The organism is Pseudomonas sp. MS01C9 (assembly GCF_058202755.1).
This window is the reverse complement of record NZ_CM177073.1, coordinates 970,568-1,026,212: the sequence shown is the minus strand read 5'-3', so window position 1 is coordinate 1,026,212 and position 55,645 is coordinate 970,568. Positions and strand designations below refer to the sequence as shown.

53 protein-coding genes, 4 tRNA genes, 1 pseudogene and 1 riboswitch (1 of these 59 only partly in view) are annotated in these 55,645 nt (G+C 60.5%); of the genes and pseudogenes, 35 read left to right on the top strand and 23 right to left on the bottom strand.

Going from position 1 to position 55,645, the window contains the following annotated elements; translation table 11 throughout:
- Nucleotides 1–131: 131 nt before the first annotated feature.
- On the top strand, nt 132–1,346 hold the full coding sequence (gene rluB / locus AC1M7R_RS04800; RefSeq protein WP_072394947.1) for a 23S rRNA pseudouridine(2605) synthase RluB: 1,215 nt from the start codon (nt 132–134) through the stop codon (nt 1,344–1,346).
- Between the two features lie 83 nt (nt 1,347–1,429).
- On the opposite strand, the gene AC1M7R_RS04795 is transcribed toward rluB, so the two are convergent.
- Complete coding sequence (locus tag AC1M7R_RS04795; RefSeq protein WP_072394945.1) at nt 1,430–2,395, bottom strand: CgnE/CgnB domain-containing protein; 966 nt, start codon at nt 2,393–2,395, stop codon at nt 1,430–1,432.
- Between the two features lie 90 nt (nt 2,396–2,485).
- A complete protein-coding gene (locus AC1M7R_RS04790; RefSeq protein WP_003178782.1) occupies nt 2,486–2,623 on the bottom strand; it encodes a hypothetical protein in 138 nt (45 codons plus the stop codon).
- Between the two features lie 938 nt (nt 2,624–3,561).
- Here AC1M7R_RS04790 and AC1M7R_RS04785 point away from each other — a divergent pair.
- On the top strand, nt 3,562–4,977 hold the full coding sequence (locus AC1M7R_RS04785) for an amino acid permease (protein WP_072394941.1): 1,416 nt from the start codon (nt 3,562–3,564) through the stop codon (nt 4,975–4,977).
- Between the two features lie 159 nt (nt 4,978–5,136).
- On the top strand, nt 5,137–5,550 hold the full coding sequence (arfB, locus tag AC1M7R_RS04780; RefSeq protein ID WP_072394939.1) for an alternative ribosome rescue aminoacyl-tRNA hydrolase ArfB: 414 nt from the start codon (nt 5,137–5,139) through the stop codon (nt 5,548–5,550).
- Nucleotides 5,551–5,571: 21 nt separating this feature from the next.
- On the opposite strand, the gene AC1M7R_RS04775 is transcribed toward arfB, so the two are convergent.
- The 3 genes from AC1M7R_RS04775 to AC1M7R_RS04765 form a co-directional block, all read right to left on the bottom strand.
- Nucleotides 5,572–6,771 carry an MFS transporter gene (locus AC1M7R_RS04775; protein WP_072394937.1) on the bottom strand — a complete coding sequence of 400 codons (1,200 nt, stop codon included), beginning with the start codon at nt 6,769–6,771 and terminating at the stop codon, nt 5,572–5,574.
- An 83-nt stretch (nt 6,772–6,854) separates the two neighbouring features.
- Nucleotides 6,855–7,103 carry a hypothetical protein gene (locus AC1M7R_RS04770; protein ID WP_072394935.1) on the bottom strand — a complete coding sequence of 83 codons (249 nt, stop codon included), beginning with the start codon at nt 7,101–7,103 and terminating at the stop codon, nt 6,855–6,857.
- A gap of 47 nt (nt 7,104–7,150) precedes the next feature.
- The gene (locus AC1M7R_RS04765) at nt 7,151–7,294 is read right to left on the bottom strand and encodes a hypothetical protein (protein ID WP_490610270.1); all 144 of its coding nucleotides are present in this window, start codon (nt 7,292–7,294) and stop codon (nt 7,151–7,153) included.
- A 215-nt stretch (nt 7,295–7,509) separates the two neighbouring features.
- Between AC1M7R_RS04765 and AC1M7R_RS04760 the strand changes: the two are divergent.
- Together AC1M7R_RS04760 and AC1M7R_RS04755 are read left to right on the top strand one after the other, a co-directional pair.
- Nucleotides 7,510–8,313: pseudogene (locus AC1M7R_RS04760) on the top strand (hypothetical protein); the annotation flags it as partial.
- A gap of 165 nt (nt 8,314–8,478) precedes the next feature.
- A complete protein-coding gene (locus tag AC1M7R_RS04755) occupies nt 8,479–9,246 on the top strand; it encodes a methyl-accepting chemotaxis protein (protein ID WP_371128597.1) in 768 nt (255 codons plus the stop codon).
- A gap of 105 nt (nt 9,247–9,351) precedes the next feature.
- On the opposite strand, the gene AC1M7R_RS04750 is transcribed toward AC1M7R_RS04755, so the two are convergent.
- The 3 genes from AC1M7R_RS04750 to AC1M7R_RS04740 form a co-directional block, all read right to left on the bottom strand.
- Nucleotides 9,352–10,374: a transporter gene (locus AC1M7R_RS04750; RefSeq protein ID WP_072395429.1), complete on the bottom strand. Its 1,023-nt coding sequence runs from the start codon at nt 10,372–10,374 to the stop codon at nt 9,352–9,354.
- A 210-nt stretch (nt 10,375–10,584) separates the two neighbouring features.
- Complete coding sequence (locus AC1M7R_RS04745) at nt 10,585–10,890, bottom strand: PepSY domain-containing protein (RefSeq protein WP_072394931.1); 306 nt, start codon at nt 10,888–10,890, stop codon at nt 10,585–10,587.
- 154 nt (nt 10,891–11,044) lie between these two features.
- Complete coding sequence (locus AC1M7R_RS04740) at nt 11,045–12,172, bottom strand: glycerophosphodiester phosphodiesterase (protein ID WP_072394929.1); 1,128 nt, start codon at nt 12,170–12,172, stop codon at nt 11,045–11,047.
- A gap of 240 nt (nt 12,173–12,412) precedes the next feature.
- Here AC1M7R_RS04740 and AC1M7R_RS04735 point away from each other — a divergent pair, with 240 nt between their 5' ends.
- Nucleotides 12,413–12,739 (top strand): DUF2025 family protein, encoded by a 327-nt coding sequence (locus AC1M7R_RS04735; protein WP_072394927.1) that lies wholly within the window; start codon nt 12,413–12,415, stop codon nt 12,737–12,739.
- Between the two features lie 66 nt (nt 12,740–12,805).
- Here the strand turns inward: AC1M7R_RS04735 and AC1M7R_RS04730 are convergent, their stop codons facing one another.
- Together AC1M7R_RS04730 and AC1M7R_RS04725 are read right to left on the bottom strand one after the other, a co-directional pair.
- Nucleotides 12,806–13,120: an antibiotic biosynthesis monooxygenase family protein gene (locus AC1M7R_RS04730; protein ID WP_072394925.1), complete on the bottom strand. Its 315-nt coding sequence runs from the start codon at nt 13,118–13,120 to the stop codon at nt 12,806–12,808.
- Complete coding sequence (locus AC1M7R_RS04725; RefSeq protein ID WP_072394923.1) at nt 13,117–13,827, bottom strand: CTP synthase C-terminal region-related (seleno)protein; 711 nt, start codon at nt 13,825–13,827, stop codon at nt 13,117–13,119. The genes AC1M7R_RS04730 and AC1M7R_RS04725 overlap by 4 nt, the downstream gene beginning before the upstream one ends.
- Before the next feature lie 15 nt (nt 13,828–13,842).
- Here AC1M7R_RS04725 and AC1M7R_RS04720 point away from each other — a divergent pair, with 15 nt between their 5' ends.
- Nucleotides 13,843–14,790 (top strand): LysR family transcriptional regulator, encoded by a 948-nt coding sequence (locus AC1M7R_RS04720; RefSeq protein WP_072394921.1) that lies wholly within the window; start codon nt 13,843–13,845, stop codon nt 14,788–14,790.
- A 3-nt stretch (nt 14,791–14,793) separates the two neighbouring features.
- On the opposite strand, the gene AC1M7R_RS04715 is transcribed toward AC1M7R_RS04720, so the two are convergent.
- Entirely contained in the window at nt 14,794–15,402 is a 609-nt protein-coding gene (locus tag AC1M7R_RS04715) for a TetR/AcrR family transcriptional regulator (RefSeq protein ID WP_072394919.1), read from the bottom strand.
- Between the two features lie 192 nt (nt 15,403–15,594).
- On the opposite strand from AC1M7R_RS04715, the gene AC1M7R_RS04710 reads away from it, so the two are divergent.
- Entirely contained in the window at nt 15,595–16,653 is a 1,059-nt protein-coding gene (locus tag AC1M7R_RS04710; RefSeq protein ID WP_072394917.1) for an MBL fold metallo-hydrolase, read from the top strand.
- Nucleotides 16,654–16,674: 21 nt separating this feature from the next.
- On the opposite strand, the gene AC1M7R_RS04705 is transcribed toward AC1M7R_RS04710, so the two are convergent.
- A complete protein-coding gene (locus AC1M7R_RS04705; protein WP_072394915.1) occupies nt 16,675–16,992 on the bottom strand; it encodes a helix-turn-helix domain-containing protein in 318 nt (105 codons plus the stop codon).
- A 70-nt stretch (nt 16,993–17,062) separates the two neighbouring features.
- Nucleotides 17,063–17,851: an AraC family transcriptional regulator gene (locus AC1M7R_RS04700; RefSeq protein WP_072394913.1), complete on the bottom strand. Its 789-nt coding sequence runs from the start codon at nt 17,849–17,851 to the stop codon at nt 17,063–17,065.
- Nucleotides 17,852–17,960: 109 nt separating this feature from the next.
- Here AC1M7R_RS04700 and AC1M7R_RS04695 point away from each other — a divergent pair, with 109 nt between their 5' ends.
- The gene (locus AC1M7R_RS04695; RefSeq protein ID WP_072394911.1) at nt 17,961–18,773 is read left to right on the top strand and encodes a sulfite exporter TauE/SafE family protein; all 813 of its coding nucleotides are present in this window, start codon (nt 17,961–17,963) and stop codon (nt 18,771–18,773) included.
- A gap of 4 nt (nt 18,774–18,777) precedes the next feature.
- Here the strand turns inward: AC1M7R_RS04695 and AC1M7R_RS04690 are convergent, their stop codons facing one another.
- The 4 genes from AC1M7R_RS04690 to AC1M7R_RS04675 form a co-directional block, all read right to left on the bottom strand.
- Nucleotides 18,778–19,764 (bottom strand): hypothetical protein, encoded by a 987-nt coding sequence (locus tag AC1M7R_RS04690; protein WP_490610269.1) that lies wholly within the window; start codon nt 19,762–19,764, stop codon nt 18,778–18,780.
- A 265-nt stretch (nt 19,765–20,029) separates the two neighbouring features.
- Nucleotides 20,030–21,277: a ribonucleotide-diphosphate reductase subunit beta gene (locus AC1M7R_RS04685; protein WP_072394906.1), complete on the bottom strand. Its 1,248-nt coding sequence runs from the start codon at nt 21,275–21,277 to the stop codon at nt 20,030–20,032.
- A 501-nt stretch (nt 21,278–21,778) separates the two neighbouring features.
- Nucleotides 21,779–21,994 (bottom strand): hypothetical protein, encoded by a 216-nt coding sequence (locus AC1M7R_RS04680; RefSeq protein WP_072394904.1) that lies wholly within the window; start codon nt 21,992–21,994, stop codon nt 21,779–21,781.
- Nucleotides 21,995–22,025: 31 nt separating this feature from the next.
- On the bottom strand, nt 22,026–22,289 hold the full coding sequence (locus AC1M7R_RS04675) for a DUF2790 domain-containing protein (protein WP_072394902.1): 264 nt from the start codon (nt 22,287–22,289) through the stop codon (nt 22,026–22,028).
- Between the two features lie 427 nt (nt 22,290–22,716).
- On the opposite strand from AC1M7R_RS04675, the gene acs reads away from it, so the two are divergent.
- The 13 genes from acs (at nt 22,717) to astE (ending at nt 37,659) form a co-directional block, all read left to right on the top strand.
- A complete protein-coding gene (acs, locus tag AC1M7R_RS04670; RefSeq protein WP_072394900.1) occupies nt 22,717–24,672 on the top strand; it encodes an acetate--CoA ligase in 1,956 nt (651 codons plus the stop codon).
- Nucleotides 24,673–25,314: 642 nt separating this feature from the next.
- Nucleotides 25,315–26,088, top strand: coding sequence for an ABC transporter substrate-binding protein (locus tag AC1M7R_RS04665; RefSeq protein WP_072394898.1), 774 nt, complete (start codon nt 25,315–25,317; stop codon nt 26,086–26,088).
- Between the two features lie 90 nt (nt 26,089–26,178).
- Nucleotides 26,179–26,868 (top strand): ABC transporter permease, encoded by a 690-nt coding sequence (locus AC1M7R_RS04660; RefSeq protein ID WP_072394896.1) that lies wholly within the window; start codon nt 26,179–26,181, stop codon nt 26,866–26,868.
- Nucleotides 26,865–27,563: an ABC transporter permease gene (locus tag AC1M7R_RS04655; RefSeq protein ID WP_072394894.1), complete on the top strand. Its 699-nt coding sequence runs from the start codon at nt 26,865–26,867 to the stop codon at nt 27,561–27,563. Before AC1M7R_RS04660 ends, AC1M7R_RS04655 begins: the two co-directional genes overlap by 4 nt.
- A 56-nt stretch (nt 27,564–27,619) precedes the next feature.
- A complete protein-coding gene (locus AC1M7R_RS04650; protein ID WP_072394892.1) occupies nt 27,620–28,384 on the top strand; it encodes an ABC transporter ATP-binding protein in 765 nt (254 codons plus the stop codon).
- A 113-nt stretch (nt 28,385–28,497) separates the two neighbouring features.
- Complete coding sequence (locus AC1M7R_RS04645; RefSeq protein ID WP_072394890.1) at nt 28,498–29,478, top strand: GlxA family transcriptional regulator; 981 nt, start codon at nt 28,498–28,500, stop codon at nt 29,476–29,478.
- A gap of 334 nt (nt 29,479–29,812) precedes the next feature.
- The gene (locus AC1M7R_RS04640; RefSeq protein WP_072458721.1) at nt 29,813–31,033 is read left to right on the top strand and encodes an aspartate aminotransferase family protein; all 1,221 of its coding nucleotides are present in this window, start codon (nt 29,813–29,815) and stop codon (nt 31,031–31,033) included.
- 216 nt (nt 31,034–31,249) lie between these two features.
- Nucleotides 31,250–32,269, top strand: a complete 1,020-nt coding sequence (gene aruF, locus AC1M7R_RS04635; protein ID WP_072394886.1) for an arginine/ornithine succinyltransferase subunit alpha — start codon at nt 31,250–31,252, stop codon at nt 32,267–32,269.
- A 43-nt stretch (nt 32,270–32,312) separates the two neighbouring features.
- Entirely contained in the window at nt 32,313–33,338 is a 1,026-nt protein-coding gene (astA, locus tag AC1M7R_RS04630; protein ID WP_072394884.1) for an arginine N-succinyltransferase, read from the top strand.
- On the top strand, nt 33,335–34,804 hold the full coding sequence (gene astD / locus AC1M7R_RS04625; RefSeq protein WP_176776505.1) for a succinylglutamate-semialdehyde dehydrogenase: 1,470 nt from the start codon (nt 33,335–33,337) through the stop codon (nt 34,802–34,804). Before astA ends, astD begins: the two co-directional genes overlap by 4 nt.
- 130 nt (nt 34,805–34,934) lie before the next feature.
- Nucleotides 34,935–36,281 carry an N-succinylarginine dihydrolase gene (gene astB / locus AC1M7R_RS04620; protein WP_072394880.1) on the top strand — a complete coding sequence of 449 codons (1,347 nt, stop codon included), beginning with the start codon at nt 34,935–34,937 and terminating at the stop codon, nt 36,279–36,281.
- Between the two features lie 70 nt (nt 36,282–36,351).
- Nucleotides 36,352–36,639 (top strand): hypothetical protein, encoded by a 288-nt coding sequence (locus AC1M7R_RS04615; RefSeq protein WP_053147236.1) that lies wholly within the window; start codon nt 36,352–36,354, stop codon nt 36,637–36,639.
- A 12-nt stretch (nt 36,640–36,651) separates the two neighbouring features.
- Nucleotides 36,652–37,659, top strand: coding sequence for a succinylglutamate desuccinylase (gene astE, locus AC1M7R_RS04610; protein ID WP_072394878.1), 1,008 nt, complete (start codon nt 36,652–36,654; stop codon nt 37,657–37,659).
- 123 nt (nt 37,660–37,782) lie between these two features.
- Here the strand turns inward: astE and AC1M7R_RS04605 are convergent, their stop codons facing one another.
- Entirely contained in the window at nt 37,783–38,292 is a 510-nt protein-coding gene (locus AC1M7R_RS04605; RefSeq protein ID WP_072432020.1) for a 6,7-dimethyl-8-ribityllumazine synthase, read from the bottom strand.
- Nucleotides 38,293–38,392: 100 nt separating this feature from the next.
- A riboswitch (FMN riboswitch) is annotated at nt 38,393–38,564 on the bottom strand.
- Between the two features lie 265 nt (nt 38,565–38,829).
- On the opposite strand from AC1M7R_RS04605, the gene ltaE reads away from it, so the two are divergent.
- From ltaE to AC1M7R_RS04570, 7 genes are all read left to right on the top strand, one after another.
- The gene (ltaE, locus tag AC1M7R_RS04600) at nt 38,830–39,834 is read left to right on the top strand and encodes a low-specificity L-threonine aldolase (protein ID WP_490610268.1); all 1,005 of its coding nucleotides are present in this window, start codon (nt 38,830–38,832) and stop codon (nt 39,832–39,834) included.
- 146 nt (nt 39,835–39,980) lie between these two features.
- Complete coding sequence (gene alaS / locus AC1M7R_RS04595) at nt 39,981–42,602, top strand: alanine--tRNA ligase (protein WP_072458719.1); 2,622 nt, start codon at nt 39,981–39,983, stop codon at nt 42,600–42,602.
- Between the two features lie 87 nt (nt 42,603–42,689).
- Complete coding sequence (locus AC1M7R_RS04590; protein WP_072394869.1) at nt 42,690–43,931, top strand: aspartate kinase; 1,242 nt, start codon at nt 42,690–42,692, stop codon at nt 43,929–43,931.
- A gap of 184 nt (nt 43,932–44,115) precedes the next feature.
- The gene (gene csrA, locus AC1M7R_RS04585) at nt 44,116–44,304 is read left to right on the top strand and encodes a carbon storage regulator CsrA (protein ID WP_003178872.1); all 189 of its coding nucleotides are present in this window, start codon (nt 44,116–44,118) and stop codon (nt 44,302–44,304) included.
- Between the two features lie 62 nt (nt 44,305–44,366).
- Nucleotides 44,367–44,457 (top strand) — tRNA-Ser (locus AC1M7R_RS04580).
- A gap of 107 nt (nt 44,458–44,564) precedes the next feature.
- Nucleotides 44,565–44,641: transfer RNA gene (locus AC1M7R_RS04575), tRNA-Arg, on the top strand.
- Nucleotides 44,642–44,713: 72 nt separating this feature from the next.
- Nucleotides 44,714–44,790: transfer RNA gene (locus AC1M7R_RS04570), tRNA-Arg, on the top strand.
- A 40-nt stretch (nt 44,791–44,830) separates the two neighbouring features.
- Here AC1M7R_RS04570 and AC1M7R_RS04565 read toward each other — a convergent pair.
- Entirely contained in the window at nt 44,831–45,313 is a 483-nt protein-coding gene (locus tag AC1M7R_RS04565) for a cell envelope protein SmpA (RefSeq protein WP_072394867.1), read from the bottom strand.
- Between the two features lie 319 nt (nt 45,314–45,632).
- Between AC1M7R_RS04565 and mgtE the strand changes: the two genes are divergently transcribed.
- The gene (gene mgtE, locus AC1M7R_RS04560; protein WP_053147250.1) at nt 45,633–47,075 is read left to right on the top strand and encodes a magnesium transporter; all 1,443 of its coding nucleotides are present in this window, start codon (nt 45,633–45,635) and stop codon (nt 47,073–47,075) included.
- A 181-nt stretch (nt 47,076–47,256) separates the two neighbouring features.
- Here mgtE and AC1M7R_RS04555 read toward each other — a convergent pair whose 3' ends face one another.
- Nucleotides 47,257–47,583 (bottom strand): Arc family DNA-binding protein, encoded by a 327-nt coding sequence (locus AC1M7R_RS04555; protein ID WP_003178899.1) that lies wholly within the window; start codon nt 47,581–47,583, stop codon nt 47,257–47,259.
- Between the two features lie 529 nt (nt 47,584–48,112).
- On the opposite strand from AC1M7R_RS04555, the gene AC1M7R_RS04550 reads away from it, so the two are divergent.
- From AC1M7R_RS04550 to AC1M7R_RS04530, 5 genes are all read left to right on the top strand, one after another.
- Nucleotides 48,113–48,189, top strand: a tRNA-Arg gene (locus tag AC1M7R_RS04550).
- 564 nt (nt 48,190–48,753) lie between these two features.
- On the top strand, nt 48,754–50,361 hold the full coding sequence (locus AC1M7R_RS04545) for a tetratricopeptide repeat-containing response regulator (RefSeq protein WP_072394865.1): 1,608 nt from the start codon (nt 48,754–48,756) through the stop codon (nt 50,359–50,361).
- Nucleotides 50,354–51,046 carry a sensor histidine kinase gene (locus tag AC1M7R_RS04540; protein ID WP_072394863.1) on the top strand — a complete coding sequence of 231 codons (693 nt, stop codon included), beginning with the start codon at nt 50,354–50,356 and terminating at the stop codon, nt 51,044–51,046. Before AC1M7R_RS04545 ends, AC1M7R_RS04540 begins: the two co-directional genes overlap by 8 nt.
- Nucleotides 51,047–51,379: 333 nt before the next feature.
- Complete coding sequence (locus AC1M7R_RS04535; RefSeq protein WP_172834661.1) at nt 51,380–52,621, top strand: glutamine synthetase family protein; 1,242 nt, start codon at nt 51,380–51,382, stop codon at nt 52,619–52,621.
- A 68-nt stretch (nt 52,622–52,689) separates the two neighbouring features.
- Complete coding sequence (locus AC1M7R_RS04530) at nt 52,690–54,006, top strand: MFS transporter (protein ID WP_072394859.1); 1,317 nt, start codon at nt 52,690–52,692, stop codon at nt 54,004–54,006.
- Nucleotides 54,007–54,181: 175 nt separating this feature from the next.
- On the opposite strand, the gene AC1M7R_RS04525 is transcribed toward AC1M7R_RS04530, so the two are convergent.
- The 3 genes from AC1M7R_RS04525 to flgM form a co-directional block, all read right to left on the bottom strand.
- On the bottom strand, nt 54,182–54,928 hold the full coding sequence (locus tag AC1M7R_RS04525) for a flagellar brake protein (protein WP_072394857.1): 747 nt from the start codon (nt 54,926–54,928) through the stop codon (nt 54,182–54,184).
- A gap of 91 nt (nt 54,929–55,019) precedes the next feature.
- Complete coding sequence (locus AC1M7R_RS04520) at nt 55,020–55,487, bottom strand: flagella synthesis protein FlgN (protein WP_072394854.1); 468 nt, start codon at nt 55,485–55,487, stop codon at nt 55,020–55,022.
- Between the two features lie 48 nt (nt 55,488–55,535).
- Nucleotides 55,536–55,645, bottom strand: partial view of a flagellar biosynthesis anti-sigma factor FlgM gene (gene flgM, locus AC1M7R_RS04515; protein WP_072394852.1) — the end only. 196 nt of this gene lie beyond the right edge of the window; only the last 110 of its 306 coding nucleotides appear in the window; its start codon lies beyond the right edge, outside the window — the gene reads right to left on this strand; it ends in the stop codon at nt 55,536–55,538.

Genomic DNA, 55,645 nt, shown 5'->3' with positions numbered 1-55,645 from the left:
CAGCTAGTCTGTGATGCGCAAACGCCTGAACGGGCGTATGATTCGCGACCCTTTGGCGAACCCTTCGCCGAACGACCCGTTTTCAAAGCGTCAGGCCTGACCTGACCGGAACACACCGGGAGGTGCCCAGCATGAAAGACCAAGACCAGAACGACACCCAGGAAATCGGCCCCGCAGGCGAGAAACTGCAAAAAGTCCTCGCCCGTATCGGCGTCGGCTCGCGCCGCGACGTGGAAGCCTGGATCACCCAGGGCCGGATCAAGGTCAACGGCAAGGAGGCCACCCTGGGCCTGCGCGTCGACTTGCATGACGCCATCACCATCGATGGCAAGGTGATCAAGCGCGAAGAGGCCGCCGAAACGGTGCGCCGCGTGATCATGTACAACAAGCCCGACGGCGAGATCTGCACCCGTGACGACCCGGAAGGCCGTCCGACCGTGTTCGACAAGATGCCGCGCCCAAAGGAAGGCCGCTGGATCAACATCGGTCGCCTGGACATCAACACCACAGGCTTGCTGATGTTCACCACCGACGGTGAACTGGCCAACCGCCTGATGCACCCGTCCTACGAGATGGACCGCGAGTACGCCGTGCGGGTCCGTGGTGAAGTCGACGATGAGATGATCGAGCGCCTGAAGGCCGGCGTGGTGCTGGAAGACGGCCCGGCGCGTTTCACCGACATCAAGCAGGCACCGGGCGGTGAAGGTTTCAACCACTGGTACCACTGCGTGGTCATGGAAGGCCGTAACCGTGAAGTCCGGCGTCTGTGGGAGTCCCAGGGGCTGGTGGTGAGCCGGCTGAAGCGTGTGCGTTTCGGTCCGGTGTTCCTCAACTCCGACCTGCCGATGGGCCGCTGGCGCGAAATGAGCCAGCAGGAAGTCGACATCCTGGCGGCCGAGGTGGGCCTCAAGCCTGTGGCCATGCCGCAGATGACCGCCAAGAGCAAGGACAAGCTGGAGCGGATGCAGCGCAAGTCCTCGCGTCCGATGGGCAAGACCGAACGTGTGCGCACCCTGCGCCCTGCGGCCGATGGCGCAACGGCTCCGCGCGCGCCCCGCGAGCCGCAGCTCGAAGGCGAACGCCCGGCCCGCAAGCCTGGGCCTCGCCAGGACGGCGAACGCGGCCCGCGTACGCCACGTCCGGCCATTGGCCGTACCGAACGTGGCGAAGGTCGGGGCACGCCAGTGGCTGAGCGTCCGGCTGACGTCAAGCGTCCGGCCAAGCCAACCTCGAAGAAACGCCCGGGTATCACCCTGGTTGATCGCGATACGCCGTCTGGCAAGCGCCGTGGCGCCCCGGCCGGCAGCGGCCAGCGTCCTGGATTTGGACGTCGCAAACCGGAGTGAGGCCGTTCCAAGCCACACGCGGCATGAAAAAACGCCAACCGTTGGGTTGGCGTTTTTTTTTTGCCCCACGTGCAACGTTTCTCTTAAAACACGAAGCGCCCGTCGAACATGGGTTCGTTGTCCAGCGCCAGCACACCGCTCTCGAAAATCAGATCCAGGTGATGACTGCCCTTGGCGCCGCCGCCGAGCCCCAGGTGCAGGCCGCAATGACGCTCCTCGAAACCGGCGTTGCGGGCGTAGAGGCTCTTGACCCCTTCGTTGGTGCCGATGCCCAGTTCCTCGATGCGACGGTTGGACGGATTGGCGTCCAGGTACCGGTTGAAATCGTGTTCCAGACCCGGTACGTCGGTGGCGATCTTCCGGATGGTGGAGTCTTCGATCCACAGCTCCAGCGGTGATTGCAGCACACCATACTTGCGCGCGAACGGAATAGTGCTGAGGAAGGTGCCGAGAAATTTTACCTGCCCATTGATGGTGTCGCTGTGGGTGGCGATTTCACCCGGCGCCAGGTCGAAGTTGCCGACGCCGTTGATGTCGGTCCATTTTTTCACGCTGCTCAGGGCAGTGTCGAAATACGAGCCGTGGTCATCCTGGAAACTCAGCGTGGTCGCTTGGGACATGCGCCGGATCAGGTGGCTGTTGAGTCCCGCGATGCGTTGTGGGATGACGCTGAAGGTGTCATAGAAATAATCGCCATAGTCCTTGAACAGCAGCGATTTTCTCCAGTTATCCGCCATCACGCCTTGCAGCGCACGGACAAAGTCCGGACCGTCGGGGCGCGGGTTGGGCAGGGTGGAGGAGTCATAGAAGAAAATGTAGAGGTCGCTTTCGGCAATTGCCTTGGACACACGCTCCGTGGTCTCGAGGTCCAGGCGCATGGCGCTGAACCGCAAAGGCGAGCTGCTTGCTGCCTGTTCGGCGATGGCACCGGTCAGTGCTTCATAGTCAGCGGTGTGGCCGAGTAGCACCTTGGCGGGCTGGATGCCGGCCAGGGCGGGGTGGTGTTCGAGGTAGTAAAGGAAATGTGAGATGGCTCGTTGCGTGTCCATGCTTATTCTTCCCTGACAGATTGATTGACTTCCTGACAACCCGAAAAAGTGGCGGAGCCGACCGGCCGGATCACCTCCGCCGGGTCGTGCTTACAGAGGCCACATCGCCGTGCCGAACGGAACGACGGCATCGGCTTGCATCATTTCAACGGCGGCTTCATGGGTTGGCGCTTCAAACCATTCGTCCAGTTGCAGTTCGGTTTCCAAGTCCTTGTCCAGTGCTTGCATAGTGAATCTCCTAGATGACTTTTACGGAAATTTGCGCAGCGTTCCGGTGAGTGAGAACTGACTGGAAGTGGCCTCGCAAAGGCTTGCCGGCAGATGCCTTGGCAAGTCGCTAAAACCTAGTCGAGGGTTTTTTGGAATGCAAAAAAAATTTTTCTATTTTTCGTGAATAAACTTTTTATTCCATTTTCAGTGATTTTTTTACCCTGAAAAAACAGTCACCTGGAAATGTTTTTTAATTAGGAAGCTTCCTACCGTCAATTTGCAGACGTCTTACAAGAAATTCCCATGTGGAAATTCTGCGTTACGCTCTGTAAAGAAATAATGACGAAAAGACGCCGTTCATCCGCCTCCTGACACGGCCTTCAAGGCATGTAAGAAAAAGATTCCAGGGCAGCCGCACGGCGCTCGATCAAAAGGGGTTCCAGTGCTTGTTTCCTCACGACAGGAAAGGTGAGATGCGCTCCATGCCTGTCGTGCAGGTGCATAACAAGAAGGAGGCGCAATGAACGCCGTAGCTCAACTCCATCCCTTGCGTCGTGGTGTTTCCACGTCGCTCACTTCGAGGGCTCGCAAGGGCCTGGACCTTGATTCGCAGCCGCCCGGGATCTTCGAGGCGGCCTCATGCGATCCCGGCAAATGACACGCTGATCCGGTGGTGTCTGGCAGCAGGGGGTCGGCGGTGTACAATGCGCCGCGTTTTACTGTGACCCTTCGCGTACCCACGCACCTTCAAGGTTATCCGCCTTGTTCACTCCGCCACGCCACAAGCGTGTCGGGTTCGATTTCGTCACAGATAAAAACAAACAGGTGACGCATGACCGTTGTAAGAACGCTGAATTCCTGGTGCCTGCGCTGGGGTTTGATCGGCGCCGCTTGAAATCCGATTCGAGTGGCAACGTCCTGACGAACATCATCAAACCTTGCGTGAGACCTTTTTCATGAGTGGACAAAACTCGCATTCAGGCGAGCTGAAACGCGGCCTGAAAAATCGACACATTCAACTGATCGCCCTCGGTGGCGCAATCGGCACCGGCCTGTTCCTCGGATCGGCGGGGGTGCTGAAGTCGGCCGGCCCGTCGATGATCCTGGGCTATGCCATCTGCGGCTTCATCGCATTCATGATCATGCGCCAGTTGGGCGAAATGATCGTCGAGGAGCCGGTAGCCGGTTCCTTCAGTCACTTCGCCCATAAGTACTGGGGCGGTTTCGCGGGCTTCCTGTCGGGCTGGAACTGCTGGATTCTGTATATCCTGGTGGGCATGTCCGAGCTGACAGCGGTGGGCAAGTACATCCACTACTGGGCGCCGGACATCCCGACCTGGGCCTCGGCGGCAGCATTTTTCATCCTGATCAACGCCATCAACCTGGCTAACGTCAAAGTCTTCGGCGAGGCCGAATTCTGGTTCGCCATCATCAAGGTCGTGGCGATTGTCGGCATGATTGCCCTGGGCAGCTACCTGCTGGTGAGCGGTCATGGCGGGCCGCAAGCCTCGCTGACCAACCTGTGGAGCCATGGCGGATTCTTCCCCAACGGCGTGAGCGGCCTGGTGATGGCGATGGCGATCATCATGTTCTCCTTCGGTGGCCTGGAAATGCTCGGCTTTACCGCCGCCGAAGCCGACAAACCGAAGACCGTGATTCCCAAGGCCATCAACCAGGTGATCTACCGGATCCTGATTTTCTATATCGGTGCCCTGGTGGTGCTGTTGTCCCTGACCCCCTGGGACAGCCTGTTGACCACCCTCAACGCCTCCGGCGATGCCTACAGCGGCAGTCCGTTCGTACAGGTGTTCTCGATGCTGGGCAGCAACACCGCGGCGCACATCCTCAACTTCGTGGTGCTGACCGCCGCGTTGTCGGTGTACAACAGTGGCACCTATTGCAACAGCCGCATGCTGCTGGGCATGGCCGAGCAGGGAGACGCGCCTGCCATGCTGGCCAAGATCGACAAGCGTGGCGTGCCGGTGCGCTCGATCCTTGCCTCGGCGGCGGTGACCCTGGTGGCGGTGTTGCTCAACTACCTGATTCCGCAACACGCGCTGGAGTTGCTGATGTCCCTGGTGGTCGCGACCCTGGTGATCAACTGGGCGATGATCAGCTACTCGCATTTCAAGTTCCGCCAGCACATGAACCAGGCCCGCCAGACACCGCTGTTCAAGGCGCTGTGGTATCCCTACGGCAACTACATCTGCCTGGCGTTCGTGGTGTTCATCCTGGGCGTGATGTTGCTGATCCCCGGTATCCAGATCTCGGTCTATGCGATTCCGGTGTGGGTGGCGTTCATGTGGGTCTGCTACCTGGTCAAGAACAAGCGCAGTGCCAGGCAGGAATTGGTCGTGGCGCCTGCCAAGTAAGCACGAAACCCTGTGGGAGCGAACTCGCTCGCGATGGTGGGTCAGCAATATCAAGGGTGACTGACACACTGCAATCGCCAGCAAGCTCGCTCCCACAGGGTTAGGCGTTGTCTGGGGTATTCGGGGTATCCTGAGCGTCCTGATACCGGACCCTTTCCCATGCTGGTGATTTCCAACACAGTGCACATTCCGGACGCCGAGATCGAATTGACGGCCATCCGTGCCCAGGGCGCCGGCGGGCAGAACGTCAACAAGGTGTCCAGCGCCGTGCACTTGCGCTTCGACATTCCGGCCTCGTCCTTGCCCGAGTTCTACAAGGAACGGTTGCTGGCCCTGCGCGACAGCCGCATTACCGGCGACGGTGTGCTGGTCATCAAGGCCCAGCAGTACCGCACGCAGGAACAGAACCGGGCTGACGCCCTGGCGCGCCTGACCGAACTGATTCTCGGTGCCATCAAGGTGGAGAAGAAGCGTCGCCCGACCAAACCGACCCTGGGCTCCAAGACCCGTCGCCTGGAATCCAAGACCCGTCGCGGCTCGATCAAGGCCGGGCGCGGTAAGGTGGACTTCTAATGGGATACTAGAGGTAGCCCACTAGATTCGCTCCCGTTCCTCGCGATACCTCGGCGCCTGCCGGTACAGATAGATGCTCAATGCCAGCCCGCCCAGGGCCGCCAACGCAGCGAACAGAAAGATCGAGGCAAAGCCAAAACCCGCGGCAATGGCCCCAGCCAACGGTCCGGTGATCCCCAGCGATAAATCGATGAACAGCGAATAGGCACCCACCGCCGCGCCGCGGCTGGAAGCCGGTACCAGGTTGACCGCTTCCACCCCCAGGGCCGGAAATACCAGGGAAAAGCCGAAACCGCTCAACGCCGCGCCCGACAATGCCCAATGGGCATCGGGTGCCAGCCACAACAGCAGCAGGCCCAGGGTCTCCACCGACAGGCAGGCAATCGCCACGCGGAAACCGCCCAGACGGTTGATCAGGTTGCCGAACAGCAAGCGTGCCCCGATGAAGCAGGCGCCGAACAGGCTCAGGCACAACACTGCGTTATCCCAATGTTGCGTCGCGTAATACAGCGTGATGAACGTTGCGATGGTGCCAAAGCCGATGGAGCCCAAGGCCAGGCCGCTACCATGCGGCAGGACGCGTCCCAGCACATGCATGAAGGGCAGCCGTTCGCCAGCGACGATGGGCGCGGCGGTTTTCGGCCAGGCCAATGCCACCCCCAGCACCGCCAGCAGGATGATGCTGACGCCCATGCTCCAGAGGCCCAGGGACTTGACCAACCACACCCCCAGCGGGGCGCCAATCGCCAGCGCGCCGTAGCTGGCGATGCCGTTCCAGGAAATCACCTTGGCGGTATTCGCCGCGCCGACCCGGCCGATGCCCCAGCCAATCGAGCCCGAACCTACCAGGCTTTCCGCGCTCCCCAGCACCAGGCGCCCGATGAGCAGGCTGATCAGGCTCAGGGTCGGCAACTCATGGGTCCAGGCGGATACCAGCATGAATACACCGCTCAGCCCGCACCCGGCAAGGCCGAACATGACGGCGCGCTTGCTGCCGAGGTTGTCGATGATTCGACCGGCGTAAGGACGGCTGAGGAGTGTCGCCAGGTACTGGACGCTGATCACCAGCCCGGCGATGACCGCGCCGAACCCCAGCTCACCGTGGACGAAACCGGGCAGCACGGCCAGGGGAATGCCGATGTTCAGGTAGCCAATGAAGGTGAACAGGACGATGGAAACGACTTGCAGCGTGACCGCCAGGGGGCGCTGGGAATCTGACATGGGGAAAGGGTCCACGGAACAGCGAAATAGATAGGCTGCTTATGATAACGGCGGACGTGGTATCCAGGCGTGAAAAAGTAGAACTATTTGCCCCTCGCCGATCCGTCGTCGTCTTTCCCGGCTACCAGTTGCGTGGTCACCAGGGCGGCGATGGCATTTTCCTCGCTACCGAAACGCGCCAGCAGCGCAGCCTGTTTCTCGGGGGAAAGGCGTGTCCAGACATCGACCATTTTCTCGGCGGTGCCGATCAGTACGCTGGCCTGGGCTTCGCTGAAGGTAGATGTGTCGTCGGTCATGGCGGGACTCGGGTTCAGGCAGTGTGGAAAACGCATCTTAGCGTTTTCCACACGGTCTGGTGTTGCGGCTGGATCAGTGTGAATCAGTTTTCGCTGTCGGCCTGGCGGCGTTCGGCGGCTTCTTTGGGCTCGGGTTGGCGGGCGTCAGGTTGCCCCCCAGCTTGTCGCGTGGTCGTCTGCTCAGTTTCGTGCAGGCTTGGGAAGGGGAGATTGGGAATCTCGTGCATATCGCGCTCCTCGCAAAGTCTGTTGACAGATCGGGTAGATCCGCGCTTTTTCAAAGCTTGGGCAGGATACAGCAGGAGAAATGACAAAAAGACTTTTAAATCCCGTTCGGCCGACAAAAGGGCTTGTCCAGACAGGCCTATGCAAGCCCGCCGTCAGGCTCCAACAATCGGATGAACGGTGATCGCAAGCGCTCAAGAACGCGGATGACAGGTCGATGTTCAAGACATATCCCCGCATTCATGCCGTGACATGGCTTGCGCGAGACAAGGAAGTCCGGACGCACTGTTCGGGGCCTGGCCTTATCACTTCCTGGAGAGCTGCCTCCATGTTTCTGCAAAAATCCCTGAGAGCCCAGATTCTTGCTCTGCTGAGCGGGAGCCTGCTGGCGATGTTGCTGATCGCCCTGGCGTCCTTTCATTTCCTTTCCGATGGCATCCAGAACTATCGAAGCCTGATCGATGGGCCGCTGCGCGCCTCGCAGTTGATCGATGAGGCCAACCTGCAATTCAAGGTGCAGGTCCAGGAGTGGAAAAACGTGCTGTTGCGTGGCAAGCAACCGGCGGACCTGGATAAGTACTGGAAGCAGTTCGAGGATCGCCAGCGCGATGTCCAGGGGATCCTGGGAGAATTGATCGGGCGCGAAGGTGTACCGGCAACCATCAAGACCCGCCTTGAACAATTGCGCAGCGAACATCGTCAGTTGGGCGCGGCCTATCAGAAGGGCCGTGATGCTTTCGTCGCTGCGGGCGGCGATGCGGCGGCAGGCGACGCCGCAGTCAAGGGTGTCGACCGTGCAACCAGCGAGCAGATGAGCGAACTGGTCATCGAGCTTCGCAAGCTGAGCAAGGAGCAGTCGGTGCTGATCAGTGCCGGTGCCGATCGTACGATCCTGTCGGGCACCGCAATCATGCTGGTGTCGGGCCTGCTGATCGGTGTGTTCAGCCTGTGGCTGGTCAATCGCAACCTGGTACAGCCCATCCGGAGCCTGATTGCATACGTGACTCAACTGAGCCGCGGCCGTTTCGCCGAGCGAGTGGTCAGCCACCGCCAGGATGAACTGGGCGACCTGGCCCTGGCGGCCAATACCTTGCGTGATTTTCTCGCCGAAACTTTCTCGCGCTTGCAGCGCAGTGCTTCGGAGCTGGACAGCGCCAGCGGCGAACTCAATGCCATCGCCGGCCTGATGAGCCAGGGCACCAACGAGCAATTCGAACGTACCGACCAGGTCGCCACGGCGATGAACGAGATGTCCGCCACTGCCCAGGAGGTGGCGCGCCACGCCGCCGACGCCGCGCGGGCGGCCGACGATGCCGATCATTCGGCGCAGCAGGGCGAGAAGGTCATGCAGGGAACCATCCATACCATCACACGCATGCGCGGCGAAATCGCCAATACCGCCACGGTGATCCGCCAGCTGGAAACCGACAGCGGGCGCATCGGCAAAGTGCTCGAAGTGATTCGCGGCATCGCCGAACAAACCAATCTGCTGGCCCTCAACGCGGCCATCGAAGCGGCCCGTGCCGGTGAGGCCGGGCGCGGCTTCGCGGTAGTGGCCGATGAAGTGCGCAGCCTGGCGCAGCGTACGGCCTCTTCCATCATCGAGATCAACCAGATCATCCAGACCGTGCAAACCGGCGCGGTGGACGCGGCCCAGGCCATCGAAAGCGGCCAGACCCGCAGCGAGGAAAGCGTGCAACAGGTGACCCAGGCTGGAGCCATGCTCGAACGTATCACCCAGGCTGTGGAGGCGATCCGCGACATGAACCGCCAGATCGCCACGGCTGCGGAAGAACAGACGTCGGTGGCCGAGGATATTTCGCGCAACCTGACCGAAATCACCTGTATCGCCAGCACCAACCTGGACAACGTACAGCGCACTGAAACCGCCAGTAGAGGCCTGCATGGCTTGTCGGGGCAGTTGAACGAAGTGACGGCGCGGTTGAGTGCCTGACCTGCTTTATCCGGGCAGGCTGTCGCAGTCGTGGCGAGGGGGGGATCGCTCTCGCCACGACTGATTCCGGCGCACCGTCGCCTCAGGACGTTGGCAAGGCCTGGCTCAATAGTCGCGTCGCTTACGGAACGCCCATCGACCGGCGATCAGTGTGAAGGTCGCCACCAGCACTACCAGGACCCAGAAACCTTCGGGATCGTCTGCAAGGGGCACGCCGCCGACGTTCATGCCAAAGAAACCGGCGATGATGTTGATGGGCAAGGCCAGTACCGTGACCACCGTCAGGGTGAACAGGGAACGGTTGGTCTGTTCGTTGAGATTGGCGGCGATTTCTTCCTGCAGCAGCTTGATCCGCTCGCTCAACGCGGTGAGGTCGTTGATGATCAGGGCAAACTCCTCAGTGGATTTGCGCAGTTCCTTGACGTCTTCTTTCTGCAACCACTGCGGCGGGCGGTTGAGCAGGCGCAGCAGCGAACCCGGTTCCAGGGCCAGCAGCCGTTGCAGACGCACCAGTACCCGGCGGTTGGCGCCCAGTTCGGCGCGGTTGGTTGAAAGTCGCGACGACAGCAGCTCATCCTCGATCTGGTCGACGCTGAGGCTGGTCTTGCGCACGATCTGAGTCAGCACTTCGCCCTGATCGCGTAGCAAGTGCACGAGCAATTCCAGTGGCGAGCGAAAGCATTCGCCGGCCTTGACCGAAGAGCGCAGCTTGTCCACCGAGTGCAGGGGTTGCAGGCGTGCGCTGACAATCAATCGGCTGTGCACGCAAACCCACAGGGTGGAGACGTCCGAGGAAACCATGCTGCTGAGGTTGAACACCACGTCGTTGACCACTGCCAGCAGCGCCGAATCGACATGCTCGATGCGGGTCGAACGCGAGCCTTCATGCAAGGCTTCGAAAAATTCCTGTGGCAGGCGCAGATGGCTTTTCATCCAGCGTTCGCACGCCGCGTGGGCCAGGTTCAGGTGCAGCCAGAGGAATGCATTGTCGTCTTGCGATTGCTGCAGATATTGCAGGGCCTGCGCCGAGTCGATCTCCCGCCCGCGTTCGCCGGGTTTGAAACGAAATCCATAGAGCAGGCCGAACAGGTCCGGGTCGCGATGGCTTTGGTCGAGGCTGTGGTTCATGAGGTCTCGCTGGCGGGAAGTGCCTGTGGCATCCACAGGTTCACTTGAGGCCATCATCGCAAGCTTTCTTGATGGTTGTGTGACAGTTGGACGGCAAGGGTATGGCCTGAAAGAGCCGGGTTGCGCAATGGAGTTACAAGTTCTTTCACCTGGAAAAAACAAAGCCGCACAACTCGAAAGTTGTGCGGCTTTTATTGTCTTGCCTGCGAATTATCTGTCTTGCTTGTTGCTGAGGACTTTGCCGGTTGTCGCATCGAAGTCGACATCGAACTCTTTGCCGTCGGCGGTTTTCAGTTCCACTTCATATTCGTAACCATTGAAGTGGTTATCCAGGTCAGTGTCGGTGATGGTGGCGCCCGGGTGCAGTTTCAGGGCTTCCTCATTCATCGACTCCAGGGATTTGATCTTGCCTTCCTTGACCAGTTGTGGAACCTGGTCGATGCGTACGTCCGCTTGGGCCAGGCCAGCGGTGAGGGTCAGGGCGGCGGCGGTGAACAGGGCAGTCAAAGTTTTCATAAGTTCTTTCCTTGGTGTCATCGAAAGGGTGTGTTGTTTAAGTGGGCTCAGGCTAACTCTGGCAACTTAATTCACCCTTAATTTCAAAAGAATCAAGAAAAGCGCAGAACAAGGCCTATGGGCCCAATGTGTTCAACCCATAGGCTGACGTAGTTTAGTAACCGTTCTTCTCCAGCAACTGCACGACGCTGCCAGTCTCAGGACGCTTGAAGTACTTGAGCAGTTCACTGGCGCGGTTGGTAAAGATGCCATCCACGCCGGCATCCATCACCTTCTTGAAATCCACGGCTTCGTCCACGGTGTAGACGTGCACCAGCAAGCCCTGGTCATGGGTGTACTGGTTCATCCAGGGTTGTACCAGGTCCGCATAGCTCTGGCTGCCCCCATGGGTCAACGCCGCGGAAGGGCCTGTGCCGATTGCGCCCTGGTCCTTGGCGTAACGTACCCATTTCTCGAATTCGGCTCGGTCCTTGGGCTCCTGCCTGGCGTAATAGACCGCCTTGTCCGTTTCGCCGGACTCGGCGAACGTCACCTTGGATTTTGGCTCGATATTGCCTTCGCCTACCCACAGCAACAGGACCTTGGGCACTTTCGGCATTTCTTTGTGCAGCAGTTCCAGGCTGCTCTTCTCGAAGGTCTGCAAGACCACCTTGCCCTTGCCCTGGCCCACGCCGGTCGCGCTCTTGGCCAGCTTGGACCCGGCCGGGCTCAGCCAGCCACGGTCCTGCAGCTTGTCCTTCAGGTCGCGTTCGATACCCGGGAACAGTTTCGGCTCCTTGGTTTCGATGTACAGCCCGGGCTTCTGGGCCGGATTGCCTTCGGCGATGTTGATGACTTCATCGAGGGTCAGGATTTTCAGCCCTGCGAACGCAGGGCGCGCCCGATCCGGGTAGGCGGCATTGAACCAACTGCCAGCGTCGAGGGTTTTGAGTTCCGCCATGGTGAACGCATTGGCGGGGCTGTCCTTGCGTTCGGGAAACCTGGTCGCGACGTCCGTGGTGCGCAGCAGGCTGTCATCATGCAGGACGAAGAGCACACCGTCCTTGCTGCGTTGCAGATCCAGCTCCAGGTAATCGGCGCCCAGGTCGCGGGCCAGCTTGTAGGCCGCGGCGGTGGATTCCGGCGCGTCGAATGAAGCGCCACGGTGGGCGATCACTGCCGGATGGGGGATGCCCTGGAGGGTCGCCAATGCCTTGGGAGTCGAGGCCTCGGCTGCGTGTGTCTGACCGAAGCCGAGCAACAGGCTCAACATCAAGGCGCTGCGGGTGAAGGTAACAGGCATGCTCGAGTTCCTTTCGTAGGTTCGCAAAAACCTATCTTTTAACAACTCGATGCGCCGAACGCTATCGCCAGACCGACACAAAGCTGCGTAAAGCAGATTTTTCCCACGGCTTTTCAGGCGGCTTTGCAGTACTCTTGGCGGCAACAGTTTCCCCGGCAGAGGGAGACCTGAACACAATCGCTTGCCCTGCGTGTAAACCATCGATCAGACGTCCCACGGGACGCATCCATGAGGTTTACCATGCGCACCACTTCGACCTTCATCTGCCAGGCCGCCGATCAGCTCCAGGGTTTTGTCGGCCTGAACCGCAAGACCGGCCAGTACATCGTGCGTTTCAGCGAAGACGCCTTCGGCATGGACGTGGCCGACGACGGCATTATCCCCACCAGCGAATTCGTCTGGGCCCCTGCCGCCCAAGGCACCATGATCCTGAAGCGCGAGCGGATCCAGTTGCTGCTGGACCAGAACATCGACGATCGGATCAACCTTACCGAACCCCTGCGGGTGTACATGGCACGTAGTGACCTGCCGGAGATCATGGCGGTGCGTCAGTTGGTGAACGGCTGAACCGGGCGGATATCGGCAATCGCGTGGTGTTGGGCAGGTCCCTCACCACGGGGGCAAGAAGCGCGCTCAGACCTGGCGCTGGAACGCATATTCCCGTTCGACCTTGCACACCCGCGTGTGGAAATGGGTGTACCAGGTGGCGCGACCGCGCTCCTGGATTGCACGATGTTCAGGATGCCGCTTCCAGCTCTGGATCGCCGCTTCGCTGCTCCAGTAGGAAACCGTGATGCCCAGGCCGTCCTCGCCACGGGCCGATTCGACGCCGAGAAAACCCGGCTGTTCCCTGGCCAGCGCCAGCATGCGCTCGGCGGCTTCGGCGTAGTCTTGGTCTGCATCGGTGCGCAGGGAAGTGAAGATAACGGCGTAATAATGTTCACTCACGGGGCTAAGCTCCGGCAGGCTTCGACAAATGCATTGACCAGCGGCGGGATGCGGTTTTCCAAGGCCGCGCGCTCAGGCTGGAACAGCGTGGCGACAAAGAACGGATGTCCCCGCAGTTCCACGGCGCGCAGCTCGCCGGCCGGATCCCTGGCGACGGCGTACAGCGGTCCGTCCAATAGCTCCTTCTCGAACCGCGGATTGACGCCGAAGCGGCACCGATACCCTTCGAACACCGTCTGGCGACCATAAGCCTTGGCCGTCAATGAGTCCGCTACGAGCCCAAGGCTGTCGATGGTTTCGATCAGAGCACAGCTCAGCGGTGTCAGCAGGATGCGTTCGGCTTGCGGGGCGGTTTCGCCATGGACGGCATCGGCCCAGCCCATGACGTTGCGGGCATATTCCAGCATCGCATGTTGGAAACCGCCGCAGGTGCCCAGGAAAGGGCGACCCTGTTCGCGGGCAAAACGAATGGCGTCCAAGGCCCCGGTTTCGTTTCGGTAAGGACTGCCGGGCACGCACCAGATGCCGTCGAAGCCTTCCAGAACGCTCCCATGACTGATGGATTCCGTTGCCAGCCATTGGAAACTCACGAGCTGGCCGGTTTGCTGGCCAATCATCTCCAGGGCCAGGGGAATGGCCCGGTGGGCGATTATCTGCGGGTCATGATCGCCGACAAGGGCGATGTGCGAAGGACGCTGTTTTTCCATGGGGAGGCCTGCCGCTTGTTGATTCCTGGCCGCCACTATAGATTGGCGTTCACGCAATCAATATTGGCGTTTACCCAAGTGCTCAATGCATCGACGCAATATCGCCTGGACTATCCCGACCTGTCCCTGATTCTGGCGCTGGTGCGTGGCGGCTCCCTGGCTCGGGCCGCACGGCTGTTGCAGGTGGACGTATCGACGGTGTTTCGTTCGGTGCGTCGGCTTGAGGCGTCGCTGGGACAGCCACTGTTCGAGAAGAGCCGTGCCGGGTATTTGCCCACGAGCCTGGCACAGGCATTGTCCGAACAGGCCGAGCGTGCCGAGCAAGCCCTGGAAGCTGCGCGTATCGGCGTGGAGCAGGGCGGGGAGGTGGTCAGCGGCACGGTGCGGTTGACCTGTACCGACTCGGTCCTGCAAGCGCTGTTACTGCCTGCTCTGGCGAGGTTCATGCCCGCCTATCCGGCGTTGCACCTGGAACTGAGTACGTCCAACGACTTCGCCAACCTGAGTCGCCGCGACGCTGATATCGCATTGCGATTGACCCGCACGCCACCGGAGCACCTGGTCGGCCGACATCTGGGTGATGTGACCTTCCGGGTATGTGCTAGCCCGTCTTACCTGTGCGCTGTGACTTCGGATGACCTGGCAGCAATGACCTGGATCGCGCCCGACGACTTCCTGCCCGACCACCCCACCGTGACCTGGCGCCGCCAGCATTTTCCCGGCGTGATACCGGCTTATTGCTGCAACAGCATGCTCTCGGTCACCGAGCTGGTGCGCGCCGGCCTGGGCATCGCGGCGCTGCCGGACTTCCTGGTCGACGACGCCCAGGGCCTCACGTCCTTGGGTGAACCGTTGGCTGGCTACGACACGGCGCTTTGGCTCCTGACCCGGCCAGACTGCCGGGCCTTGCGCTCGGTGGTGACGTTGTTCGATGAACTGGGGCGTAGCGTGCGGCTGCGTTGAGTATCAACGCTGGTAATGGGCCAGGAACATGTCGAGGGCCGATTCAACCACCTGGGTCTGTTGCTCAGCGGTCAGGCCAGGTTGGCCCATGGAAATCTGCGGCCAGAAGGCGAACGTCTTGATCAGCCCGTGCATCTGCTGGGCGGCAAAGGCCGGCTCCACAGCTTTCAACCGGCCATCGGCCTGGGCCTGGCGAATCCAGGCCGTCAGGCCTTCTTCACGCTGTCCCATGCGCGCAACCATGTTCTGTGCCCGCTCGGGAGAATGGATCGTTGCGGCGATGGCGATGCGCGCCAGGTCGAGGAAGTTATCGTCCGCCAGCATGTGCAGTTTGGCTTGCAGCAATCGACGAAGCTGCTCGCGCAGAGGCCTGTCGGGGTCGTAGGCGGTTTCCTGCTCTGCCGTCACGCTGTTCCATAACCGGTTCAGGATCTCAGCGAAAAGTTCTTCCTTGCTCGGAAAGTGGTTATACACCGTGCGCTTCGACACACCGGCCGTTGCCGCGATCTTGTCCATGCTGGTGATATCGAAACCACTGCTGCGAAATTCGGCAATGGCGGCCTCCAGGATGGCTTCGCGTTTTCGGTCGGTGAGGCGCTGCGGTACGGTCATGGGTAAAAATAGTCCAGAAAAGATAAGTTACACTCGGTGGTTTACTTGTTGTCGGCAGTGATGCAGTCTGCAACCTACACCGGTCGGTGTAGTTTTACCATCAAGCGAACGGCTGAGCGTGCATGCAACGGCCATTTAGCGTTCAACAACGGCGAAGCGCAATGCCAGTGACGCCCTTGGAGTTATCGCATCATGACCCATCCCTCTATTTCGTCCGACAGCTCATCTATTCATCCCGCGTCTCGACGGGAGCAAGGAAAGTATCGCAACCACGCCTCGACGCCTCGGGAAGGGGTCGGCAAGGCCTTGCGCATTCTGTGGAACATGGTCTTCCACAAGCCCCGCGACACCCGCCCTAAGGGCGCCGTCCCGGTCCGGCCGTTGACCCGTGCCGAGCTGCTGGCGGCGCCCAATGGCAGTGTCTTTCGCCTGGGCCATTCCACCGTACTGCTCAAGCTTCGGGACAAATTCTGGCTGACCGACCCGGTTTTTTCCGAGCGTGCCTCCCCGGTGCAGTGGGCCGGCCCTAAACGCTTTCACCAACCGCCCATCAGCCTGGAAGAGCTGCCGCCCATCGAGGCGGTGATTCTTTCCCACGATCATTACGACCATCTCGATCACCAGGCCATCATCCAGCTCGCCGACAGGACCGAGCATTTCCTGACGCCACTTGGAGTGGGCGACACCCTGGTCAAATGGGGCGTCGACGCCAGCAAGGTGCGTCAGCTGGACTGGTGGCAGGGCACCGAGGTGGACGGTATCGAGTTCATCGCCACCCCCTCCCAGCATTTTTCCGGTCGGGGCCTGTTCGACGGCAATAGCACGTTGTGGGCCTCGTGGGTGATGATCGACGGTGACACCCGGATTTTCTTCAGCGGCGATACCGGTTATTTCGATGGCTTCAAACGCATCGGCAATCGCTACGGCCCCTTTGACCTGACCCTGATGGAAACCGGTGCCTACAACATCGAATGGTCCCTGATCCACATGCAGCCCGAACAGACCCTCCAGGCGCATATCGACCTCAGGGGCCGTTGGCTGCTGCCGATCCATAACGGGACGTTCGACCTGTCGATGCATGCCTGGTACGAACCCTTCGACCGAATCCTGGCCCTGGCCTGGGAGCGTAACGTTCTCATCACCACGCCGCGGATGGGCGAAGCCTTCAGCCTTACGCAACCGCAACGTGGCCGGGCCTGGTGGCTGGATGTGGAGGCGTCGGCCTACCAGAACCAGACCGGTATGGCCTGATACCGTGTCACACCCGCAGGGTCATTCGATCATCGCGTAATCGGCCCGCTCCATGGGATCCGGCGTGGCACCCTTGATGTTCATGCCGCGCCCCGGTGCGAAGCCAGGGAAGAACACCAGGCCCTCGGCTTCCAGTCGAAAGGCCAGGGCCAGGCGCGTCACGTCGCGCAACTCCCCGCCGGCTTCGAAGCGCCGTATGGCCGGAACTGAAACACCGGACTGGCGGGACAATTCCTCGACACTCCAGCCCAGCATGGCTCGGGCCTGGGCACTGTGGGCGGGGGTGAACTGGTAGACAGCGATGCGTTCCAGGGTGGTTTTGATTGCGAGAGAGGCCATGGGGGTTCTCCAAAGCGGTGGGTTCAAAAATACTGTGTTTTTGTACAGTTGTTTTGAGCCCGGATCAATCTCATTTTTTTGATGGATGACCGGTGGTTTTCTCCAGCCAGGCGCTCGGGGCCTGGCCCAGGATCCTTCGAAACATCGTGGAGAACGCCGCGGGACTGTCATAGCCCAGATCAAGGGCAATCCTGGTCACTGAATCTCCTACAGCCAATCGAGACAATGCCGACAGGGCGCAGGCCTGTTGTCGCCATTGGCTGAAACTCAGCGACGTATGCTGCCTGAACAGGCGATTGAACGATCGCAGGCTGACGTGCAACTGCTCGGCCCATTGCACAGGCGACGCATGGGCGTCGGGTTTTGCCAGGAAGATCTGGCACAGGCCCAGCAAGCGGGGCTCCTTGGGCAATGGAAGGTGCAATGGCAAAGGGGCGCTGCGCAGCAGCTCATGCAAGAGCAGTCGGACCAGCGCACCATCGCGTCCGGCTTCGTCGTAGTCCGGTACAAGCTCCACGGCCTCTATCAGAAGCTGGCGCATCAGGGGCGACACGCCGATGACCTGGCAACGGCTGTCCATGCCTGTGATGACAGCTGGTTCAAGGTACAGGCTGCGCGTGCTGACGCCCAGCATCAACACTTCATGGGCGACCCCTGGCGGAATCCATACCGCCTGTTGCGGCGGCACCACCCAGTTACCGTCCTGCGTGCTGACCTTCATCACCCCAGTTGCACCGTAGAGCAACTGCGCACGGCGATGGCGGTGTAGCGGCAACAGGTATCCATGGGGATAGTCGGTGCCGATGGCGACCACAGCCCGGGGCGTCGCATCCAATACATCGATCGAACCATTGCGCATCGAAAGCCTCGTTTTGGCGTAAACGCAAACATTATTGGCCAGTTTGCTACAGCGGGCCATGTCTCGTTTACCTATCGTCGACACCTTTCTCCGGTAGTGGATTTCTCTGATGTCCTACCTATTGCTCGCCTGTTTCGGCTGCCTGAGCGGCGTGACCGCCGTGCTGTTCGGGTTTGGCGGCGGCTTTGTCGTCGTACCGCTGATCTACCGCTGGCTGATGGCACGTCACGCTAATGACGCCATCGGTGAGTCGGCGATGCACATCGCCGTGGCGACCTCCACCTGCGTCATGATCGTCAACGCTCTGGTCGCGACCCGAAAACACCAGCGCGCCGGTCAGTTGCTTGCTCATTACCTGTGGCCGTTCGGTGCCTTCATCGCCCTGGGCGCGGCCCTCGGTGCGATGACTGCCACCTGGATGAGCGGCGAAATCATTCGCTACGTCTTCAGCGCCTACCTGGCCCTGACCATTCTGGATTGCTTGCTACGGCGAGGTTTTCTTACACGCCAGAGCGACGTCGTCCCTCGCTCCCTGTCGACACTGGAGACGACGTTGGGAGGTACTGCTGTCGGAATCATCGCCACGTTCCTGGGTGTCGGTGGCAGTGTCATGACTGTGCCGCTGCTTCGCCGGTGTGGCTTGAGCATGTCCCAGGCTACATCGATGGCAAATCCACTGAGCTTGCCTGTCGCTTTGGCTGGTACCGTTACCTACATGGCTTTGGCCGGCCTCACCGGAGCTGACCTCGGGCCGTGGTTCGTCGGATATGTGGACCTGCTGGCGTTCGCTGTACTCACGCTCGGTGCGGTACTGGGCATCCGCCTGGCAATGCCATGGGTCGGGCGGATACCGGATCGACTGCATGCGCGGGTATATGTCGGGCTGCTGATGGTGGTGATGGGCGCAATGTTGTCGGGGTAGGGGGTTATTGGTCGGCCAGCCCCGGTGCTTCCCGGATGATGAAGTGATCCAGGTTCTCGATATTGGCGCTGAATACTCCGAACGTCTGGTCGGGGTTTTGCTTGCTCGGCACCTGTTTCAACTCCGGCGTCACCCCATAAAAGAAGCAGTACAACGGCGCGTCACTGTCCACGGCGTGCTTGATTTCTTCCAGGAACGCTTTGCGCTTGCGGTAGTTGTCGATCAGTTTCTTGCTCAGGTAGACATTGACCGAGTAAGGCTTCTTCTTTGTCTCATCCGGTTGCTTGAACCAGACCTTCTGTTCGAAGTCGATGCGAAAACTCTGCGTGTAGTCCTTGATCTCCTTGATCCTGCCCCAGTAGATCAATCCCCTGTTGTCCAGCAGGTACTCGATCTTCTTGAAGAACGAGGCGTAGGGTGCCGTATGCTCGCCGATCTTCAGGGGCATGCGCTTGAGCAACGCCTTGTCCGCGAAGTTCGATACGAAACACTCCACCGGATGAGCGAAGACATGGGTCCTGTCCGGTGCCGAACCACGGCCCGGGTGCTCGCCATGACTGGCGAGGGAAGGCGCGCGTTCTTCGCGTATTCCATCGGTCGTCACCGTCGGGCTGGACGGCTTGCGCACATACTCGCGCCGAGCCAGCAATAGCTCCGAAGGAAAATGTTCTTCCCGAGCGTCATCCGATTCCTCACCATCCGCCTCCAGGCCAGACGCCGGGGTCTTTAGACTGGCATAGGGGCAACCCTCGATATGCCGCGTACTGGGGATGTTCTTGAAGTGCGGCGTGCGTACGTAGTTCACGTTCTTGGCATTGAATGTCCCCAATACATTCGTCGCGTCGAACGCTATTCGACAAACATCGTTGGGGCACTGGAAATGCTCCTTGGCGGAGTCGAAGTCCATGGTCTCGTCGAAATTCAAATCGCGTACGTCATAGATCGACAACTTGTCGTCGAGGCTGAGGCAGTAGGCGAGGTCGAATTTCATGACGGGCTCGGGTCCTTGAGAACAAAAGGGTATTAATAGCGGGTGGTGGGGTGAGATGCACTGATTGTTTTGCAAACACGGCAGTAAGCCGGTGTCCCCCGACTCGCCTGGCAACCTGTGGCGAGAGACTGTGCTTTCGCTGGCTTGCGGAGCAATCCCGATGCCAGGTGCAAGAAGTCCTTAACGCGCCTACATCCAACGGTGCTTTCTGACCCAATGAAAAAGGGCTGCCTAATGGCAGCCCTTTGTTTTGTCGTGAGAGAACTCAGTCCCAGCTAAGCGCGCCGCCGGTTTGGTATTCAATCACCCGAGTCTCAAAGAAGTTCTTCTCTTTCTTCAAGTCCATGATCTCGCTCATCCAAGGGAACGGGTTAGTCGTGCCTGGATACTCTTCTTTCAGACCAATCTGCGACAGGCGACGGTTGGCGATGAACTTCAGATAGTCTTCCATCATCGCCGCGTTCATGCCCAACACGCCGCGAGGCATGGTGTCGCGGGCGTATTCGATCTCCAGCTGCGTACCCTGCAGGATCATCTGGGTCGCTTCTTCCTTCATCTCGGCATCCCACAGGTGCGGGTTTTCGATCTTGATCTGGTTGATCACGTCGATGCCGAAGTTCAGGTGCATGGATTCGTCGCGCAGGATGTATTGGAACTGCTCGGCGACGCCGGTCATTTTGTTGCGCCGGCCCATGGAGAGGATCTGGGTGAAGCCGCAGTAGAAGAAGATGCCTTCCAGGACGCAGTAGTAGGCGATCAGGTTGCGCAGCAGCTCCTTGTCGGTTTCCGGGGTGCCGGTCTGGAACGTCGGGTCGGAGATGGAGCGGGTGTATTTCAGGCCCCAGGCGGCTTTTTTCGCCACCGATGGGATCTCGTGGTACATGTTGAAGATCTCGCCTTCATCCATGGCCAGCGATTCGATGCAGTACTGGTAGGCGTGGGTGTGGATCGCCTCTTCGAACGCCTGGCGCAGGATGTACTGGCGGCATTCCGGGTTGGTGATCAGGCGATACACGGCCAGGACCAGGTTGTTGGCCACCAGGGAGTCGGCGGTGGAGAAGAAGCCCAGGTTGCGCATCACGATGCGGCGTTCGTCGTCGGTCAGGCCTTCCGGGTTTTTCCAGAGGGCGATGTCGGCGGTCATGTTGACTTCTTGCGGCATCCAGTGGTTTGCGCAACCGTCCAGGTACTTCTGCCAGGCCCAGTCGTACTTGAAAGGCACGAGCTGGTTGAGGTCGGCGCGGCAGTTGATCATGCGCTTTTCATCGACGGCGACGCGGGCGGAGGCGCCTTCGAGTTCGGCGAGGCCTTCGGCGATGTCGAGTTTGTCGAGGGCGGCCTTGGCGCGAATGATCGCCGCCGAGTCGCTGGCCGTCACGGCGCGCGCTTCCAGTGCGGCGGCACCGCCGGCACTGTCGAGGCGGTCCATGTTGGCTTCAGAAGCGTGGCCGGCGTTGGTGCTTTTTACAGCAACTTCGCCGTCTTCTTTGTCGAATTCGTCCCAGCTCAGCATGACGTGTCGTCTCCTGCGTGAGGGCCAGATGCCCGGTGAAGGCCTACTGGCCGCGTTGGATCTTGGAAAATCGTTTGTTGCAGCAGCTGACGCAGGCAATAAACAGAAAAATGTACGGGTCATGCCGAAGCGGCTGTGAACGCGAAGAGGCAATGTGCCTTTGCGTAGGCTTCAGGCTGGCTTGATCCCCTGTAAGGGAATATTGCAGGCCCGTTTAAGGCGGCATTATAAGGACTTTTTTGCCTACGTGGTGCGGCGAAATCGCCCACGGAGGAGGTGGCGGGGTGGCATATCCGCGTCGGAGCGAGAGTTTACAAGGCTTGCGTCAGGAAAGGACCACTGAAGATTTTTTTTGCATGGGTCGAATGGCGAGAGGTTTTGATCAAAAAACGATCTGTTTTTGCGGTTTTGCACTACATGTTGTGTTTGTCGAGGGTTTTCGGCGGTCCCAGACACAACCCGGCCCGACCGGAGTCGGGCCTTGGAAACTGCCAATAATGATCAATCGATGCGCGCCGAATCGGTGCGGTCGCTGCCATCGGCAGCGACGCTCGTCGAAGCGGTGTGGTCGTTGGCATTGGTGGCGACCGTGGCGCTGTTCGAGAGGTTGTAGCGATCGATAGCGACGGCGGAACCGGTGTGATCGAAGCCGTCGGCGGCGAAGCCATGGCTGGCCAGTACGGACAGGGTCAAGGCGCAGAACAGTTTGCTTTTCATGGTGGTTGCTCCTGGTTCGTTCACACGTCGGTCAGCCGTTGGAGCAACCGTTGCCCATGATGCTGTAGCGAAGGATGTGGAGCTGGCCCTTCGAATCTTCGTATTCCATCTTCGCCGGGACCACTTCGCAGACGTTCGGAATCTCGCTCATGTAAATGACTTTGGCGATGTCCAGGTGGGTGGAGTAGGTGTACTCCTCGATGGCCGGTTGTTGCTGTGCGACATCGGTCGGGACCTCGTCTGCCATTGCGCTGGCGCAAAGACTGCCGAGGACCAGGACCCATAGAGCTTTCATCTGATTCACCTTTCTTGAGGTCGAGTGGGTTCACGCAACCTTTTTGGGGTTGCGTGTGGAGCTGGCTTTGGAAGTTGGATTAACGGCCTTCGTGGGGGCTGTGTTGCGTTAATCGTGTTTGCCGGTTGGCGAGATGGATTCTAGGGAGCCGGGCCGGACGCAAACAGACCGGGTTTTGATAAACACTTTTGGTTGATTTGGTAATAATCGCCGGGAACGGGGCGCTGTCTGCGGCCAATGGTCTGGATCACCGACGCTGTGGCGAGCACGCCCGTTGTCATAGGGAAGTGCTCTGAAAACGGGCCTCGGGAGGGATTACCGACACTTTGTAGGGACTTGTTACTACCATCGTCGAATGGTTCCATAGGCCCGCGCCGAGCTACAACGGACCCATACAAAAACAACTATTGTCACCGAGGTAAGAAAGATGAGTGCGGCTTCCCTGTATCCCGTTCGTCCCGAGGTAGCGGCCAGTACGCTGACTGACGAGGCGACCTACAAGGCCATGTACCAGCAGTCGGTGGTCAACCCGGATGGTTTCTGGCGCGAGCAGGCCAAGCGCCTCGACTGGATCAAGCCGTTCACCACGGTGAAGCAGACATCCTTCGACGATCACCACGTCGACATCAAGTGGTTCGCCGATGGCACCCTGAACGTGTCCTACAACTGCCTCGACCGCCATCTGGCCGAGCGCGGTGACCAGGTGGCGATCATCTGGGAGGGCGACGACCCTGCCGAGAGCCGCAAGATCACTTATCGCGAGCTGCATGAAGAAGTGTGCAAGTTCGCCAACGCGCTGCGTGGCCAGGACGTGCACCGCGGCGACGTAGTGACGATCTACATGCCGATGATTCCCGAGGCCGTGGTCGCCATGCTGGCCTGTGCCCGGATCGGCGCGATCCACTCGGTGGTGTTCGGTGGCTTCTCCCCCGAGGCGCTGGCCGGCCGGATCATCGACTGCAGGTCCAAAGTGGTGATCACCGCCGACGAAGGCATTCGTGCCGGCAAGAAGATCCCCCTCAAGGCCAACGTCGACGATGCGCTGACCAACCCGGAAACCAGCAGCATCCAGAAAGTCATCGTGTGCAAGCGCACCGCTGGCAACATCAAGTGGAACCAGCACCGCGACATCTGGTACGAAGACTTGATGAAGGTGGCGGGTACCGTTTGCGCGCCGAAGGAGATGGGTGCCGAAGAGGCGCTGTTCATCCTCTATACCTCCGGTTCCACCGGCAAGCCCAAGGGGGTGCAGCACACCACCGCCGGCTACTTGCTGTATGCGGCCCTGACCCACGAGCGCGTGTTCGACTACAAGCCGGGCGAGATCTACTGGTGCACCGCCGACGTCGGCTGGGTCACTGGCCACAGCTACATCGTCTATGGCCCGCTGGCCAATGGCGCGACCACCTTGCTGTTCGAAGGCGTGCCGAACTATCCGGACATCACCCGCGTCGCGCAGGTCATCGACAAGCACAAGGTCAATATCCTCTACACCGCGCCGACCGCCATCCGCGCGATGATGGCTTCGGGTACCGCCGCTGTCGACGGTGCCGATGGCAGCAGCCTGCGCCTGTTGGGGTCGGTGGGCGAGCCGATCAACCCGGAAGCCTGGGACTGGTACTACAAGAACGTGGGCAAGGAGCGTTGCCCGATCGTCGACACCTGGTGGCAGACCGAAACCGGTGGCGTGCTGATCAGCCCGTTGCCAGGTGCCACAGCCTTGAAGCCGGGTTCGGCCACGCGGCCATTCTTCGGCGTGGTACCGGCGTTGGTGGACAACCTCGGCAACCTGATCGAAGGCGCCGCCGAAGGCAACCTGGTGATCCTCGATTCGTGGCCAGGCCAGGCGCGGACGCTGTACGGCGACCATGACCGTTTCGTCGATACCTACTTCAAGACCTTCAGCGGCATGTACTTCACCGGTGACGGTGCGCGTCGTGATGAGGATGGGTACTACTGGATCACCGGTCGGGTGGACGACGTGCTCAACGTATCCGGCCACCGCATGGGCACCGCCGAGATCGAAAGCGCCATGGTCGCCCACCCGAAAGTCGCCGAAGCGGCGGTGGTCGGTGTGCCGCACGACATCAAGGGGCAGGGCATCTATGTCTACGTCACCCTGAATGCCGGCGAGGAAACCAGCGAGGCCCTGCGCCTGGAACTGAAGAACTGGGTGCGCAAGGAGATCGGCCCGATTGCGTCGCCGGATGTGATCCAGTGGGCGCCGGGGCTGCCGAAAACCCGTTCGGGCAAGATCATGCGCCGTATCCTGCGCAAGATCGCTACGGCCGAATACGACAGCCTGGGTGATATCTCCACCCTGGCCGATCCGAGCGTAGTGGCGCACCTGATCGAGACCCACAAGACCATGAACGTCGCCTGACGGTAATCCGTAACACCGAAAAGCCCCGCCCGGTTTTGCCGAGCGGGGCTTTTTCGTGGGGCTGGCGCGCGCCCTCGCCACAGGTCAGGTGTTCGAGTGACTGCGGTGCCTGGCTTTGGGGCTGCTTCGCAGCCCGCAGGAGCAAGCTCCCTCGCCACAGGTTCGGCGAATGAATAAATATCGGCGTTTGAAGCAGGAGGTGTCTGAGCGTTACCGGTGTTTTGAAATGTGTAACCAAAGGCGCCACAACGGGGCGATGTGAAACGTGAAGCCCCGTCATAGGGCGGCTTCGGGCGTCTTGTAAAATAAGGCGACACGCTGTGCTTGCCGGATTAGAAGGGTTTGCCAATAATGGGCCCGCAATTTGCAGCATGGATCGGTTCCCCTTCTTTTGCTCTTGCATGAATTTGCGGAGCTGTCAATGTGCTCAAACAGCTTTCTCGGTGCTTCTGTAATTTGTTGTCGCATTGAAGAAATATCGGCTTCCGACCTGTCGTTAGAATGCCGATCACTCGCTCGTCGTGGCCTGCGTTGAATAAAACGTGGGCTTCCTAGGACGCAGCACCTGAGTTCGTTTTACCCATTCGCATATTGGGCTGTTGCTCACTCTGCCGTTTTGCCCTTTACCGATGGAGTCCCAAGATGAAGAAACTTGTGCTGCTTGGCGCCCTGGCACTGTCCGTGCTGTCCCTGTCGTCGTTCGCCGATGAGAAACCGCTGAAGATCGGTATCGAGGCGGCTTATCCTCCGTTCGCCTCGAAAGCCCCGGACGGCAGCATCGTCGGTTTCGACTACGACATCGGCAATGCGCTGTGCGAAGAGATGAAGGTCAAGTGTGTGTGGGTCGAGCAGGAGTTCGATGGCCTGATTCCCGCCTTGAAGGTGCGCAAGATCGACGCGATCCTGTCCTCCATGTCCATCACTGAAGATCGCAAGAAGTCCGTCGACTTCACCAACAAGTACTACAACACTCCGGCTCGCCTGGTGATGAAGTCCGGTACCCAGGTCAGCGAAAGCCTGGCCGAGCTCAAGGGCAAGAACATTGGCGTGCAGCGCGGCTCGATCCACGAGCGTTTCGCTCGCGAAGTCCTGGCCCCGCTGGGTGCCGAGATCAAGCCGTACGGCTCGCAGAACGAGATCTACCTGGATGTTTCCGCAGGTCGTCTCGACGGTACCGTGGCCGATGCCACCCTGCTGGATGACGGTTTCCTCAAGACCGACGCCGGCAAGGGGTTCGCCTTCGTGGGCCCGGCCTTCACCGACGAGAAATACTTCGGCGACGGTATCGGCATCGCGGTTCGCAAGGGTGATGCGCTGAAAGACAAGATCAATGGCGCAATCGCTGCCATTCGCGAAAATGGCAAGTACAAACAAATCCAGGACAAGTACTTCGCCTTCGACATCTACGGCAAGTAATACCGTCCCGCTACTCGGGCGAAATGGCGCAAGCAACAGGCTCCCTGCGGTTTGCGCCATTTTTTCATCCCACTTTCGAGGACCTGAATCATGTTGAAAGGCTACGGGGCTGTCATCCTCGATGGCGCATGGTTGACGCTTCAGCTCGCCTTGTCGTCCATGGCCCTGGCCATCGTCCTGGGGCTGATCGGCGTCGCGTTGCGGCTCTCGCCGGTGCGCTGGCTGGCTTGGCTGGGCGACCTGTATTCCACGGTCATCCGGGGTATCCCCGACCTGGTGCTGATCCTGCTGATCTTCTACGGTGGCCAGGATCTGCTCAACCGTGTCGCGCCGCTGCTCGGGTATGACGACTACATCGACCTGAACCCGCTGGCGGCCGGCATCGGCACCCTGGGCTTCATCTTCGGTGCGTACCTGTCGGAAACCTTTCGTGGTGCGTTCATGGCGATTCCCAAGGGTCAGGCCGAGGCGGGCATGGCGTATGGCATGAGCGGCGTCCAGGTGTTTTTCCGGGTGCTGGTGCCGCAGATGATTCGCCTGGCGATTCCGGGCTTCACCAACAATTGGCTGGTGTTGACCAAGGCTACCGCACTGATCTCGGTGGTGGGCCTGCAAGACATGATGTTCAAGGCCAAGCAGGCGGCGGATGCCACTCGCGAGCCTTTTACCTTCTTCCTGGCAGTGGCGGCGATGTATCTGGTGATCACCAGTGTCTCGTTGCTGGCATTGCGTCACCTCGAGAAGCGCTACTCGGTAGGCGTAAGGGCGGCTGATCTATGATCTTCGACTACAACGTCATCTTCGATGCCTTGCCGCTGTACTTCAGTGGCCTGCTGACCACGCTCAAGCTGCTGGCCCTGTCGTTGTTCTTCGGCCTGCTGGCGGCGTTGCCCCTGGGGCTGATGCGGGTGTCCAAGCAGCCCATCGTCAATATGACGGCCTGGCTCTACACCTATGTGATTCGCGGCACCCCGATGCTGGTGCAGCTGTTCCTGATCTACTACGGGCTGGCGCAGTTCGAGATCGTACGCGAAAGCTTCCTCTGGCCGTGGCTGTCCAGTGCGACCTTCTGTGCATGCCTGGCATTCGCCATCAATACCAGTGCCTACACTGCCGAGATCATCGCCGGCAGCCTGCGGGCCACGCCCAACGGCGAGATCGAAGCGGCCAAGGCCATGGGCATGTCGCGCTACAAACTGTATCGCCGGATCCTGCTGCCGTCGGCCCTGCGTCGGGCGCTGCCGCAATACAGCAACGAGGTGATCATGATGCTGCAGACCACCAGCCTGGCGTCCATCGTGACCCTGATCGACATCACCGGCGCCGCGCGCACGGTGAACGCCCAGTATTACCTGCCCTTCGAGGCTTACATCACGGCCGGTGCCTTCTACCTGTGCCTGACCTTCATCCTGGTGCGCCTGTTCAAGCTGGCCGAGCGTCGCTGGCTGAGTTACCTGGCCCCGCGCAAGCACTGATAACGCATCGACCCGCTCGACTGCTCAACGACTGACGTTTTGTGAGAACCGACCGCATGTACAAGCTTGAAGTCCAAGACCTGCATAAACGCTATGGCAGTCACGAAGTGCTCAAGGGCGTGTCCCTGAAGGCCGCCGCCGGGGATGTCATCAGCATCATCGGCTCCAGTGGCTCCGGCAAGAGTACATTCCTGCGTTGCATCAACCTGCTCGAGCAGCCTCACGCCGGCAAGATCCTGCTCAACAACGAAGAGCTGAAGCTGGTAGCTGGCAAGGATGGCGCCTTGAAGGCCGCTGACCCCAAGCAGCTGCAACGCATGCGTTCGCGGTTGTCGATGGTGTTCCAGCATTTCAACCTGTGGTCCCATATGACTGCGCTGGAAAACATCATCGAGGCACCCGTGCATGTGCTGGGCGTGCCCAAGGCCGAGGCCCGGGAGAAAGCCGAGCATTACCTGAACAAGGTCGGCGTGGCCCATCGCAAGGACGCCTATCCGGGGCACATGTCCGGCGGCGAGCAGCAGCGCGTGGCGATCGCCCGCGCGTTGGCGATGGAGCCGGAGGTCATGCTGTTCGACGAGCCGACCTCGGCCCTCGACCCGGAACTGGTGGGCGACGTGCTCAAGGTGATGCAGGCCCTGGCCCTGGAGGGTCGGACCATGGTGGTGGTGACCCATGAGATGGGTTTCGCCCGTGAGGTGTCGAACCAGCTGGTGTTCCTGCACAAGGGGATCGTCGAAGAAAGCGGCAACCCACGGGAAGTGCTGGTCAACCCGCAATCGGAGCGCCTGCAACAATTTCTTTCGGGCAGCCTCAAGTAATCGCTCCCGTTACGCCGCTGATTTGGGTCATGCTGAGCACCAAGTGCCAGATGGTCTAATTTGGTTGCAGCCGCTTTTGGCTTTAACACTGTTTTCGCTTCGGATTGCCCGACATGACTGCCCATCGAATTGGTTTCCTGATTTGGCCCAGCACTAAAGCCCTGACGCTGGCGCTGGCGGAGGAGGCCTTGCGTGTTGCTCAGCGGGTGCATCCGGAGGTGGCCTACGAACTCTCGTTCCTGCAGGCCGAGCCGCCGGTGGAGGGCACGTGGCAATTGCCGGGTGAACCCTGGGCGGGCAAGCTTGAAGGCCTGCAGAAGCTTTTCCTGCTGGCCGATGAGCCGCCGACCGCACTGGCCTCGAACCTGAGCAGCGCCCTCAAGCAATTGGTGCGTGCCGGCTGCGTGATCGGCGGGTTGTCCGCTGGCGTTTATCCCCTGGCCCAGTTGGGTCTGCTCGACGGTTATCGTGCAGCGGTGCATTGGCGCTGGCAGGACGATTTTTCCGAGCGTTTCCCCAAGGTCATCGCCACCAGTCACCTGTTCGACTGGGATCGCGACCGACTGACCGCGTGTGGCGGCATGTCGGTGCTCGACCTGTTGCTGGCGGTGCTGGCCCGGGATCACGGTGCCGAGCTCTCTGGCGCGGTGTCGGAAGAACTGGTGGTCGAGCGTATTCGCGAAGGTGGCGAGCGTCAGCGCATCCCGTTGCAGAACCGCCTCGGCTCCAGCCATCCGAAGCTCACCCAGGCCGTGCTGCTGATGGAAGCCAATATCGAAGAGCCGTTGACCACCGACGAAATCGCCCAGCATGTCTGCGTATCCCGCCGGCAACTGGAGCGGATCTTCAAGCAATACCTCAATCGCGTGCCGAGTCAGTATTACCTGGAGCTGCGCCTGAACAAGGCCCGGCAGATGCTGATGCAGACCAGCAAATCCATCATCCAGATCGGCTTGTCCTGCGGTTTTTCCTCGGGGCCGCATTTCTCCAGCGCCTATCGCAACTTCTTCGGTGCCACGCCGCGGGAAGATCGTAACCAGCGGCGCAGCAGCAATCCGTTCGAGCTGTCTTCGGTGCCCTCCGAGCGCGGCTAGGGCTGGCACACCAACTGCTACAGCATCTGTGGTTGGGGGCTGGCACACCATCCTGTGGCCAGGGCTGGTACAGCATCTGTGGCTGACACGACACCCTGTGGCGAGGGCATTCCAGCAAGCAAGGGAAATGTGAGTGTCTCTGCCTCAAAGCCTGCGCCAACGTTTAAACTGCGCCTTTGCGACGCTATTTGTCGCATTGCCGTAAACCCGCGCAAAACGTGGGTTGGCGCTATAAGAAGTTGTCGCTTGGCGACAAGGTCAGGCCGAAAACTGTCCTTACAATCCCCCCATCACTCGCCAGTTCCAGGCGAGTGTTCCTCTTCAGGAGACTCCGATGTCCGTTGAGCAAGCCGCGGTACAACGCGCCGATTTCGACCAGGTGATGGTCCCCAACTATGCACCTGCTGCCTTCATACCTGTGCGTGGCGCCGGTTCCCGCGTGTGGGACCAGTCCGGTCGCGAGTTGATCGATTTCGCCGGCGGTATCGCGGTCAATGTGCTGGGGCATGCCCATCCCGCGCTGGTCGGCGCATTGACCGAGCAGGCCAACAAGCTGTGGCACGTGTCCAACGTTTTTACCAACGAGCCGGCGCTGCGCCTGGCCCATAAGCTGGTCAACGCGACCTTTGCCGAGCGGGCATTCTTCTGCAACTCCGGTGCCGAAGCCAACGAGGCCGCCTTCAAGCTGGCCCGTCGAGTCGGGTTCGATCGTTTCGGTAGCGAGAAATACGAAATCATCGCCGCGCTCAACAGTTTCCACGGTCGCACCCTGTTCACCGTCAACGTTGGCGGACAGTCGAAGTACTCCGATGGTTTCGGTCCCAAGATCGCCGGCATCACCCACGTGCCCTACAACGACCTGGCAGCGCTGAAGGCAGCCATTTCGGACAAGACCTGTGCCGTGGTGCTGGAGCCGATCCAGGGCGAGGGCGGCGTATTGCCGGCTGAAGTGGCTTATCTGCAAGGCGCTCGCGACCTGTGCGACGCCCATGACGCGCTGCTGGTATTCGACGAAGTGCAGACCGGCATGGGTCGCAGCGGCGAGCTGTTCGCCTACATGCATTACGGCGTGGTCCCGGACATCCTCACCAGTGCCAAGAGCCTGGGCGGTGGTTTCCCGATCGCGGCAATGCTCACCACCGAGGCGCTGGCCAAGCACCTGGTGGTCGGCACCCATGGCACCACCTACGGCGGCAACCCACTGGCATGTGCGGTGGCCGAGGCGGTGATCGATGTGGTCAACACCCCTGAGGTGCTGGGCGGCGTCAAGGCCAAGCACCACAAGTTCAAGGCTCGCCTGGAGCAGATCGGCGAGAAGTACGGCCTCTTCACCCAGGTGCGTGGCCTCGGCTTGCTGCTCGGCTGTGTGTTGAACGATGCCTGGAAAGGCAAGGCCAAGGACATCTTCAACGCTGCCGAACAGGAAGGCCTGATGATTCTGCAGGCTGGCCCGGACGTGGTCCGTTTCGCCCCGAGCCTGGTGGTGGAAGATGCCGACATCGACGCGGGCCTGGACCGTTTCGAACGGGCCGTGGCGAAGTTGACCCAGGCCTGATTCATTTCAATTGAACCGGGGCTACTGTGGGAGCGAGCCTGCTCGCGAAAGCGGTGATTCGGCTTGCGTCAAGGTTGGATGTGCCACCGCCATCGCGAGCAAGCTCGCGCCCACAGGGTGTGGTGGTGGCCTCCAGGCAGGCAGTGAGCCCGGTATTTTTTCTCCGAATCTCGACCTCCCGGTCGAACCGTTTATTTCAAGTTAAGGAGTGACACCATGCTGGTGATGCGCCCCGCGCAAATGGCTGACCTGGGCGAGGTACAGCGTCTGGCTGCGGACAGTCCGATCGGTGTCACTTCCCTGCCCGATGACGTGGAACGCCTGAGCGACAAGATTGCCGCGAGCGAAGCCTCGTTTGCCGCCGAAGTCAGCTTCAACGGCGAGGAAAGCTATTTCTTCGTCCTGGAAGACACTGCCACCGGCAAGCTGGCGGGCTGTTCGGCCATCGTGGCGTCGGCCGGTTATTCCGAACCGTTCTACAGCTTTCGCAACGAGACCTTCGTCCACGCCTCCCGTGAGTTGAAGATCCATAACAAGATCCATGTCCTTTCCCAGTGCCACGACCTGACGGGCAACAGCCTGTTGACCAGTTTCTACGTGATTCCGGAGCTGGTGGGGTCGCCCTGGGCCGAGCTCAATTCCCGTGGACGCCTGCTGTTCGTCGCCAGCCATCCGGAGCGCTTCGCCGATTCGGTGGTGACCGAGATCGTCGGCTACAGCGATGAAAATGGCGACTCGCCGTTCTGGGACGCCATCGGTCGCAACTTCTTCGACCTCAATTACGCCGCCGCCGAGCGCTTGTGCGGGCTGAAAAGTCGCACTTTCCTTGCCGAGCTGATGCCCCATTACCCGATCTACGTGCCGTTGCTACCGGACGCGGCGCAGGAGGCCATGGGCCAGGTCCACCCGCGTGCGCAGATCACCTTCGACATCCTGATGCGCGAAGGCTTCGAGACCGATCATTACATCGACATCTTCGATGGCGGCCCGACGCTGCACGCCCGGGTTTCGGGGATTCGCTCGATTGCCCAGAGCCGCGTGGTGCCGGTGAGGATCGGCGAAGCCGTCAAGGGAGCCGGTCGCCAATACCTGGTGGCCAACGCCCAGTTGCAGGATTACCGCGCCGTGTTGCTCGAGCTCGACTATGCGCCGGGCAAGCCGGTGACCCTGGACATGGAAGCAGCCGAGGCCCTGGGCGTCGGCGAAGGCGCCAGCGTGCGCCTGGTGGCGGTTTAATGAGTTTCGCGGGGTGCGTGAGCAGCCCGTTTGAGGAGATAGCATGATCGTTCGTCCCGTACGCAGCAGCGATTTACCCGCCCTGATCGCCCTGGCCCGCAGCACCGGCACCGGCCTGACCACCCTGCCGGCCAATGAAGAGCGCCTGGCCCATCGGGTCGGCTGGGCGGAGAAGACCTTTCGCGGCGAAGCCGGGCGTGGCGATGCGGATTACCTGTTCGTGCTCGAAGACGACGATGGCCGGGTGGTGGGCATTTCCGCCATCGCCGGTGCCGTGGGGCTGCGGGAGCCCTGGTACAACTTCCGCGTCGGCCTGACGGTCAGCGCATCCCAGGAGTTGAACATCTACCGGGAAATCCCGACGCTGTTCCTGGCCAACGACCTGACCGGCAACTCCGAGCTGTGCTCGCTGTTCCTGCACGCCGATTACCGCAATGGCCTCAACGGACGCATGCTGGCCAAGGCCCGGTTGTTGTTCATCGCCGAGTTCCCGAAGCTGTTCGGCAACAAGATCATCGCCGAAATGCGGGGCATGTCCGATGAAACCGGGCGTTCGCCATTCTGGGAAAGCCTGGGCCGGCATTTCTTCAAGATGGAATTCAGCCAGGCCGATTACCTGACCGGCGTGGGCAACAAGGCGTTCATCGCCGAACTGATGCCCAAGTTCCCGCTGTACACCTGCTTCCTGTCCGAAGATGCCCGGGCCGTCATCGGCCAGGTCCATCCGGACACCGAGCCTGCGTTGTCGATGCTCAAGAGTGAAGGGTTCAGCTACCAGGGCTACGTCGATATCTTCGACGCCGGCCCGGCCGTGGAGTGCGAAACCGGCAAGATCCGCGCAATCCGCGAAAGCCAGGCGCTGGTCCTGGCGATCGGCACGCCGGGAGACGACGCCACGCCGTTCCTCATCCATAACCGCAAATGCCTGGATTGCCGTATCACGGCCGCCCCGGCGCGTTTCGCCTCGGGGACCCTGGTGGTCGATCCGCTGACCGCCAAACGTCTTCAACTCAACGCTGGCGATCAGGTTCGCGCCGTCGCGTTGTCTGCTGCTCGGGAGTCGAAATAATGAATTCGCTGTACATTGCGGGAAGCTGGCTGGAAGGCCAGGGCGACGCGTTCGAGTCGTTGAACCCGGTGACCCAGCAAGTGCTGTGGTCGGGCAAGGGCGCCACGGCGGCTCAAGTGGAGTCGGCGGCGCAGGCGGCGCGCCAGGCGTTCCCGGACTGGGCCCGGCGCCCGCTGGAGGAGCGGATCCAGGTGCTGGAAGCCTTTGCCGCCGCCCTGAAGCGTCGCGCAGACGAGCTGGCCCGCTGCATCGGTGAGGAAACCGGTAAGCCATTGTGGGAAGCGGCCACCGAAGTCACCAGCATGATCAACAAGGTCGCCATCTCGGTTCAGAGCTACCGGGAGCGGACCGGCGAAAAGAGCGGCCCCCTGGGCGACGCCACCGCCGTGCTGCGCCACAAGCCCCACGGCGTGGTGGCGGTGTTCGGTCCGTATAACTTCCCGGGCCACTTGCCGAACGGTCATATCGTGCCGGCGCTGCTGGCCGGCAACTGCGTACTGTTCAAGCCGAGCGAGCTGACGCCGAAAGTCGCCGAGCTGACGGTCCAGTGCTGGGTCGAGGCCGGTCTGCCGGCGGGTGTGCTCAATCTGCTGCAAGGCGCCCGGGAAACCGGCATCGCCCTGGCGGCGAACCCGGGCATCGACGGCCTGTTCTTCACCGGCTCCAGTCGGACCGGCAACCTGTTGCATCAACAGTTCTCTGGTCGCCCGGACAAGATCCTGGCCCTGGAAATGGGCGGGAACAACCCGCTGGTGGTAGACGAAGTGATCGACGTGGATGCGGCCGTCTACACCATCATCCAGTCGGCATTCATTTCCGCCGGCCAGCGCTGCACTTGCGCCCGCCGTCTGTTGGTGCCGGAAGGCGCCTGGGGCGATGCCTTGCTGGCGCGCCTGGTGGCGGTCAGCGCGACCCTGGAAGTGGGGGCATTCGACCAGCAGCCAGCGCCGTTCATGGGTTCGGTGATTTCCCTGGGCGCGGCGAAAGCATTGATGGATGCCCAGAACCATCTGTTGGGTCTTGGGGCCGTGCCGTTGCTGGCCATGACCCAGCCATTGCCCCAGGCTGCACTGCTGACGCCGGGGATCCTCGACGTGACCGCGGTGGCCGAGCGTCCCGACGAAGAACTGTTCGGGCCTTTGCTGCAAGTGATTCGCTACGTGGATTTCCCTGCGGCCATCGCCGAGGCCAACAATACTCAATATGGTCTGGCCGCTGGCCTGCTGTCGGATTCCCAGGAGCGCTACCAGCAGTTCTGGCTGCAAAGCCGCGCGGGCATCGTCAACTGGAACAAGCAACTGACCGGTGCGGCCAGCAGCGCGCCGTTCGGCGGTGTCGGCGCCTCGGGCAACCATCGCGCCAGCGCTTATTACGCGGCCGATTATTGCGCGTATCCAGTGGCCTCCCTGGAGACGCCAAGCCTTGTCATGCCGGCTGCCCTGACCCCTGGCGTGCGAATGGCGTGAACCTCGATCGCGAGCAAGCTCGCTCCCACAAGGACAATGCAAGACCCTGTGGGAGCGAGCTTGCTCGCGATAGCCGCGCCGCAGTTGTTATTTGATGCCTATAAAAACAGATTCTCGTGGAGCCTCGCTGATGAAATCCTTTGAAGTCAACTTTGACGGTCTAGTGGGGCCGACCCATAACTACGGCGGGCTCTCGTACGGCAATGTCGCGTCCCAGAGCAACAGCCAGCAATCCTCGAACCCCAAGGAAGCGGCGTTGCAAGGCCTGGCGAAAATGAAAGCGCTGATGGACATGGGCTTCCAGCAGGGCGTGCTGGCGCCGCAGGAGCGCCCCGACGTGGCGGCCCTGCGCCGGTTGGGCTTTGCCGGCAGCGATGCCCAGGTCATCCAGCAGGCGGCGAAGGAAGCAATGCCGTTGCTGGTTGCCAGTTGCTCGGCCTCCAGCATGTGGGTGGCCAACGCCGCCACCGTCAGCCCGAGCGCCGACACCGCTGACGGTCGTGTGCACTTCACCGCGGCCAACCTCAACTGCAAATACCACCGCAGCATCGAGCATCCCACCACCAGTCGGGTACTGGGGGCGATGTTTGCCGATCAGCAGCACTTCGCTCATCACGCCGCGTTGCCGGCGGTGGCGCAGTTCGGCGACGAGGGTGCGGCCAACCACACCCGTTTCTGCCGGACCTACGGCGAGACCGGTGTCGAGTTCTTCGTGTTCGGTCGTAGCGCCTTCGACGCGCGTTATCCGGCGCCACAGAAGTATCCGGCGCGCCAGACCCTCGAGGCGTCCCGCGCCGTTGCCCGCCTGCATGGCCTGCGGGAGGAAGGCGTGGTGTATGCCCAGCAGAATCCGTCCGTGATTGACCAGGGCGTGTTCCATAACGATGTGATCGCAGTGGGTAACGGCGAAGTGCTGTTCTATCACGAGGACGCCTTCCTCGAGACCGAAAGCATGCTGGCGGAGTTGAGTGGCAAGCTCGCCAGGGTCGGTGGGAAATTTCAATCGGTGTGCGTACCGCGTTCTGCGGTCACCGTGGATGATGCGGTTCGTTCCTACCTGTTCAATAGCCAGCTGCTGTCGCGTCCCGATGGCTCGATGCTCTTGATCGTGCCGGAGGAGTGCCGCAGCAACGCCCGCGTCTGGCAATACCTGCAAGGCCTGACGAGCTCTGGCGGGATCATCCGCGAAGTGAAGGTCTTCGACCTCAAGCAGAGCATGCAGAACGGTGGTGGCCCAGCTTGCCTGAGGTTGCGCGTGGCGCTCAACGAAACCGAACTGGCGGCGGTCAACCCAGGGGTTATCATGACCGCGTCGTTGTACGATTCGCTGACCCAGTGGGTCGAGCGGCATTACCGCGACCGCATGACCGAAAACGATCTGGCCGATCCGCAATTGCTGCTCGAATGCCGGTCGGCACTGGATGAATTGACGCAAATCCTTAAACTGGGCTCGGTCTATCCATTCCAGATCAATTGAAAGCGCGCGCGACCTGACTACAGTCAACACAGGGCGCGTGGCCTTACCCCCGGACGAGAACGTAAAAGACATGAGCGATTCCCTGCAACTGATTCTTGAAGACACCGATGGCACCCAACTGCAGACCTCCTGCACCCGCGTCGCGGTGATGTGGCAGGGCAAGGAGTTGTGGATCCAGCAGGATGGCCGCGGTCAGTTGCTGATCGGCGTGGACGTGGAGGAGGGGGATGAGGAGTACGCCAACCTGCTGCTGCGCCCATTGGCAACCAACCTGGTCAGCCTGCAACTGGAAATGGAACCGGCCGACCTCGGCGACGATGACCATGTCCATGGCCCGGATTGCGGCCACGACCATTAAGGAACCCGCGCTATGCTCGCCCTCGGCAAACTGCTTGAACTGACCCTCGCTGGCCGTGAACCGGCGGAGAAGACTCAACTGACTGTCGAAGGCGTGCGGATGCGCTGGTTGAGCGAGGGCGCGCTGGAGGTCAAGCCGCCCGAAGCCCGGGACAACGGCCTGGACTTGCTGTTATCGGCCGGTATCCATGGCAACGAAACCGCCCCGATCGAATTGCTCGACCGCCTGCTGCACGATATCGCCCGCGGCGATATAAAGCCGCGGGCCCGCATTCTGTTTCTGTTCGGCAATCCCGAGGCCATCCGGCGCGGCGAGCGTTTCGTCGAACAGGACGTCAATCGGCTGTTCAATGGTCGTCATGAGTTGAGCGGCGGTCCCGAAGCCTTGCGAGCCTGCGAGCTGGAGCGGCTGGCCGCCAGTTTCTTCAGTCGGCCGGAGCGCGCTCGCTTGCATTACGATCTGCACACGGCCATCCGTGGCTCGAAGATCGAGCAATTCGCCCTGTATCCATGGAAAGAAGGCCGTCAGCACTCCCGGCGTGAACTGGCGCGCCTGCGTGCTGCCGGCATGGAGGCGGTGCTGCTGCAGAACAAGCCATCCATCGTGTTCAGCGCCTACACCTACGATCAGCTTGGTGCGGAGTCCTTTACCCTGGAGCTGGGCAAGGCCCGTCCGTTCGGACAGAACGAAGGCGTCGATGTCAGCCTCCTGGAAATCCGCCTGAAGCAGATCATCGAAGGCAACGAGCCTGAACTGGATGAAGGGCTGGACGGCCTCCAGCTGTTCAGCGTGGCGCGGGAGGTCATCAAGCACAGCGACAGCTTCCGCCTGAACCTGCCAGCGGATATCGAGAACTTTTCTGAACTGGAAAAGGGCTATGTGCTGGCCGAGGACATTGCCCAGACCCGCTGGGTGATCGAAGAGGAGGGGGCCCGGATCATTTTCCCGAACCCAAAGGTCAAGAATGGCTTGCGGGCCGGTATCCTGATCGTGCCGGCGACTGACGAAAACCTGATCTGAAACCCACGCCAAACCATTGTGGGAGCGAGCTTGCTCGCGATAACGGTGTGCCAGTCAATGTTGAAGGTGACTGATACTCCGTCATCGCGAGCAAACTCGCTCCCACAGGTTGTTGAGTGGCTGTTAGCTCGCTACCGCCCGTTGCTCACTGCGGCGCAGCACCCGGGTCTTGTGCAGGGTGTCGGCGCAGGTCTTCGCCGCTTCCTGGCCCTTGTGCACGAAATGCTCGAAAAAGAACTTCTGGTGCTCTTCCCCGGCATGGAAGTGATGTGGCGTGAGCACCACCGAGAACACCGGTACTTCGGTATCCAGTTGGACCTGCATCAGGCCGCTGATGACCGATTGCGCGACGAACTCGTGGCGGTAGATGCCGCCATCCACTACCAGACCTGCGGCGACGATCCCGGCGTAGCGGCCTGTCCTGGCCAGCAGCTTGGCATGCAACGGGATTTCGAAGGCGCCACCGACTTCGAAAAAGTCGATGTCGCTCTCCTGATAACCCTGATTGATCATCTCGGCAAGGAACCCCTTGCGGCTCTGGTCGACGATTTCCTTGTGCCAGCAGGCCTGGATGAACGCGACGCGCTCGCCCGGATTGAGTTTGGTCTTGCTATCGATTGCAGTGGGTTGCATGTTCTGGTTCCTGTTTGTGTGAAAAACAGGGCGTCATGAATCGAAGGGGATTCGAGGGTGCGCCGCGCGCAGACAGGCGCAGGCGGCCCTTGGGTAACAATCCCGTTCTCTCTTCATCCGGACTATGACCGTCGGCCCCGGAATCACACCGGGTCTGCTGACCTTGCCGCTGCACCGCGTGAAAAAACCGTGCATCGCCAAGCGCTCGCGGGCTATGCACCTTGCGTGCAATTACCGCCGGTGGGGAATTGCACCCCGCCCTGAGAACGTTTTTGCCGCCATGGTTTGGGGCAGCGGCGGATTTTTAACACATAACCTACTGTGGGGGCGAGCTTGCTCGCGATAGTGGTGGTTCGGCTTGCGTTGATGCTGGATGCACTGTCGCCATCGCGAGCTAGCTCGCTCCCACAGGTGTTTTGATTAATCTTCATTTACAGGAGGGTGTTTTCCTGCGGCCAGCCTTGATTATTCCCCGCCATGCCCGCAGTAATTGCCCTTCGACAGGGAATTCCCCCATCTGAACTCGAGGCCAGATTCATGAGCGTTATTGATCTTCGCAGCGACACGGTCACTCAACCTTCCGCCGCCATGCTGGATGCCATGGCCACTGCGCCCACCGGCGACGATGTGTATGGCGAAGACCCGACCGTCAACCGTCTTGAAGCCGAACTGGCCGCACGCCTGGGGTTCGCCGCGGCGCTGTTCGTACCCAGTGGCACCATGAGCAACCTGCTGGGCCTGATGGCCCATTGCGAACGTGGCGACGAATACATCGTCGGCCAGCAGGCCCATACCTATAAATACGAAGGTGGTGGTGCGGCGGTGCTCGGTTCGATCCAGCCACAGCCGCTCGAAGTGCAGGCGGATGGTTCCCTGGACCTGGCGCAGGTCGCCGCGGCGATCAAGCCCGATGATTTTCATTTTGCCCGTACTCGCCTGCTGGCCCTGGAAAACACCATGCAAGGCAAGGTGCTGCCGCTGGAGTTCCTGGCCCGCGCCCGCCGCTTCACCCAGGACCATGGCCTGGCCCTGCACCTGGATGGCGCGCGACTGTACAACGCTGCGGTGAAGCTGGAGGTCGATGCCCGGGAAATCACCCAATATTTCGACTCCGTCTCGGTGTGCCTGTCCAAAGGCCTCGGCGCGCCTGTCGGCTCGGTGCTGTGTGGCAGCATCGAACTGATCGACAAGGCTCGACGCCTGCGCAAGATGGTCGGTGGTGGCATGCGTCAGGCCGGCATTCTCGCGGCGGCGGGGCTGTATGCGTTGGACCACCACGTCCAGCGCCTGGCCGAGGACCACGCCAATGCCCAGCGGCTGGCCGACGGGTTGCGGGCGGCGGGTTACGAGGTCGAGCCTGTGCAGACCAACATGGTGTACGTGCAAATGGGCGAGCGGGGCGAGGCCATCAAGGCGTTTGCCGCCGAGCGTGGCATCCGGCTCAGTGCCGCGCCACGCTTGCGGATGGTGACGCATCTGGACGTCGACGCCGGGCAAATCGATCAGGTGATCGCCACTTTCGTCGATTTTTCCCGCCGCTGAGCAGCCAGGCGACGTAATTGAAGGTTTCTATCGCATAAACACGCTGTACCCCACGCGAAGGGCCGATATAATGCGGCCCTTTGCCGTTGCTTCGTCTGTTGACGTTTTGCACAGGCCTTTGGCCGCAGCCTCCGTGGAAGAACCTAATGAAAAGCGCAGAAATCCGTGAAGCCTTCCTTCGCTTCTTCGAAGAGCAAGGCCACACCCGAGTAGCCTCCAGCTCTTTGATCCCGGGCAATGACCCGACCCTGCTGTTCACCAACGCGGGGATGAACCAGTTCAAGGATTGCTTCCTGGGCCAGGAAAAACGTGCCTACACCCGTGCGGTAAGCAGCCAGAAATGCGTGCGTGCCGGTGGCAAGCACAACGACCTGGAAAACGTCGGCTATACCGCTCGTCACCACACCTTCTTCGAAATGCTGGGTAACTTCAGCTTCGGCGACTATTTCAAGCGCGACGCCATCACCTTCGCCTGGACCTTCCTGACCTCCGAGAAGTGGCTGAACCTGCCCAAGGAGAAGCTCTGGGTAACGGTCTATGCCACCGATGACGAAGCCTATGACATCTGGACCAAAGAGGTCGGTGTCCCGCCGGAGCGCATGGTACGCATCGGCGACAACAAGGGAGCGCCTTACGCTTCCGACAACTTCTGGACCATGGGCGACACCGGCCCTTGCGGCCCTTGCACCGAGATCTTCTACGATCACGGCGCCGATATCTGGGGCGGCCCGCCTGGCTCGCCGGAAGAAGACGGCGACCGCTACATCGAGATCTGGAACAACGTGTTCATGCAGTTCAACCGCACCGCCGATGGCGTACTGCATCCGCTGCCGGCGCCGTCGGTCGATACCGGCATGGGCCTGGAGCGGATCAGTGCGGTGTTGCAGCACGTTCACTCCAACTACGAAATCGACCTGTTCCAGAGCCTGCTGAATGCATCGGCCAAGGCCATTGGCTGCACCAACGACAACCAGGCTTCGCTGAAAGTGGTGGCAGACCACATCCGCTCGTGCGGTTTCCTGATCGCCGACGGCGTATTGCCGTCCAACGAAGGTCGTGGCTATGTACTGCGCCGGATCATCCGTCGCGCCTGCCGTCACGGTAACAAGCTGGGTGCCAAGGGCAGCTTCTTCTACCAGATCGTCGCGGCGCTGGTGGCGGAAATGGGCGAGGCTTTCCCAGAGCTGAAATCCCAGCAGGCTCATATCGAGCGCGTGCTCAAAGGTGAAGAAGAGCAGTTCGCCAAGACCCTGGAGCAGGGGCTGAAGATCCTCGAGCAGGACCTGGCCGAGCTCAAGGGCAACGTGGTACCGGGCGACGTGGTGTTCAAGCTGTACGACACCTACGGTTTTCCGATGGACCTGACCGGCGACATCGCCCGCGAGCGCAACCTGACCCTCGATGAGGAAGGTTTCGAGCGCGAGATGGAGGCACAGCGTGTGCGTGCCCGTTCGGCCAGCGCCTTCGGCATGGACTACAACAGCCTGGTCAAGGTCGATGTGGCTACCGAATTCACCGGCTATGGCGGCACCACCGGTTCGGCCAAGATTGTCGCCATCTATAAGGACGGGCAATCGGTCGACATCCTGAGCGAAGGCCAGGAAGGGGTGATCGTGCTGGACACGACGCCGTTCTATGCCGAATCCGGCGGTCAGATCGGTGACAGCGGCTACCTGCAGGCCGGCAACTCGCGTTTCGACGTGCGGGACACCACCAAGACCGGCGGTGCATTCCTGCACCACGGCGTGCTTACCTCGGGCAGCCTGATGATCGCCGCCCCGGTGGCCGCCCATGTCGACGCCGAGGTTCGCCACGCCACTTCGCTCAATCACTCCGCCACGCACCTGTTGCACGCAGCATTGCGCCAGGTGCTGGGCGAGCACGTCCAGCAGAAGGGCTCGTTGGTGGATAGCCAGCGCCTGCGCTTTGACTTCAGCCACTTCGAGGCCGTCAAGCCGGAGCAGCTCAAGGCCCTGGAAGACATCGTCAACGCCGAAATCCGCAAGAACTCCCCGGTGGAGACCGAAGAAACCGATATCGACACCGCGAAGAAAAAAGGCGCGATGGCTCTGTTCGGCGAAAAATACGGCGACAGCGTGCGCGTCCTGAGCATGGGCGACTTCTCCGTAGAATTGTGCGGCGGTATCCACGCCAACCGGACCGGCGACATCGGCCTGCTCAAGATCGTCAGCGAAAGCGGCGTGGCCTCCGGCGTGCGCCGGATCGAGGCGGTCACCGGTGCTGCGGCGCTGGCGTACCTCAACGCTGCCGAAGAACAACTCAAGGAAGCGGCGAGCCTGATCAAGGGCAACCGTGACAACCTGATCGACAAGCTGTCGGCCGTGCTGGAGCGCAATCGCCTGCTGGAAAAGCAGGTTGAACAGCTGCAGGCCAAGGCCGCCAGCGCTGCGGGCGACGATCTGTCGGCACAGGCCGTGGACGTCAAGGGCGTCAAAGTGCTGGCCGTACGCCTGGACGGCCAGGACGGCAAGGCCCTGCTGGGGCTGGTCGATCAGCTGAAAAACAAACTCGGCCGCGCAGTGATCCTGCTCGGCGGTGTCCATGAGGAAAAGGTCGTTCTCGTCGCAGGCGTGACCAAAGACCTGACCGGCCAACTCAAAGCCGGTGATTTGATGAAGCAGGCCGCTGCGGCAGTGGGCGGCAAGGGCGGTGGTCGTCCGGACATGGCGCAAGGCGGCGGTACCGACGCCGGCGCGCTGGACGCGGCACTGGCCCTGACCGTTGCATTTGTAGAGCAGGGTATTTAAGGCAGCGCCCCGGGTTCGTGGTCTAGTCGCGAGCCCGGCCGCTGTTGTGATTATTGGGCGCCCTTCGTGGGCAGAGGCGGCTTTGAAATGGCTTTGATCGTACAGAAATTTGGAGGCACCTCGGTCGGCACTGTCGAGAGAATCGAACAAGTCGCCGACAAGGTTAAGAAATTCCGTGAAGCGGGCGATGACCTGGTGGTTGTGCTGTCGGCAATGAGCGGCGAAACCAACCGTCTGATCGATCTGGCCAAGCAAATCAGTGGTGATCAGCAGCCGGTTCCCCGTGAACTGGACGTGATCGTCTCCACCGGTGAGCAAGTGACCATTGCCTTGCTGGCCATGGCGCTGATCAAGCGTGGCGTGCCGGCGGTGTCCTACACCGGTAACCAGGTGCGCATCCTGACGGACAGCGCGCACAACAAGGCGCGTATCCTGCAGATCGACGACCAGAAGATCCGGGGCGACCTGAAGGCGGGCCGGGTCGTGGTCGTCGCCGGTTTCCAGGGCGTGGACGAGCACGGCAACATCACCACCCTGGGTCGTGGCGGTTCCGATACCACCGGCGTTGCGCTGGCGGCGGCCCTGAAGGCTGACGAATGCCAGATCTACACCGATGTGGATGGCGTCTACACCACCGACCCGCGGGTGGTTCCCGTGGCTCAGCGCCTGGACAAGATCACGTTCGAAGAGATGCTGGAAATGGCCAGCCTCGGTTCGAAGGTATTGCAGATCCGGGCAGTCGAATTCGCCGGCAAGTACAACGTTCCGCTGCGCGTCCTGCACAGCTTCAAAGAGGGTCCGGGTACCCTCATTACTATCGATGAAGAGGAATCCATGGAACAGCCGATCATTTCCGGCATCGCCTTCAACCGCGATGAAGCCAAGCTGACCATCCGTGGCGTGCCAGACACCCCCGGCGTGGCATTCAAGATTCTCGGCCCGATCAGTGCCGCGAACATCGAAGTCGACATGATCGTGCAGAACGTTTCGCACGATAACACCACCGACTTCACCTTCACTGTGCATCGCAACGACTACCAGGCTGCCGAGGCCGTCCTGAAGAAGACTGCGTCCGAGATCGGTGCCCGGGAAGTGGTGGGTGACACCAAGATTGCCAAGGTCTCGATCGTCGGCGTCGGCATGCGTTCCCATGCTGGCGTGGCCAGCCGCATGTTCGAATCACTGGCCAAGGAAAGCATCAACATCCAGATGATCTCGACGTCGGAAATCAAGGTTTCCGTGGTGATCGAAGAGAAGTACCTGGAACTGGCCGTGCGCGCCCTGCACACGGCTTTCGAACTCGACGCGGCTGCCCGACAGGGCGAATAAGGCGTTGTCCCGAGGGCGCGGCTTGGCCGCGCCCTTTGTTTTCTGAATGGCGCGTTTCAAAACTGTTCTTTTGCCCGCGCTGGTCAATACTTAGGCCTGTAGGCTGCGACCGTTTCGGTTGTAGGCCTAACGCCCTTTTTTTGCAGACTGTGGTCCCTGAACTGAATTGCGTGAGGAGAAAGGTATGCTGATTCTGACTCGTCGGTGCGCGGAAAGCCTGATTATTGGCGATGGCGAAATCACCGTGACCGTGCTCGGCGTCAAAGGAAACCAGGTGCGTATCGGTGTCAACGCCCCGAAAGAGGTCGCGGTACACCGGGAAGAAATTTACCTGCGTATCAAGAAAGAGAAGGACGACGAACCAAGCCATTAATTTTTATCGATTTTTATGTTTGCAAACGGGGAGGAAGGTGGTTAATATACGCCCCGTGTTGCGGAGAGCTGGCCGAGTGGCCGAAGGCGCTCCCCTGCTAAGGGAGTACACCTCAAAAGGGTGTCGGGGGTTCGAATCCCCCGTTCTCCGCCATTATTCATGTAGTGCGTTGTAATCTGGCTTGATCGGTAAGTGCTTGAAATTACTGTAAAAAGCGCTTTACAAAAAGATTCGACGACCTATAATGCGCGGCAACAAATGCACTCGTAGCTCAGCTGGATAGAGTACTCGGCTACGAACCGAGCGGTCACAGGTTCGAATCCTGTCGAGTGCACCATTTAAGAGTCGTTTGCAGCAATGCAAATAACTTAGCTGTAACCAGTTGTGATCTGGTATAAAACCACAACTTGCACTCGTAGCTCAGCTGGATAGAGTACTCGGCTACGAACCGAGCGGTCACAGGTTCGAATCCTGTCGAGTGCACCATACATCAAAAAGCCCGCGTTTAACGCGGGCTTTTTGTTGCCTACGATTTACCCTTCACACAGCCTTTCTCGTCGAACACGATCTCTGCACCACGGCCGTTCTTCACTTTGTAGGTGTAGCGGGTGGTGGAATTACGAATCTTGATCGAATCCGGTTTGCCGAGAGCGCTTTCTACGTCCTGCTGGCTCATTCCGGCGACGATTCGCTTGTTCATGATCGCTTCCCGGCGTTGCCTGGCGCTGATCACATTGGCGCAACTGTCTTCGAACTGACCGACAATTGTCGGTTCCTGGCGCCTGGTCTTGGGGAGGGGTAGGGAGCGGTGTTCGGTTTCGGGCAGTAGTGGTTCGCTCGTACCCGGGGTGAATGAGTGGATCTGCTGCAGCGACAGGCTCTCTTGCGGTTTGCAGCTCAAGGTGGTGAAGGTGATGTGGCCGGCGGCGTCTTCGCAGCGATGCACAGTCTGTCCGCTGGCGCACAAGGGCAGGCAGAAAAGTAAAAAAAGATAACGACAAATGGGCATCCGGACGTCTTCCTTGACGGTGAAAAGGCAAGGGTAGTCGCTCCATTTTTGCCCGGGCGCGTGTTTTCTTTTCAGGATGCGTCGTCATATGCTACAGGTTCAGCCTGCGTTCAGGTTTGTCTCGCAAGCGCTTGTTCTTGCCATGATTTTTTAACGCTTCAAAACGCCAAGCGGTGTATGATTGCGCCCGTCAGCCCCGCCGGGGCTTTGGAATATATCCATGGACTTACCCAGTAGTTACTCAATATCGCGTTTTACCAATCATGAATTGACCGATTGATCCTTCCGGCGTGCCCACTGCTGGGAGTGGAGTTCGCCTATGACCGAAGTAGAAGTAAAGAAAACACAGGAAAGCCTCCAGGACCGTCTTGCTCAAGTCGTTGAGCTGCTGCATCGCCAGCGGGTCGTGGAAGACCTGACGCACCGCCAGGAAGGTCCTCATCACGACCGGGTCGAGAACCTGGTCCACCGGCAGAACCTCGTCGAGTTGCAGCGCAAGCTCGATGACCTGCACTCCGCCGACGTCGCCTATATCCTCGAAGCCTTGCCGCTGGAAGAGCGTCTGACGGTCTGGCAACTGGTCCAGGCTGATCGCGATGGCGACATCCTGCTGGAAGTGTCCGACTCGGTTCGTGAAACCCTGATCGCCGACATGGATGATCATGAGTTGCTGGCGGCGGCCAAGGAGATGGACGCCGACGAACTCGCCGACCTTGCACCCGAACTGCCGCGGGACGTTGTCCACGAGCTGATGGAGTCTCTTGACGCCCAGCAACGTGAGCGCGTGCGTTCGGCGTTGTCCTACGATGAGGAGCAGGTCGGTGCACTGATGGACTTCGAGATGGTGACGATCCGCGAGGACGTCAGCCTTGAAGTGGTGTTGCGTTACCTGCGTCGTCTCAAGGAGTTGCCGGGGCATACCGACAAGCTGTTTGTCGTCGATTATGACGGTGTGCTCAAGGGCGTGCTGCCAATCAAGCGGTTGCTGGTCAATGATCCGGAAAAACAGGTGGCCGAGGTCATGGCCAGCGATCCGGTGAGTTTCCAGCCGGACGAAGACGCTTACGATGCAGCCCAGGCGTTCGAGCGTTATGACTTGATTTCCGCGCCGGTGGTCGACAAGAACGGCAAACTGATCGGCCGTCTGACCATCGATGAAATGGTCGACCTGATTCGTGAAGAGAGCGAAAACGAAGTCCTCAGCATGGCCGGTCTGCGGGAAGAGGAAGACATCTTCGCCTCGGTCTGGAAATCCCTGCGCAACCGTTGGGCCTGGCTGGCAATCAACCTGATCACGGCTTTTGTCGCGTCTCGGGTCATCGGTTTGTTCGAGGGTTCCATCGAGAAGCTGGTGGCACTTGCGGCCTTGATGCCTATTGTCGCCGGTATCGGCGGCAACTCCGGCAACCAGACCATTACCATGATCGTCCGTGCCATGGCCCTGGACCAGGTCAGCACGGGTAATACGTCGCGCCTGATGCGCAAGGAACTGGCTGTGGCCCTCATCAACGGCGTGCTTTGGGGCGGAGTGATCGGCGTGGTGGCGTATCTGCTTTATGGCAGCTGGTCGCTGGGCGTCGTGATGACGGCCGCGATGACGCTCAACCTGCTGCTGGCAGCCTTGATGGGGGTATTGATCCCCATGACCCTGGCCCGGCTGGGGCGCGACCCGGCGATGGGGGCCAGTGTCATGATCACCGCCATGACCGACAGTGGTGGGTTCTTCATATTCCTGGGGTTGGCGACGATCTTCCTGCTCTGACCCGTTTCATGGCGAGGGAGCGTGCTCCCGTCACGGCGCAGCCGCCCTCGCTTCCCGCCTTTGAATACATTGCAGTCATACGATCGTCTCGCAGGCTTCCCTGCTGAGCGAGCCGATTGCTCCTTGCCATAAAAAAAGGCAAAAAAAAGCCAGCGCAAGGCTGGCTTGGGTGCTGCTGCGATCAGGACGCGTCTGCGGCCATTTCTGCATCATGGGCAATCAGCGAAACGAGAGCGTTCTGCTGGCGATGAGAGAGTTGTCGGAAGCGCTGAAGCAGCTCGCGTTCATGCAAGGACAGCTCCGGGCTGTCCAGGCGCATGCTCAGTTCTTCACCCAACGCGCCTTCCTGGATAAGGCTTTGCTCAAGGCGCGCGATGATTTCAGAGTTCATGCTGCGATGATGATTGCGAGCCACCTCGGCAATGCGTTCACGCATTCCGTCGGGCAAGCGTACGACGAACTTGTCAGCCGTACGGCTGGAATAAATTGCCTGTTTCAATGGGCGCATATATTTAACCGGTTAGTTCAGGGGAGCGGTTCTCGGGATTGGCCGCAGGATGTCGATAGGACAAGCGCTGTTGCCAAATGTTCAACCTGAATTGTTAAGAGGCCCGCATCATGCCTCAAAATGGCCAGATCATTGGCGCCAATTCTGTGACAAATTCTGATCCGGGTAAAGGCGTTATGCCAGCACCCTTCATCAAAAAATGCGGACTGGTTTGAAAATCCAACAGGTCCGCATGGTGTGACCACCGCATCGTGTCGATGTGCCATACCGTCCGGCGGATAACCGAAACGGGGGCACAAGCCGATGCTGTCCTTGTAGGGTATAGGATAGTGGCAATTGGCCGATTTACTAGCGGAGGGGCGCATGCGATGGATGAGCGGTGTCCCGTTACCCCGTGACACCCCGCGACAGATCGGGGGAGCGGCAGTATTTGCCTACACTTAAAAAACTACTCACGACATGACAAACGCAAGGCTGCCCGTTAACATGCACGCCGTCCATCGCACCGCATTTCTAGTGGTCGACCTGTGTCTCAGTAGCTCAATTGGATAGAGCATCCCCCTCCTAAGGGGAAGGTTGGCAGTTCGAACCTGCCCTGGGACACCATTTTATATCAGTGGGTCGGGTATCGACGATCTCCCCCACCAGCGCACTGCTCCCTCCTTGTATCTCCCGGATCGATTGGCCTGAGCCGCCGCCTTGCGGCCCATGCTGTGGATCCATGCCCAACATGCCTATTTTTCGACCCTGTATAAAACGCACTCAGCTGTCGCGAAACCTCCTTGTGGCAATCTGAATGCTACGGCGGTTTGGCGAGCGAAGCGGGTTTCTTGGCGAATTTATTGGGCTGTCGTGGCTGAACGTGCTTCGTGTCGGTTGCCGAAGGGAGAAAGCCTGCCATCATCCTTTTTGTGTAGCCGATCCCCTGTGCTCGGTTTCTCCCACACGTTGCCCTTAACGGAACGCCATCTGCTGCCGATAACCCGATGAGCCCGGTTGCCTCCAACGTTTCGGCTCGCAATGTGCGTCACGACACAGCCAGGCCAAGCGGTTGCTGAAATCTCTTGTACGTTGCTGGCTGGTGGCTATCATCTGCGCGCCTCGGGGCTGTGACGCGGCGTTTCGTTGTTATGCCATTGGGTTATTTTCTTACTTGCCTGGACATCCTCGATGCTGGCGTACCACCAAAAAAGTTTTCTGATCGTCGATGATTTCTCGGATTTCCGCAGTTCCATCCGGTCGATGTTGCGTGAGCTGGGTGTCAAGGACGTGGACACCGCAGACACCGGTGAGGTCGCGCTGCGCATGTGCTCGCAGAAGCGCTATGACTTCATTCTGCAGGACTACCACCTCGGTGACGGCCGCAAGAACGGCCAGCAGGTGCTTGAAGACCTGATGGTCGAGAAGCTGATCAGCCATGAAAGTGTGTTCCTCATGGTGACCGCCGAGACCAGTCAGGCCATGGTGCTCAGTGCCCTGGAGCACGAGCCGGACGCGTACCTGACCAAGCCGTTCAACCGCTCAGGCCTGGCCCAGCGGCTGGAGCGGCTGGAGCAGCGCAAGACCTTGCTCAAGCCGATCCTCCAGGCCCTGGATCGTGGCAAGCCAATGGAAGTGCTCAATGCCTGTATCGCCCTGTGCAAGCAGGATCCGCGCTACGGGCCGTTGTGCCTGCGCTATCGGGCCGATGCGCTGCGCGACCTGAACCAGAACGAAGCCCTGGAACGGCTGTACAACACCATCCTGGCGGATCGTCCGTTGCCGTGGGCCTATGCGGGCCTGGGCAAGTTGCTGTTCAAGCGCGGCCAGGTGGGGCAGGCCAAGGCGGTCTATGAAAAGGCCTTGAAAACCTTCCCGATGATGCCGGCCTTGTACGATGGCATGGCCGATGTGCTGATGGCCGAAGGCGACACGAAGCAGGCGCAGAGCGTATTGGAAGAGGCGGTTCGCCTGTCCCCGCTGGCGGTGCGTCGGCAGTCGCTGCTGGGCAAGCTGGCGATGACCAACGAAGACTACGAGACCGCGTCCCGGGCTTACCGCCAGGCGGTCGGGCAGGGCGCGCAGTCACGCTTCAAGGACCCGGAAAGCAACCTTGGCCTGGCCCATGCGCTGATCAGCAAGGGCAGCGAGAAAGGCCTGGACACCCGCACCCGCCTGGAAATCAATACCACGCTGAGCGCAGTGGCCAAGGAAAACCTCAACGACCCAGGGCTGCAGGTGCGGGCGCGGCTGATGAAGGCCACCAGCCTGCTGCTCAACGACGCCGAAACCGCGGAAAAACTCACCGAACAGGCCTTGCAGCGCCTCGACGGCATGGAGCAGTTCATGAGTGCCGAAGCCGCGCTGCTGGTGGCCAAGCAGTTGCAGATGCTCGGCCAGACCAGTGCCGGCGAATCGATGCTCAAGAACTGCGCGGAAATCTATGGCGATGACCCGGCGGTGATGCAAGGGATCGCCAAGCTCACCGATGATCCGAACATCCTCAATCAGGGCAATGCCGCCGCCGAGCTGAACCGCGAAGGCGTGCGCGTCTACAAGACTGGCGCGCTGCCCGAGGCCCGGGAGTTGTTCCGTCGGGCCCTGAAGATGCAACCGAAAAACATCAGTATTGCCCTGAACATGGCGCAGTCCCTGCTGCATGGCACCGACACCAGTGTGGAATCGGAGCTGTTGGAGGAATGCCGCGCCTGCCTGAAACTGGTGGGCATGATGCCCGACACCGATGCGCGTTATGCGCGCTATCAGAAACTGCGAAGCAAGGCATTTGGCGATGAATGACAGCGAACAGGCACTCGATTTTTCCACGGTGATCGCATCGACCGTGCACGACATGAAGAACTCCCTGACCCTGCTCATGCAGGCTCATACGCAATGGCTCGAGCGTCTGCCCGAGCCTGCCCGGCAAGCCTCGGAGCAGGGGGTGATGGAGTTCGAGTTCGCCCGCCTCAACGGCCTGCTGGTGCAATTGCTGGGGCTGTACAAGCTGGGCGTCAACCAGCTGCCACTGCACCCGGCCTACCATGAGCTGGACGATTTCATCGAGGCGCAGCTGGCCGGCCATCAGGACGTATTCCGCAGTCGCGGGATCATGGCCACCTACGAAGTCGACCCGCTGAGCCCCCTGGGCTTTTTCGACCGCGAGCTGGTGGCCTCTGTGCTCGACAACTGCATCAACAATGCCATTCGTCACGCACGCCAGGCCTTGTTGATCAGCGTGAGCGACGAGGCCGGGCAACTGGTCCTGACCATCAACGACGATGGCGAGGGCTATCCGCCGGAGATGATCGAGCGCCAGGCCGACTACGTGCAGGGCATCAACCACAGCAGTGGCAGCACCGGGCTGGGCCTGTATTTCGCCGCGCGGATCGCCGAGCTGCATCAGCGCGGCGGGGTCTGCGGACGTACCGAGATCGGCAATGGCGGCGTGCTGGGTGGCGGGGTGTTCCGGCTCTACCTGCCCTGAACAGGCCCCTCCATAAATCCTTACAAATCCCCTGCGGGAGCGAGCTGGCTCGCCATAGCGGTGTATCAGCCAGCTCAATATGGGCTGGACCGACGCTATGGCGAGCCAGCTCGCTCCCACAGCCGTATCGCATGAGATTTTAATTGCCTCCGGCTGCTTGATATTCCGAACAGCCGAAGCCTATTTTGTACGGGTTGCCGTTCGCGGCTCGCACATAACAAGGATTGCGTCATGACGACCGATGGCCAGCGTTCACTCGCGCAGCGATTGACGGGCATTGATGAGATTGAGTGTGTCACACCGGATTTGAATGGCGTGCCGCGGGGCAAGGTGATGACGGCCGCTGGGTTCCTCGAGGGACGGCGGTTGCAGATGGCCCGCGGGGTGCTGCTGCAGTGCATCATGGGCGGTTATCCGCCGGCGCGTTTCTATGGCAGCGACGATGGCGACCTGGCGCTGGTGGCCGATCCGCAACAGATTCATCGCCTGCCCTGGAGCCAGCCTCCTCGCGCCCTGGCGATCTGCGATGCCGATGAACTGACCGGCGAAAGCTCCCGACTCTCGACTCGCGGCCAGCTCAAGGCCGTGATCGCCCGGTATGCCGCCCATGGCCTGGCGCCGGTGGTGGCGACCGAGCTGGAGTTTTTCGTCTTCGCACCCAACCCGGACCCGGCCCGGCCGTTCCAGCCCCCGGTGGGCCTGGATGGGCGCCGCGAAGACGGCCATTCGGCCTTCAGCGTCAGTTCCAACAATGGCCTGCGACCCTTCTTCAATGAGGTGTACCAATGCATGGCGGCGTTAGGCCTGCCTCGAGACACCTTCATGCATGAAATGGGCGTGAGTCAGTTCGAGATCAATCTGCTCCATGGCGACGCGCTGCTGTTGGCCGACCAGACCTTCCTGTTCAAGCACCTGCTCAAGGAAGTAGCCCTCAAGCATGGCTTGACCGTGGTCTGCATGGCCAAGCCCCTGGCGCATACGCCGGGCAGTTCGATGCATATCCACCAGAGCGTCGTCGAGCTGGACAGTGGTCGCAACGTCTTCAGCGACGCGGCGGGCGAACCGACGGCCGCGTTCCGGCATTTCATTGGCGGACAACAGGCGGGCATGGCGGATTTCACGGCGCTGTTCGCACCGAACGTCAATTCCTACCAGCGCCTGTGCCATCCGTTCGCCTCGCCGAACAATGCCTGCTGGTCCTATGACAACCGTTCGGCCGGACTGCGGATACCCGCCAGTTCTCCTGTGGCCCGGCGGGTCGAGAACCGCTTGCCCGGGGCCGATGCCAACCCTTACCTGGCGATTGCCGCCAGCCTGGCGGCGGGATTGCATGGTATCGAAAACCGCCTGGAGCCAAGTGCCGCGATCCAGGGCGAATTCCAGGTGCCGGACAATCTCTCCCTGCCATGTACCTTGCATGCTGCCCTGGAGCGTCTGAAGCGTAGCCCCCTGGCGAAGGAACTGTTCGGAGTTGAGTTCATCGAAGGCTACATCGCTTCGAAAAACCTGGAACTGACCAGTTTCCTTGACGAAATCACGCCTTGGGAACGGCGGGTCCTTGCGGCCCAGGCATAACCAAACCCCGCTTCGGGCTATCTTCAGCGATAGCCCTTACTCACCTCAAGGAGCCGCTCGGAACGCCGATGCGCCAAATCTGGAAACCCTTTCGAGCGCTTTATTTCGCCTCGCTGATGATGCTCATCGGCTCGGGCCTCTTGAGTACTTACCTGGCCTTGCGCCTGGCCGCCGATAACGTGGACAGCCTGTGGGTCGGTGCCCTGATGGCCGCCAACTATTTCGGCCTGGTGCTGGGCGGCAAGATCGGTCACCGGCTGATCGCCCGCGTCGGGCATATCCGTGCCTATTCGGCCTGTGCCGGGCTGGTGGGCGCAGCGGTGCTGGGCCATGGCCTGGTGGACTGGCTGCCGGCCTGGATCGTGCTGCGGATGATCGTCGGCCTGGGGATGATGTGCCAGTACATGGTCATCGAGAGCTGGCTCAACGAGCAGGCCGAAGCCTCGCAGCGCGGGGTAGTGTTCAGTGGCTACATGATCGCTTCGTACCTGGGCCTGGTGCTCGGCCAGTTGATCCTGGTCATGCATCCGGCCCTGGGGCCGGAGCTGCTGATGCTGGTGGCCTTGTGCTTCGCCCTCTGCCTGGTGCCGGTGGCGCTGACCCGGCGGATTCACCCGGCACCGATGCGTCCGGCTCCCATGGAACCGCGTTTCTTCATCAAGCGCGTGCCACAGTCATTGAGCACGGTGCTGGGTTCCGGGCTGATCGCCGGCTCGTTCTATGGCCTGGCGCCGTTGTACGCCTCTCAGCAGGGGCTTTCCACCGAGCAGGTCGGTCTGTTCATGGGTAGCTGCATTTTTGCCGGGTTGCTGGTGCAGTGGCCGCTGGGCTGGTTGTCCGACCGTTATGACCGGGCGCTGCTGATCCGTTGCTTTGCGCTGGTCCTGGCGATCTGCGCGTTGCCGCTGGCAATTCTGCCCAAGGTGCCCCTTGAGATGCTGTTCGTCGCCGGCTTTCTCTGTTCGCTGGTTCAGTTCTGCCTGTATCCACTGGCGGTGGCATTTTCCAACGACCATGTCGAAGGCGATCGCCGGGTCTCGCTGACGGCGATGCTGCTGGTGACCTATGGTGTCGGCGCCAGTATCGGACCGTTGGTGGCCGGCGTGCTGATGAAGACGTTCGGCAGCCATATGCTGTATGGCTTCTTTGCTTTCTTCGCGTTGATTCTGGTATGGCGCATCCGGCCCAAAGCGGTGACCAACCTGCATCAGGTCGACGACGCGCCGCTGCATCACGTGGCGATGCCGGACAGCATGTCCAGTTCGCCGTTGGTGGCATGTCTCGATCCGCGAGTCGATGAGCAGGTGGTACAGGAACAGATGCAGACGCCGGCGACGGAGCAGGAACCGGCCGCTGAAGCGTCGGTGGAGGAGCCGGTCAAGTAGACCGTGGTGTTCTCATCGCGAGCAGGCTCGCTCCCATCGGGATTGGTGGTGGACACGCTGGGAGGCGAGCCCTGCTCGCGATGAGGTCGGCCCAGACGCAGTAGCATTCGGATCTAAACGGCATAAAAAAACGGGCAGTCCCTGTGGAGGCTGCCCGTTTTTTATGCCCGGATGATCAGAGATCGTCTTTATCGAAACGACGGGCTTCGCGCTGTAGCTGATAGACGAAGCGCTCGACCTGGCGCTGCACCAGGCCACTGATATTGTGGAAGCGCACGCCGGCGAAGGTGGTGTTGATCCTTTCTTCAAAATGCAGGTAGCGCAGTTCGACCGGTGCGGTCATGTTGCCGAACGGCAGGGCGGCGATGAAGCGTTCGTAGACCTGGCCCAATTGCAGGCGTTCGGTAATGTCGCCCTCGAAGCGCAGCTTGCAGCCGGTAGCGGAAATATCCAGCAGCTTGCCGTCCACCGGTGACTTGAGCTTCTCGCCACCCAGTTCGATGCTCACCAGTTGCGCCAGTTTCAAGGCGGCACGGAAGGCATTGCGACGCTGGTGGTAGACCACTTCCTCGGGCAGGGCGCCGCGATAGCAGCGACCGTCGCTGGAGTCTTCGATGGTCAACGGCCCGTTGCCTTCCCATGCGATGCGCACGCCATCATGGAAACCCTCGACCCGGAACGGCTCGCCTGCCAGCAGGAAGCGTTCTCCGTCGCGGGGGATCATTTCGTCCAGGGCGAGGGCGTTCTTCTCGCGGTCGACATCGACCAGGTAACTCTGGAAGCGCTGGCTGCGTTCATGGAAGGTGATGATCAGCGGATCATGGCTTTCTTGCAGCATCCTCAGGTTGCCGGAGATTTCCAGAGGCGTGGTGAGAACCTTGGGGGGCTGCGGAGCATCATCCGCGTTTGAGGCATTGAACACGGGGGTCAATCTCCAGGCTAAATACGACTACGAATAGCCAGCATTTTGCCAGCATGTATCGCACGTTGATAGAGCGCAGGCATCGTTCGTTTCATGCCTGGCTGAGCGGGCGATGCTTGACCATTTTTGCGGTCGAGCCGCGAGCATCGTAAAGCGTCGGGATTTCACCGCCATTGAGGATGCGCAACTGGTTGGCGGTAGCGGCCTGCTGGACCTGGATCGACTGGCCGTTCTTGGCGTTGGCGGCCTGGCATTGGGCGAGCAGGTCGTTGAGCGCCGCGCTTTGGGACAACAATTGATCGCCGATGGGCGACTGGCTCGCCAGTTGCTCCAGTCCACCCTGGTTGGTGGGCAGGTTGAGGCTGGCGAGAATCTCGCTGCGCTTGCGGCCATGCTGATCGAGCAAAATGATCAATGCCTGTTTCTGCGCCAGAATATTTTCCAGCAGCGGCATGTCGCGACCGTGCAGCGCCAGGGATTCGGTCTGCAAAAGTTCCAGTAACTGCTGGACTGGAACGAAGTCGTCGATGATCAGTTGCAATAAAGTAGTGTCGTGCATGGCTGGCCTTGGGTCTTAAGCGTCCAAAAGCCTGGCGCAGGCGGCTGCCTAGCGCTGGGCTTCGAAGTTGAGCAGTTTGCTGGCTACACGGTTGCTGTCGACTTTGTAGCTGCCATCGGCGATTGCTGCCTTCAACTCGGCCACGCGGCCTTTGTCGA

Bases quoted from the DNA above. Each gene is read 5' to 3' on its own strand.
- aruF (WP_072394886.1), top strand. From the start codon at position 31,250: ATGCTGGTGATGCGCCCCGCGCAAATGGCTGACCTGGGCGAGGTACAG.
- AC1M7R_RS04695 (WP_072394911.1), top strand. From the start codon at position 17,961: ATGTCCTACCTATTGCTCGCCTGTTTCGGCTGCCTGAGCGGCGTGACC.
- AC1M7R_RS04605 (WP_072432020.1), bottom strand. From the start codon at position 38,292: ATGCAACCCACTGCAATCGATAGCAAGACCAAACTCAATCCGGGCGAG.
- AC1M7R_RS04520 (WP_072394854.1), bottom strand. From the start codon at position 55,487: ATGCACGACACTACTTTATTGCAACTGATCATCGACGACTTCGTTCCA.
- AC1M7R_RS04640 (WP_072458721.1), top strand. From the start codon at position 29,813: ATGTCCGTTGAGCAAGCCGCGGTACAACGCGCCGATTTCGACCAGGTG.
- AC1M7R_RS04545 (WP_072394865.1), top strand. From the start codon at position 48,754: ATGCTGGCGTACCACCAAAAAAGTTTTCTGATCGTCGATGATTTCTCG.
- AC1M7R_RS04615 (WP_053147236.1), top strand. From the start codon at position 36,352: ATGAGCGATTCCCTGCAACTGATTCTTGAAGACACCGATGGCACCCAA.
- AC1M7R_RS04775 (WP_072394937.1), bottom strand. From the start codon at position 6,771: ATGTCAGATTCCCAGCGCCCCCTGGCGGTCACGCTGCAAGTCGTTTCC.
- AC1M7R_RS04535 (WP_172834661.1), top strand. From the start codon at position 51,380: ATGACGGCCGCTGGGTTCCTCGAGGGACGGCGGTTGCAGATGGCCCGC.
- AC1M7R_RS04590 (WP_072394869.1), top strand. From the start codon at position 42,690: ATGGCTTTGATCGTACAGAAATTTGGAGGCACCTCGGTCGGCACTGTC.
- AC1M7R_RS04755 (WP_371128597.1), top strand. From the start codon at position 8,479: ATGAGCCAGGGCACCAACGAGCAATTCGAACGTACCGACCAGGTCGCC.
- AC1M7R_RS04680 (WP_072394904.1), bottom strand. From the start codon at position 21,994: ATGAAAAGCAAACTGTTCTGCGCCTTGACCCTGTCCGTACTGGCCAGC.
- AC1M7R_RS04565 (WP_072394867.1), bottom strand. From the start codon at position 45,313: ATGCCCATTTGTCGTTATCTTTTTTTACTTTTCTGCCTGCCCTTGTGC.
- AC1M7R_RS04750 (WP_072395429.1), bottom strand. From the start codon at position 10,374: ATGAACCACAGCCTCGACCAAAGCCATCGCGACCCGGACCTGTTCGGC.
- astB (WP_072394880.1), top strand. From the start codon at position 34,935: ATGAAATCCTTTGAAGTCAACTTTGACGGTCTAGTGGGGCCGACCCAT.
- AC1M7R_RS04735 (WP_072394927.1), top strand. From the start codon at position 12,413: ATGCGCACCACTTCGACCTTCATCTGCCAGGCCGCCGATCAGCTCCAG.
- alaS (WP_072458719.1), top strand. From the start codon at position 39,981: ATGAAAAGCGCAGAAATCCGTGAAGCCTTCCTTCGCTTCTTCGAAGAG.
- astA (WP_072394884.1), top strand. From the start codon at position 32,313: ATGATCGTTCGTCCCGTACGCAGCAGCGATTTACCCGCCCTGATCGCC.
- AC1M7R_RS04660 (WP_072394896.1), top strand. From the start codon at position 26,179: ATGTTGAAAGGCTACGGGGCTGTCATCCTCGATGGCGCATGGTTGACG.
- AC1M7R_RS04650 (WP_072394892.1), top strand. From the start codon at position 27,620: ATGTACAAGCTTGAAGTCCAAGACCTGCATAAACGCTATGGCAGTCAC.
- acs (WP_072394900.1), top strand. From the start codon at position 22,717: ATGAGTGCGGCTTCCCTGTATCCCGTTCGTCCCGAGGTAGCGGCCAGT.
- AC1M7R_RS04725 (WP_072394923.1), bottom strand. From the start codon at position 13,827: ATGGAAAAACAGCGTCCTTCGCACATCGCCCTTGTCGGCGATCATGAC.
- mgtE (WP_053147250.1), top strand. From the start codon at position 45,633: ATGACCGAAGTAGAAGTAAAGAAAACACAGGAAAGCCTCCAGGACCGT.
- AC1M7R_RS04745 (WP_072394931.1), bottom strand. From the start codon at position 10,890: ATGAAAACTTTGACTGCCCTGTTCACCGCCGCCGCCCTGACCCTCACC.
- csrA (WP_003178872.1), top strand. From the start codon at position 44,116: ATGCTGATTCTGACTCGTCGGTGCGCGGAAAGCCTGATTATTGGCGAT.
- AC1M7R_RS04655 (WP_072394894.1), top strand. From the start codon at position 26,865: ATGATCTTCGACTACAACGTCATCTTCGATGCCTTGCCGCTGTACTTC.
- AC1M7R_RS04765 (WP_490610270.1), bottom strand. From the start codon at position 7,294: ATGCACGAGATTCCCAATCTCCCCTTCCCAAGCCTGCACGAAACTGAG.
- AC1M7R_RS04715 (WP_072394919.1), bottom strand. From the start codon at position 15,402: ATGACCGTACCGCAGCGCCTCACCGACCGAAAACGCGAAGCCATCCTG.
- AC1M7R_RS04690 (WP_490610269.1), bottom strand. From the start codon at position 19,764: ATGAAATTCGACCTCGCCTACTGCCTCAGCCTCGACGACAAGTTGTCG.
- AC1M7R_RS04555 (WP_003178899.1), bottom strand. From the start codon at position 47,583: ATGCGCCCATTGAAACAGGCAATTTATTCCAGCCGTACGGCTGACAAG.
- AC1M7R_RS04705 (WP_072394915.1), bottom strand. From the start codon at position 16,992: ATGGCCTCTCTCGCAATCAAAACCACCCTGGAACGCATCGCTGTCTAC.
- AC1M7R_RS04700 (WP_072394913.1), bottom strand. From the start codon at position 17,851: ATGCGCAATGGTTCGATCGATGTATTGGATGCGACGCCCCGGGCTGTG.
- AC1M7R_RS04790 (WP_003178782.1), bottom strand. From the start codon at position 2,623: ATGCAAGCACTGGACAAGGACTTGGAAACCGAACTGCAACTGGACGAA.
- AC1M7R_RS04740 (WP_072394929.1), bottom strand. From the start codon at position 12,172: ATGCCTGTTACCTTCACCCGCAGCGCCTTGATGTTGAGCCTGTTGCTC.
- AC1M7R_RS04530 (WP_072394859.1), top strand. From the start codon at position 52,690: ATGCGCCAAATCTGGAAACCCTTTCGAGCGCTTTATTTCGCCTCGCTG.
- AC1M7R_RS04795 (WP_072394945.1), bottom strand. From the start codon at position 2,395: ATGGACACGCAACGAGCCATCTCACATTTCCTTTACTACCTCGAACAC.
- rluB (WP_072394947.1), top strand. From the start codon at position 132: ATGAAAGACCAAGACCAGAACGACACCCAGGAAATCGGCCCCGCAGGC.
- AC1M7R_RS04645 (WP_072394890.1), top strand. From the start codon at position 28,498: ATGACTGCCCATCGAATTGGTTTCCTGATTTGGCCCAGCACTAAAGCC.
- ltaE (WP_490610268.1), top strand. From the start codon at position 38,830: ATGAGCGTTATTGATCTTCGCAGCGACACGGTCACTCAACCTTCCGCC.
- AC1M7R_RS04770 (WP_072394935.1), bottom strand. From the start codon at position 7,103: ATGCGTTTTCCACACTGCCTGAACCCGAGTCCCGCCATGACCGACGAC.
- AC1M7R_RS04675 (WP_072394902.1), bottom strand. From the start codon at position 22,289: ATGAAAGCTCTATGGGTCCTGGTCCTCGGCAGTCTTTGCGCCAGCGCA.
- astE (WP_072394878.1), top strand. From the start codon at position 36,652: ATGCTCGCCCTCGGCAAACTGCTTGAACTGACCCTCGCTGGCCGTGAA.
- AC1M7R_RS04540 (WP_072394863.1), top strand. From the start codon at position 50,354: ATGAATGACAGCGAACAGGCACTCGATTTTTCCACGGTGATCGCATCG.
- AC1M7R_RS04785 (WP_072394941.1), top strand. From the start codon at position 3,562: ATGAGTGGACAAAACTCGCATTCAGGCGAGCTGAAACGCGGCCTGAAA.
- AC1M7R_RS04665 (WP_072394898.1), top strand. From the start codon at position 25,315: ATGAAGAAACTTGTGCTGCTTGGCGCCCTGGCACTGTCCGTGCTGTCC.
- AC1M7R_RS04710 (WP_072394917.1), top strand. From the start codon at position 15,595: ATGACCCATCCCTCTATTTCGTCCGACAGCTCATCTATTCATCCCGCG.
- AC1M7R_RS04685 (WP_072394906.1), bottom strand. From the start codon at position 21,277: ATGCTGAGCTGGGACGAATTCGACAAAGAAGACGGCGAAGTTGCTGTA.
- arfB (WP_072394939.1), top strand. From the start codon at position 5,137: ATGCTGGTGATTTCCAACACAGTGCACATTCCGGACGCCGAGATCGAA.